Origin of the sequence: Lysinibacillus halotolerans (genome assembly GCF_003711845.1) — a bacterium.
GTDB classification, from domain to species: Bacteria; Bacillota; Bacilli; order Bacillales_A; family Planococcaceae; genus Ureibacillus; species Ureibacillus halotolerans.
In genome coordinates this window covers 1-57,671 of sequence record NZ_RHLQ01000016.1, presented here as the reverse complement: position 1 = coordinate 57,671, position 57,671 = coordinate 1, and the positions used below count along the sequence as shown (strand labels likewise).

Genomic DNA, 57,671 nt, shown 5'->3' with positions numbered 1-57,671 from the left:
AAAAATTCATCTATAAAAGATAACTTACTATCTTCCCTATCAGAAGAAGCCTACAAAAGATTATTAACGGGAAATGAGTCGTTACGCTTTGAACAAGTTCAACTTTTAACGATTGAGGATTCCTTCATTAACGCTACGTTGATTGCCTCTCCAGTTTATATAAAAGGTGAGCCTTCTATTCTTATTACTTGTCTTATAGATTCTTTATTTACTAGACTCAATGATTCCACTCAAGCTTTAAAAGATCTACAAAATGGTTTATTTTCTTCCTTCATGATGGTAACGATTGATGAAGAAGGACTAATTATTCATTGTAACCAAGCTTTCCTTAATACGAGTCACTGGACACCAAAGCGTGTATTAGGAAAAACATTTTGGCAGCTTTTTCCTGAAGATGAGAACAGCAAAAAAGTAGTTGATATCATTTGGAAAACTATTACTTCTGGCCAAATTTGGCAAGGGGAAGTAGAAAAAATTACAAAAGATGGTTTACCTTATTGGGTTGATTTAACTGTAATCCCAACCTATTCCGAAACAGATAAACAGTATCAATATGTGTTAATAGAAAAGGATATTACTAGTCAAAAGAATATACAACATAAGCTTGAGAAAATTGCTTATATCGATCCTGAAACTGGCTTGATGAATACACACCGTTTAGAAATTATCGTTAACGAAATGATAAAGGAAAATCGCCATTTCACGTTCGTGTATATAAGTATCGATAAGTTTTATACGTTAAAAGAATTACACAATCATCATATAGAAAACAATTTAATTGTCGAATTTACAAAACGTATGAAAATTTATTTCCAAGACAGCCATATGGCACGAATAAATGAAAACGAGTTTGTTGTCATTACCCCTCTTGGCGAATGGTTTATACAAGGCTTTTTAACTTATTTAAAACAAAATCCTATTTATAATGGAAATATGGCAGTACCCATTTCAATTAGTGGTGGGATTACCCGTGCACCTCAAGATCAATCAACATTTTCCCACTTAATGAAAGCTTCCCTTGCTACCATTTCTACTGTTCGTGAAGCTGGTGGAGATAGCATTGTTTCATTATCTAATGCGACTCATAAAGCGATTAATCGAAAATCTATTATTGAGAAAAGATTATTATTCGCCCTTGATCAACAGCATTTAAAAGTACTATATCAGCCGCAACTAAATATCCATACTGGAAAGATCGATGCAGTAGAAGCCCTTGTACGTTGGGAAGATGATGAAATTGGTGTTGTATCACCTGACGAGTTAATTCCAATAGCAGAAGAAACCGGTCTAATTAATAACATCGGTTCCTTTGTCATTGAAGAAGCTTGTAAGCAAGCTGCTAAATGGCATAGTGAAGGGTTAGATTTAAAAATTAGTATTAACTTGTCTGTCCGCGAATTCCGGGACAAAAACATGGCTAAAACAATTTTAGAAACGTTAGAAAATACTCGCTGTCCGGCAAACTTAATTCAAATTGAAATTACAGAAAAGTTCGCCTTAGAAGCTGAAGCTGAAAAATCTATTATTAAACAAATGTTAAAACTTGAAAACGAAGGAATTGTATTTATTCTTGATGACTTTGGAACAGGCTATGCTTCATTCCGTTATATGCAACTGTTGCCAATTAAAATTTTAAAAATTGATCAAATGTTTATTAGTTCCTTATTAAAATCTGAAAAAACCCAACGCCTCATTAACGGTATGGTTCAGTTTGGTAAATCCATGAACTTAACTGTATTGGCAGAAGGCGTTGAAACAAAACAACAGCAAGAAATATTAGAGGAATATGGTTGTGATGCTATTCAAGGATATTTAATTAGTAAACCTGTTAGTCATGACACTATAAGAAAACTCGTGAAAGTGATATAAAATTCTCTCTACAAAAACATAAAAACTGCAAGACTCTCTAATCTATGAGTGCCTTGCAGTTTTATTTGTCTACTTAATTTTTTGCCTTCTTTTTGCTCTTGCGTAAGATTGCATAGACGTTCTGCCCTTATGGAACATCCTCATCACTAATTGTACAATTACCTCTGCAAAAACAAGTCCCATTGCGATGGCACCGGAAATCATAAATACGCGCATACCATTTTGAATTCCCATATTATAGTCTAGTTCGACAATATTACGCATCGTATTATAGGCGATACCACCCGGAACTAATGGAATAATTCCTGAAACATTAAAAATAATCATTGGCATTTTAAACCGCCGGGCAAAAATTTGAGCTACTAGGGCAACGACAAATGCCCCTAAAAAAGAAGCCTGTACTTCTGTGACCTTAACCTCGTAAAGGATATAGTATACCATCCATCCGATCGCACCAACGAAACCGCAATATGGAATTGCCTTTGTAGGTGCATTGAAAATGACACCAAAGCAAGCTGTAAATATAAAACTAAATAATGCTTGTATAATAAACTCCATATTCATTCTCCTTAAGAAGCTACAATGAGAGCAATACCAGCCCCAATTGCAAAGGCTGTTAAAAAGGCTTCGGCTCCCTTAGCTATTCCAGCCGTAAAATGCCCTGCCATTAAATCACGAACGGCATTCGTAATAATCAAACCTGGAACGAGAGGCATGACACTGCCAACAATAATTTTGTCCATTTCTTTTCCTAGTCCGAACTGTACCGCCAAAGAGGCAATCAATCCAACGACTAATGCAGCTAAAAACTCCGAGAAAAACTTCACCTTTGTCATCTCTTGAATAATCATAAAAACGAAAAATCCGACTCCTCCTGCCACAAAGGCAACAGGCATATCCGACCAATAGCCGTTCACTAATACTAAAAAACAACTACTTGCAATGGATGCAGCTAATATTTGTAAATGTACTGGTAAAAAATAATTCGTTTTTTGTATTTTTCTTAACTCTTCATACGCCTCTTCTAACGTAATCCTTTGGCTAGTAAGCTTTCTCGAGACATTGTTGACCTTGGCAATTTTATGCAAGTCCGTAATTCTTGCTGCTATGGACGTTATTTTCGTAACTTGTTTTTTTCCTAAGGATAAAATGATTCCTGTTGGAGTTACATAACTTTGAGCATCCTCAATATTTTGGGAGCGAGCCATACGAAGCATTGTATCTTCTACTCGATAAGTTTCCGCTCCGCTTTCCATCATTATTTGGCCAGCTAGTAAAAAACAGTCTAGTGCCAATTCAAAATTTTGTTCATTGTTCATATTTTTGAGTCAATCTCCTTTTTCTCCATGCTCATATTATCGAACAGTAAAGATTATCTCAATACAAACATTATTAATTTTTATTTTAATTGTGGTAATTTTGTCCATTTTATAAACAAGGGAATCATAATATTTCGTAACCTTTACATACGAAAGGAATATAACCTTCAACAATTTCTACTTCATTAATAACTATCTATTTAATTTTAAGATAAAAAGTACAATCCAGTTTTTGCTGAATTGTACTATCTATTCTTTCTTAAGGCTATTTTAGCTTCACACTACCTAAAGCATTGAAGTTTTGTAAATTGTAGCTCCTCACTTCATCTCTTGAAACGGTATACAATATGTCTTCAATGTAAAGTAAACGTGTAATTAACGTTTCCCAGTTTTCATATTCTTCTCCTTGTTTTGCAGGAGTGATTAAATTTCCTTTTAACTCAATACCATGATCAGCCGTAATTTCGTATATAACGGCCCCAGAGCCTTTATATTCGACGTCGTATTCCCCTTTCCCTTCATAAACCGTCACAGGGAATCCAAAATAGTTATATTCTTCATTTCTAAATAAAGCTTTATGATTATACTCTATTTCCGAGTGGGTACCACGCCCACCTATTACAACCGAATCTTGTTCCTTCGGGTTTTCGTAATCTGTAATATCAAATAAAGATACTTTAATACCTTTCGTTGTTATAATAGGCTGTTTAGAAGTACTATCTATCCTTGATTCTGTATCGTATCCTATTCCGATTAAATGATGTTCATCTAACGGATGAAGATAATTACTATAACCAGGGATTTTCAATTCACCTAATACTTTCGGTTGTTTCGGATTTTGTAAATCAATTACAAACAGCGGATCTACTTGTTTAAATGTCACAATATAGGCTTTATCCCCCATAAAACGGGCAGAGTATATTCGTTCTCCTTTCGCTAAATCTGTTACTTCCCCTACTTTTTCCAATTTATCATTGTAAACAAAGAGATGATTTTTAGTAGATTCATTCGTACCGCCCCATGCATCTCCTTCAGTAGTTGCAATACGGAAATAACCATTATGTTCATCCATCGAGAATTGATTTAAAAGACTTCCTGTAATAGAAGTTGAAGCTAAAAACTCCACTTTCACTCCATCAATTGTAAATTTAAAAATATCTGTAGTTGTTGGTCCTGCTGGTAAAATGGCTATATCCGTCGATACCTTTGAATCCGTTTCTTTTTCTAGTGTTCTCGCCATAAAATCAACAGCTGTTAAATAAAGGGCATTTTCCGACATGTATAACGAGGAGCTACCACCTAGAAAACCTTTTGTTTCAATTTTTTTCTCTTCAAAATTGTTTAAATCAATAGACGATATAATTATATAGTTTGGCTCATTGGATCCTGGTAAAATCGTCAACTGGTCTAAATCCATCGGCTTTACCTCTTTATCTTGAGCACTATCATAAGTGTATGGTCGCAATTCAACATCTTTTTCTTTTTCTAACAGCCAATATTCCGGCGCCTTATTTGACACAATATACAGGATATTATTATATTTACGAACTCCGTTTATATAACCATCTTGTGCAAACTCTCTTATTAACTTAGGTTTAGCTGGATTCTCCATACTATAAAAGGCTACCTTTGTCATACTATTTCCACTAGCATATCCATCTTTTTTTGTCTCCACATAATCATCCATAACAACGATTAACATATTTTGATGTATCATTAGTTGAGATGGATAACTGTTTCCATCTAATGTAATTTTACTAGCAATTTTTAAAGCATTGTGATTTGTCCCATCTGTTATGATAATTTGATTATCTACAGCAGTATAAATATATTTACCGTCCGTTACGACAATATCTCCTTCTTCAATGTCCTCTACTTGATTGTTTGTAGTAGAATAAGACTCGGCGCCATCGTCACTTGCTCCACCTGATATTTCGTTAGAGGAAGACATGTCTGCACTTTTACTTTCCTCGACAGTTGTCTCAAACATCGAATGGTTCGTAGCATCTGTATTGATGGCATTTTGGAAGAAATCTTTCAACTCCTGAAGTGACGTAATTTTTTCAAGTTCTTCTATAACTTTAAATTCCACTTCTTGTTTCTTTGTATTTAAAGGTTTTTCTTTAAAGGCCTCTTCTTCAATATGAAGAACGTATTGTCCAGGCAGCAAATTTTCTATTGAAAGAGACTGTTTATTTTGTTCCAAAGTAATTTCGCCCTTAACCTTTTCCCCAGCTGCATTCGTAATATAAATGAATTGATCTTGAATACTATTGTCATTCATTTTATGGGAAAAATGGACATGGTACGGTTGATTTATAAAAACAGTTGAAGAAGCGCTGACCTCAACTTTTTTCCCTAGTATCCAAACACTTACGAAGGCAATAAGTGCGATGGCCATCAAAAGGATTCCACTAATATATAATCTTTTTTTCATCTGTTTCCTCCCCTTTAGAATGTATTTATCCCATTAGACTTTTATTTCTTCGTTTCGTTACAAACTTTTTATAAAATTTTTTCCAAAAAAAAAGTGTGAAAAATCGTTTGATTTCTCCACACTTAAAATATTTAATTTGACGTTACACTACCATTTAACAATAGTTGAACGATGGGAAGTTTCTTTAATCATAACGCCTCGTTTTGCCATTTTCTCGATATATTCATCACCAGGAACAATTGATTCAGGCGGATAAACACCGTGCTCAGTAATCACACCACTGCCAACCATAACAGCAACTGTAGCAATCGTACATGCTGTTGCACGAGCCATAGCCGTCATCGTCGTTTTTTCATCTCTTTTAATCGTTAATTCGTATTCATAAGTTAATTGCTCATCGGATTTCTCACCTGAAACAATGACACGCAATAGAACAGCATCTTCTTTATCTCCTAGCGACAGTTTTTTCTTTAGAGCCTCACGGACAACATCGCGGACCGCTACTTCATTTCCATCGACTTCCACTTTATTTCCTTTATCTAAGAACCCTAAATCGGCAAGCAATTGAAACTTTTCTGCATGCCCTTTATAACGAATCGTTTTATATTCAAGGTTTTTAACATGAGGGAAAGTATTCGTTAACGTGGACGTTCCACCAGAAGTATAAAAGGCTTCTAGAACGCCAAATTGATCAAAATAAATTGGCTCAATTCCAGAAAGAGATTTTACTTCAGTTAACTTTCCATCCTTAATTATTTTCGCAGGTTCTGTATAATGATCGATAACCCCTTCTAAAGAAAATACTTGTGTATAATTTAGCGGTGGTTCAGGTTTAGTCGGAATACCACCTACATAAAGCTTTATCGATTCAATCGTATCTAATTTAGAAGCACCATATCCGGCTAATATATTGATCATCCCAGGAGCTACGCCTAAATCAGGAATTAATGTGACATTTTTCGCCTTTGCCTCTTCATGTAATGTCAAAATATGTTCCGTTACTTCCCCGATGTGTCCTCCTAAATCGACAGAGTGGACGCCAACTTCAATAGCTGTCTTTGCAACCCTCTCATTAAATTCATAGAATAGTGCATTAACAGCAACGTCCCCCTTTGCCATGACGTTACGTAATTCATCTTCATTTTTCGCATTTAAAGATACTACTTCGATTTTCGACGTTGAAAGAGAGTCAACAAATTGTTGAGCTGCATTCGTATCGATATCTGCCAAATATATTTTTTCTACATTTTCGATAGAGTTTAAATCCCTCGCTACTTCTTTCCCCATTAAGCCAGCGCCTAAAACTACTACTTTCATTAAACCCATCCCCTTTTTCTGCTTTAGTTTTCAGTATCAATTTGCGCTCGTTGAAGTTTCCCACTATAGTCAACGTAAATACTTTTCCATTCTGTATACACATCCAAAGCTGCTTGACCGGAATCCCGGTGCCCATTTCCAGTTCCTTTTGTCCCCCCAAAAGGAAGATGAATTTCTGCACCTGTTGTTCCTGCATTTACGTAAACAATTCCTGTATCTAAATCTCTTTGTGCTTTAAATATTTTATTAACATCTTGAGAGAAGATAGAACTCGATAAACCAAATTTCACACTATTGTTCACTTCAATCGCTTCATCTAGACTTGCTACTTCGATTATACTTACGACTGGTCCGAAAATTTCCTCTTGGGCGATCACCATATCATTTTGAACATCTGTAAAAATAGTTGGTTCAAAATAATATCCTTTATCAAATGGTGGTGTTGATAATACTCTGCCTCCAACTAGGAGAGTCGCCCCTTCCTTCTTCCCAATTTCAACATAACGGTTGATTTTTTCAAGGGCAGCTTGATTAATAACAGGGCCAACCTTTACCGTTGGATCGAGACCATCTCCTATTGTTAACTGACCAATCGATTTAACTAGCATAGACTCCAATTCAGTTTTAACATCTTTATGGACAATGACACGACTACACGCTGTACAACGTTGACCAGCTGTTCCAAATGCACTCCAAATAATCGCATCCACCGCTAACTGTAAATTGGCATCATCCATTACAATTACAGCGTTTTTACCACCCATTTCAAGGGATACCTTTTTTAAATGCTTACCGCCAAGTTCGGCAACCTTACTTCCTGTTTCCGTAGAACCGGTGAAAGAAATGACTTTGACATCCGGATGCTCAATCATTGCAGTTCCAACTGTTGAACCTGCACCAAATACGACATTGGCAACCCCTTCCGGCAATCCTACTTCTTCTAATATTTTTGCCATTTCGTAAGCCATAAGAGGCGTTTCAGTGGCAGGTTTCCAGACAACTGTATTCCCCGAGACGATCGCCGGAAACGCCTTCCAAGTTGCAATGGCAATCGGAAAATTCCATGGTGTAATGAGGCCTACTACACCAATCGGCGCCCTGACACTCATCGCAAATTTATCTGCAAGCTCGGAAGGAGTCGTTTCCCCAAACAGTCGTCTCCCTTCCCCGGCCATATAAAAGGCCATATCAATACCTTCTTGCACTTCTCCACGTGCTTCTTCAATGACTTTACCCATTTCCTTCGTCAAAATTTGGGCTAGATGTTCCTTCTTTTCTTTTAATTTATAACCAATTTCATATAGAAAATCTGCTCGTTTAGGGGCAGGAACTAGCGCCCAAGATTTTTGTGCTCTTTTAGCTGCTGCTACAGCCTCATCTACTTGAGCTTTTGTTGAAAGGGGAACAGTTGCAAGCTGTTCTCCATTAGCCGGATTTACAACGGGAACTGTCTCTAAACCATCATCTGTTATCCATTTACCATTGATAAAGTTTCTAATTTCCATAACACCCTCCCTATTTTCGCTCGAATTTCCTCTTATATTGTCTTTTATTCGACTTTTTCCACCTTAATTCCTCTATTCATAGATTTAGATTTTATGAAATTTTGAATGAAACCTTTCCGAGAGGTGAAACGTAACCTTAAATGGTATATATGTATTATTAAACTTAGGAGGATATGAATAATGAACAACCATGAAATTGACTACAAATTGCACGGAGATGATATGCAGTTTGTAGAAGTCGAACTAGATCCTAACGAAACAGCCATTGCCGAAGCAGGAAGTTTAATGATGATGGACGAAGCAATCAAAATGGAAACCATTTTCGGTGACGGCTCTAAAAACAGCGGTGGCATTATGGGAAAGTTAATGGGCGCTGGGAAACGATTAATATCCGGTGAAAGTTTATTTATGACAACCTTTACGAATGTGGGCGAAGGAAAAAAACATGTTTATTTTGCAGCCCCATATCCAGGAAAAATTATTCCAATGGATTTAAGTCAATATAACGGGAAAATTATTTGTCAAAAGGATTCTTTTTTAGCTGCTGCGAAAGGCGTTTCTGTCGGTATTGAATTCCAACGTAAAATTGGTGCTGGCTTCTTCGGTGGTGAAGGTTTCATTATGCAAAAACTTGAAGGAGATGGATTAGCATTCATCCATGCCGGTGGAGCTATTGAGAAAATTGATTTGCAAGCCGGTCAAAAGCTTTTAGTAGATACTGGCTGTTTAGTGGCGATGACTTCTTCTGTTGATTATGATATCCAACCTGTTAGTGGCGTAAAAACCGCTTTATTTGGAGGGGAAGGAATATTCCTTGCTTCTTTACGTGGTCCTGGTACAGTATGGATTCAATCGTTACCATTTAGCCGATTAGCAAGCCGTGTATTTGCTGCTGCTCCTGTTTCAAAAGGCGGAGGCGGAAATAATGCAGGTGAAGGCGGAATCGGTGGAATTTTTAATCTGTTTAACGATTAAGTAACCCCCCTTTTTTTCTAAAAAAGAATTCCATCGAATTAAGATGAAAATGCTTGGGCTTTTTCGTTGTCCAAGCATTTTTTATAATTCATTAACTTTCCAAATTATTATTTTCAATCATATTTAAGCAGTTCAAATCTAATTTTCCCCACTCATCTATCTCCCTTTTTGTATGCAAAATTTAAAATCGCATATCGGAAGAATAATTTTATAAATTACGGTAATTATGAAATTAGAAATCCCTTCTGAGTAGGGATATTAAAGGTGACAAGAACAAAATGAAAGATCAATTTTTAAATATCATTGTTATTTTAAATACTAAATCTTACGAGAGCCTTGCATTCCTTAAAGGGAAGAGAAAGGGGTATTAGTGAAAAAGCATTTGCAAATAGACCCAAGTCAAAAATTTAACGCTTCACTTCTCTTATTTACAACTACTGCAGTTCAAATTGGGGTAGGAATACATGGATTTCAAAGTGTAATTTACAAAGAAGCGAAACAAGATGCTTGGATATCCATTATTATAAGTTTTATTGCCGCTCATCTTGTAGTTTTTGTTATGTTTAAAACATTAGAGATGTACGGTTCCGATGATATTTTCGGTATCCAAATAAATGTATTTGGTAAATATTTAGGAAATTTAATGAATTTAGTTTTAATTAGTTACTGTTTATTAGCATTCTTTGTTGTTATAAGAACTTACACAGAAGTTATTAATGTATGGGTATTCCCTGATTTAAGTACATCCTTTATCACCATCACTGTCTTACTAATAGTTATTTATACGTTTTCTGGAGGACTACGGGTAATCATAGGAATTTGTTTCTTTAGTTATGTTTTACCACTATGGATTTTAGCTATCTTATTATTTCCACTAGAGTATGCTAACTACAATCATGTTTTACCTGTATTCGGTAGTGATTTAATCAGTATACTAAAGGGAGCTTATTCCATGTCCTTTACAATTGTAGGTTTTGAAGTATTAAATGTACTTTATCCCTTCGTTAAGGAACAGAATAAGGCAAAAAAATATGTCCACTTAGGACTACTTTCAACATTGGCTATTTATTTATTCGTTATGTTAATTAGCTTATCTTTCTTTAGCGGGGAACAACTTGAAAAATACATTTGGGCTACATTAACAATGTTCAGCATTATCCGTCTCCCCTTTATCGAAAGAATTGAACTTTTTACAATTTGTTTTTGGTTAATTATCATTTTACCAAACCTTTGTTTATATGCTTGGTCTGCCCATCGTGGTTTCATACGAATGATAAAAGTAAGTGAAAAGAAATTTATTTACATTTTCTCAATCATTATTTTTATCGGAACTTTATTTGTAGAATCACGGTCCCAAATTAAAACGATAAATGATTTTTTTGGTAGATTATCTTTCGTTTTAGTGTTTATTTATCCGTTTATTTTAAATGCTATTGCGAATATAAAAAGGTTGTTTTCTAAACTAAAGAAGAAAAAAGTGGAAAATCGAGAAGTAGAAAGTGAAAATGCCGAATAAAAAACGCCTCAAATTTTGAGGCGTTTACATTATAAATATAATACAACAATTAAAATTGCCGCTAAAATTAATCGATAAATTGCAAACGGTACTAGCTTAATACGTGATATTAACTTTAAGAAGAATTTAATAGATATTAATGCGAAAACAAAGGCACTAATAAATCCAAGGGCATAAAATCCAAAATCAGAAGGATTAATTTCGCTCCAGTTTTTCACAAGGGATAAACCACTAGCCCCTGCCATAATCGGAACAGCCATAATGAACGTGAAGTCTGAAGCCGTCTTATGGTCAAGTCCTAACATAACCCCACCTGAAATTGTCGCACCTGAACGAGAGAATCCTGGCCATAAAGATAAACATTGGATTAAGCCGATTTTAAATGCTTTTCCATAGGATAGATCGTCTAAAGATGTAATTTTAGGACGTTTTGGACCAAATTTATCAGCAATAATCATCCAAATGGCCCCAACAATTAACCCAATAATAACTGTTGATGTGAAAAATAAGTTTTCATCAATATAATCTTCGAACAATACGCCAAACACACCAGCAGGAATAATCCCTACGATGACATGTCCTAAATTAAATTTACGAGAAGCCGTTTGTCCTTTAATTTTATATAATCCTACCAAACTTAACATACGCTTCCACATTACGACTACAACTGCTAATATCGAACCTAGCTGAATAACAATTTTAAATGTGTTGGCAGAACCTGGTTCTAAAAACTCCTTTGTCTTTAACCATAGATCATCTACGATAATCATATGTCCTGTTGAAGATACAGGAGCAAATTCTGTCATCCCTTCAACAAAACCAAGGATGACCGCTTTAATAAGTTCAAATAATTCCATAAAAATAATAGTCTCCTCATTTTTTACTTTTGCTTAATTGCACAAAAACCATCAATGTTAAAATCGATTAATTTAGTTGCCCGAAAATGTGATATCAACTACCCATAACTCAGAGCGGCTACCAATTCTTGTAGGTGGACCCCAAAAACCAAAACCCGAAGATACTAAAGCATGCATATTCCCTTTTTTCATATGTCCATAATCAAGTTCAAATAATTTATCGGTAATAAAATTGTTCGGCCACAGTTGTCCAAGATGGGTATGCCCTGATAAATGAAGATCTACCCCTGCCTTTTGCGGAAGATGTAAATCGTAAGGAGTATGATTCATTACAATCCATGGCAATTGTTCCTTTTCAGGCTTAAGCTCAGCAATCGATCGTCTATCTTTATTCGTCACATCTTCCTGACCTGTTAAATACAAACGATTTCCAACTAAAATAGTTTCATCCATCAAAATTTGAACATTTGCATTTTTCATTTCTTCGACAAATTGAGGAATTTTCCCACCATAATATTCGTGATTTCCAAGCACTCCATATACACCATATGTTGACTTTAGCTTTGACATCACCTCTGCCATTCCTTCTTCCAAAAACCATTTCGGATCATCATCGACTAAATCGCCAACTAATAAAACAAGATCCGGGTTTGCATCATTTGATAGCTCCACAAACCTTTGAAGATGTTTTTTGTTCGAAAGGACCCCTAAATGGAAGTCAGATGCTACTACTAATCGGATTGGCTCACCACTTTTGTCAACGGAAATTCCTAAATTACGTACTACTGGAGAATAGGCGTTATAGCTACCCCAAGCAAACAATACAACTAAAAGTCCAACGACAACAGACCCAATAACAGCAATATTTTTTAATGGTGTAAACGTTACTAGGAGATTCGTGATGATACATAATATGAGTCCATACTCAAAAAAGAACATCCAATAGTTACCGACTACTGATAATGGTCTTAAGGTTTCATGAAATCTTCCAATGATAAAACTAAATGCAATGAGGAAGAAAACAATCCAGTAAACTACGGGCCAACGGAAAAGATGAATTGCTTCTAGCCACTTTTTAAAATTTAACCCTAAATAGGTTGTAAGTGCACTATAAATGATGAAGACAATCGATATGCCAACGATTTTCCCCATTCGTATTCCTCCATTATTTGTAATACCCAAAGTATACCATGTTGAGAGAAAATGTTCATATTCAAGTAGTAAAGAGGACGCCCTAAAATGCGTGTTAGGACGTCCTCTATCGGCATACTGTTAACTATTTCCAACAATAGTTACTGTCACTTTAAATAAATCTCCATCTACCTCAACAGTAAGACGGCCATTGTGTAAATCAACAATCGACTGAGCAATCGCTAACCCTAATCCAGAACCATCTGTATGGCGGGAAGCATCCGCCCTTTTAAAGCGTTCTGTAAGCTCTTGAACGTTTTCATTTAATTCATACTTTGAAACATTTTTTACTGAAAACTCAATATTGGATTCAATTTGTTTTAAAGTAACATATACTCTTGTTCCCTCTAACGAGTATTTCAATGTGTTGACAATTAAATTATCAATAACACGCCACATTTTTTGACCATCTACATAGGCATAGAGGGGTTCCTCTGGCATTAAAATACGTAACTCTAAATTTGAAAGGGAAAAGGCCTCTTCATGTTCTCCTATTGCTTGTTGCACCAATTGAGTTAAATCTAGCTTCTGTTTTGTTATTTCAATATTCCCACTGGCCATTTTTGACACTTCAAATAAATCTTCTATTAACGTTTTAAGACGGGCTGATTTTTTATCCAATACATCGATATATTGTTTTCGTTGTTCATCTGTTAAATCCGGGTTCTTTAATAAATCGGTATAGGTTATAATCGACGTTAACGGTGTTCGTAAATCATGGCTAACATTCGTAATAAGCTCTGTTTTTAACCGTTCACTTTTCGCTTGTTCTGACATTGATTTTTTTACACCTTCACGCAATGCATTTAAATTTGCTGCATGCTTGGCTAATGGTGACTTCCCTTTCACCTTAATATCATTTGTTAAACGTCCCCTTGCCATATCTTCCGTCTGTCGCATAATTCGATTAAGATACCCAATTCGACGAAGAAAGAGAATGCCAGCTGGTAATCCAATAAAGAATAGTAAAAGAATATAAATCATGAGTAGCTCAACGCTATACGATGCCCCTACGAAACCAATTCCGGCAAGAAAGAAAATAATTAAAATGGCTACGGATTGTACACCGAGGGAACGGTTTAAAAATAAATCCCTTAGCCCATCTGCAAGTCTGTATAGCATAGCATTTTTTAATTGCTCTTCTATCTTAGGCTCATTTTTAATCGAATCCCAAGTCCATGTTATGCCAAATATTATGGCAGCAACACTTATAAAGACTATAAAAAGAAATATGAGTTCTTCAACACTAGATGTAATTAAATTTATTGGGTTAAAGTAAATGATATTATTGATTAACGAATTACCAATATACTCCATTAATCCAAAGGATATAAAACTTACCACAATAATTAAAATGATGCGAACATCAATAGGAAGGCGTAAGAAAGCATCTTTTACATTGGATGATTCTCTGAACATATCCATTTTTGGTCTAGCAAAAGTAAACAATCCGACAATTGCTAATATACCAGTGACCCATATAACAATAAAAGTTATTTTCGCTATATTAAAATATTGATAATCAGTTCCCAAATTAGAACTACTAAGCATAGATTTTGGTATACTAAAGGATCCTTCATATCTTGCGGATTCTCCATCAATTTGAAATTCCGGAATAGTGTCTTGTACTTCCGAGTAAACATTATTATCATAGGAATTTATATTAACTGAATTATTTACTATTAAAGGATTTTTATCTTCATAACTTTCAGTAAATAGATCAGATTTTTGTTGGGTTCCTGATTCAAATTTTTTTCCATTGTCTATGTTTACAAAGTGATAAGAAAAATAGCTAAATTCATTTAAAAAGGACTTTTTATATTTTTCTTGCTCTGCTGCATACTCATCGATTAATTGTTCCTTTTGTTTTCGAATTTTCTCTTTAACATAATCATCACTTTCAAAGTTCGCTTTAATATCTGCAATTTTTTTATCACGCTCCTCTATTAATAGCTCTTTTAATGTTGAATCTTTGCTCTCCTCTGCCTCCATTATCCGCCCTCTATATTGAGATTGAATACTTTCAACTTGTTCCGTTAAAGAGCCATAACGATATCGATACTCTTCGATTTCTCCTTGCGTAACATTGATTGTTTCCTTTGCCTTTTCAGCATCAAAGGGCATTAAAACGTAGTGGCCTAATTGGTCAATAAAACTTTCCTTCGTAGATTGGAAAGTATCCGATTGAAAATAAGATTTTACTAAATAATTAGGGGCTTGCTTTACAAAGAGCACTATAGAAAATACTGCCCACGTAATAAGAAAAAGAGTGAGGAGTAATTTCCCTTTATTTTTCATCAATGGATCCTCCTCTAAAATAATCTCTCAAAAAATCGAATCGCCTCACCGATATGTTCATTAATAAATTGCCAAGTCTTCATTCCGATTATGAACATACCAATAATACTTGCGATAAAACTAATAGTCGTCACACTTTTTTCAATTTTGTTTTTCAATTTTATATCCAATTCCCCACACAACCTTTAAAAATCTTGGATTTTTCGGATCAGCTTCAATTTTCTCGCGAATTTTTCGAATGTGCACTGCTACAACATTCTCAGCATTATAAGCTTCTTCATTCCAAACAAGTTCATAAATTTCTCGAATCGAAAATACTCGTCCAGCATTTTTTAATAGAAGTTCCGTAATTTTATATTCGATTGGTGTCAGTTTAACAAGTTCCCCATCTAATCGTACTTCCTTTGCTTCGACATCAAGGGTTAAACCGTTCGATTCATATTTTGTAGACTGGGCATTGTACGTACCTAGTTGAACGTAACGTCTTAATTGGGATTTCACCCGGGCAAGAAGCTCCATTGGGTGAAAAGGTTTTGTAATATAATCATCTGCCCCTACTGATAATCCATGAATTTTATCAGTATCTTCGGCTTTTGCACTTAACATAATAATCGGGATGTTTCGCTCGGCGCGAATTTTAAATGTTGCGGAAATCCCATCCATATTCGGCATCATAATATCGAGAATAATTAAATGCACTTCATGTTCTTCCAACAGTTTCAATGCTTCGACTCCATCTGCCGCCTTTAAAACATTGTAGCCTTCATTTGTTAAATAAATTTCAATTCCATCACGAATATCTTTATCATCATCTGTAACGAGCACGGTTAACTTCTCCATTGCCCTCACCTCATCTTTTTCTTATAGTTTTATATTAGCCATCGTTTCTTAAAAAGCAGTAAGTATAATTCTGAAGAAATTCTTAAGAAATTAATGTGTTTTAGTGAACTTTAATATGATCGCTGTAAAATACTTATTTTCGTATCTTACCATATTTTAACTTTGTTTTAGGATAGATTGTAGACTTTATATGGGATTACTATTTTTAGAGGGGATCTCTTTTAAAATCTTAAACAAAATAACCTCGTTCTTTTTTGGAACGGGGTTAAATATAGTTGTTTATGTAAGTTAAATCCTTAAACTCTTCTCATATAACCAATCAGCATAAAAAATTGATACTGCTCATTAATAATGAGATTACCTCAATTCTTTAACGTACGTTTCGTGACACAAAATAGCCCTAAACTTTTCACTTACGAAGCACAAATCGAATCACTATAATACTACTAGTACACAGAAAGGAGTGTTAACTTATGCCAACAACAAAAAAAGAAAGTTTCTATTTTGGATTAATTATGTGTTTTGGAATGGTACTTGTAATGACCATATATAATTTATACCTGAATGGGATGTTTGGGGAAATTACGTTCTTAGAAGGAATATCCGATTTTTTAATCGGGTTTACAATCGCCTTCATACTGGATCTATTTTTAGTAGGACCTTATGCAAAAAAAATCGCCTTGCGACTAACGGCAAATTCATCAAAAAAAGTCTATACTGTCCTTGCCATTTCAACTTGTATGGTGATTGGGATGGCGTTCTTCATGTCAATTTACGGATTAGTCACAACTTATATCCATAATGGTTTTACTAATAACTCAGTTATTACAGAGTATTTCGCTTTATTTGGAAAAAACTTTGTTATGGCATTGCCTTTACAAATTATCATTATGGGACCAGTAGTACGATTTATTTTCATGAAATTTATAAAGCCAAAAACTATTCAAAATAACCTAGTATAGAGATAAACAACGAACCAACTTATTAATCTCTATATTCCATAGTATAAGGAAGAAACCGTTTTGAAATTTTCCACAAACGGTTTCTTTTTATTGATTCAACATGCTGTTTTGCGTCGATACAATAAAAATCTTGAGAGGCAAGTTCTCAAATATCTATCATATTAACTTGAACTATCAGAAGGAATTTCGAAGTGATCACCTATCTTCTGACCACTATTCGATTTCCTTCCCCCTACTGTTAATACAACAATTCCTCCTAGCAATAATATTACCCCAATCCAAGATGTCGGACTTAAATATTCATTTACTAGAAAAACACCAAGTAATGCTGCTGTTAAAGGCTCTGCTAAAGATAAGGTAACAGCAGAAGAGGAACTTATTTTTTCTAAACCTGCTAAAAATAAAATATAAGCGATACTCGTTGCCGCTAAGCCCATAAAGAGCATCGGTACTAAATTTTGTGACGAAAATACCCATTTGACGCCGTCTTGTGAAAAAGGAATTAACATTAAAGAACAGAGCGTAAAAGTCATAGCAACAGCTGGGAGAGTCTCTTCCCGCTCTGTTAACTGCTTACTACAGTTCGTATAAAGGGCAAACATTAGACCGGCACATAACGCAAGTAAAATACCGACAGGATGTACGGTTGCTTCTCCTCTATTAACAAATAATAAAACACATCCTATTACAGCAAGGGATGTAGCGATTCCCCATAGTCTATTCGGTTTTCTTTTCCAAATCGCCCATTCTACTATACCTGAAAATACCGGTGAACTGCCTATTGTTATAACTGTTCCAAGAGCTACGCCAGTAAATCGAACCGATGTAAAAAATAACGATTGGAATAATGCAATGGTTAACGCAGCTAGAATGGTCCATTTCCAAGACCATTTTCGAAAATTTATTTTCCCCATGAACACAAGAATAATTAGCAATATTCCTCCACCAATTGCTGATCGTACAGATGCAACAGCAATGGAAGATATCCCCCCTTCAAGAAACGTTTGAGTCGTTCCTACTGTTCCCCAAAGCATTGCTGCTAGTAACACAAATATGTATGGTAAAATCTTCAAACATTACACCCCTTAAGTACATATTGATTAAACTATGCTATTCTTCCATCTTTCTTTAGGAATATATTTAAACTCTGTCCCTAAACAGTGCTTTCAATTAAAATTATATATAATACTATTAGAAGGAGGTCATCATACATGTATAAAACTGTTGCTGAAACAGCGAAAGACATCTCGATGCCAGAGGAACAAGTTCTTCGCTACATTTATGCTGGCCGAATAAAAGCGGTGCATGACGGAGAACAATTCCTCGTAAACAGCGCCCAGTTCGACACTTATTATGAGCAATTAGAACGTATTAAAGAAGAAATCGAAATTTGGCGAAATACCCCAATACCTGAAGATCCAGATATTAAAGATGAAGACTAATCGATAAACTTTATACAATTAAATAAATTGGAGATCGTTCCAATTTATATTAATAAAAAAACATCTTGAGGAGTTTCTAAACGCCTCAAGATGTTTTTATATCGATACGACAAAACCTGCGCGTTTGCCAATAATTTCAGCATAATCTTCTACCATGACGCTTGCCGTCGGATACATACCTGCACCAGGTCCAATTAATGTCAACGTTCCAATGTAGTTCGTTTCCATCGTAACCGCATTAAAAACATCATCGATTGGATAAAGTGGATGCTCTTTATCTACTAACATCGGTGCAACTTTAGCATAAATCGTTCCATCCGGATGCTTTTCAACTTCTGCTACGTGGCGGTAACGAAGACCCTGTTCAGTTGCATCAGCAACTTGATTTGATGTAATACAATCGATTCCAATGACTTCTACATCTGCCCAATTTGGTTGCTCTCCAAAGGCTAAAGAACTTAAAATCATTAGTTTCTTAAAGGCATCTTGGCCAGAAATATCATTATATGGATCCGCTTCAGCATAGCCTAATGCTTGAGCTTCCCTTAAAGCGTCATCAAAGGATAAACCTTCTGAACGCATTTTCGTCAAAATAAAATTCGTCGTACCATTTAAAATACCTTGAATACTTGATACTTCATTGACTAATAAAATATTTTTCATCGTTTTAATAACTGGTACTCCGCCAGCAGTTGTCGCTTCATAACCGACAAATACACCGTTTTGTTTTGCTAATTCTTGCAATTCAAGTCCACGCTTAGCAAACATGACTTTATTGGCCGTAATAACATGACATTTGTTTTCAACAGCCTTTTTTAAATATGTAAATGAAGGTTCTTCATTCACAATCGCTTCAAATACGACTTGGAGTCCTTTAACAGAAAGAACATCGTCGATACTATCAGTTAAAAGGTGGGCTGTTCCTGGCACCCGTTCTTTTGATGGATCACGTACTAATATTTTTGCTACTTCTAATTCCAATCCTAATTTGTCACGAAGTTCTTCACGTTTTTCATTTAAAACATGAAATATTCCTTGACCTACTGTGCCAAAACCTAAGATGGCAGCCTTGATTGTTGCCATTCTATACTCGCCTCCATCTTCACTGTACATCTAAATCGTTGGCGTTTTTCGAGCTTAAAGATTACGGAAAAAGTTTTAATAAAATTTTAACCCTCGCTTTAAAATTACCCTACTTATCGCCCTAGATACGCAATTCGATAGTTTTTTATTGACTCTTCACACGAATGTTTCTTTAATTGTTAAAAACAAACAATTCGAAAAATTTAACATAAGAAAATTCTATCGTATATTGAAAAGGAACTCAAGAAAATTCTCCCCAAGATGGACATTTGTTTTTTTAAGAAGGTCAAACAATAAAAAATCCCCATTATGCAAACGGAATTTTTTCATAAGTATTATTCCAATTATAGGGAATTTCTAAGGATAAATAAATAGGTATCTCTTTCATTAGAGATACCTATTTATTATTATAACATAATTTTATTCCTCGACAATTTGGAACTCTTTCAACATATGATAAAATCTTGCCCCATGTCCTTCAGAAGCTTCAAGAAAGTATTTTAAATCAAATACAAAACTGCCTTCCCGTCCGTTTGATATAATATATAGTTTATTCACTTTACTATCCCATTCATTACCATCGATAGCAGAAACTAAAAGTCCATTGACCGGCTCTGTGACTGATTCAATTTCTTTAACGGTTTCAAAGGAGCTTTTAAGTTGATCTGCATATTCATTTGCCAGCTGCTCAGGCGTTTTGTCTACAATTTGAGAAATCGTCATAGATACTTCTGGATATTTATCTTCTAAAGGTACTTTCGGAACAATTTTATCCACCCCCCCCTCTTGAACAAGTTGATACCTTTCTTCATCTATATAAATAATATAATCTACCCGTTCTTGAAGAATGACTTCACTTTGTTCTTGATCCCCTTCGATTTCCGTTATTACTTCTTTTTCAGGCACAAAATATTGTTTTATTTGTTCAACAAATGCCTGACCCGTATTCGTTGTGAACATACCAAAGACGAGGACAACTATCGCTGCCGCAACAACTAAACCAAACAAGCGTCGTGTTGATTTTTTTCGCTGTTTCACTTTTTTCTCCTCTTTCTTCTTTGTTGTAGGTATCAATTTGTTTTCTTGTAAATTTATTTGGGACTCGATATAGTTCCATATCTCTTCCTTTTCATTAACTACGTCATCTGTATGGCCTTTTAATGTTTTATATATATCCCGTTCCATTTTTTTATCATCCATTTTTATCCCCCTCCTTATCCGAGCTTAGGAAGCGTTTAAGTTTTTGTTTTCCTTTTAATAATCGAGATTTAATCGTGTTTATATTTTCGTCCATAATTTCAGCAATTTCTTGTTCTTTAAATCCATTTAAATATTTCAATATGATCGGTATCCGGTTATGGTAATCCAACTTCTGAATAGCATCATATAAGTTTTCATATTCAACATAACGACTCATTTCTTCCTTTAGATGACCCTCTTGCTCTAACATGCCGATGCGATCACCAATGCTAATGACATTAGAATTTCGTTTTAAAATTCGATTGCACTCATTCAAAAGAATTTTATAAAACCATGGTTTAAAAGGTTTAGATGGGTCATATAAATGAATATTTTGATAGACACGTATGAACGTTTCTTGTACAGCATCTTTCGCATAGAAATGATTGTTATTCATTACAATTGTGGCCGCCCGGATTGCATAATCAAAATAAAGATCATATAAATTCCGAAAGGCACTGGCGTCACCATTTTGAAATTGGTGAACAATTTCCGCTTCCTTCATTATTCACACCCTTTCTCTTCATTACTGAATGCATTCACTATATATACCCTTGAAACCTTCGAATAGTTTTCGATTATGAAAAGGATTTCTCTTTTATTAATAAAAGATTTGTTTCCCCATGAAAAAAACCTGCAACTTATCGTTACAGGCTTTCCATTTATTAATATTTAAATTGTTGTATAACTTTTTGTAAGTCTTCCTCCATGACGGACAATTCATCTGCAGATGCAGAAATTTCTTGCATGGACGCCAATTGTTCTTCTGTTGATGCAGAGATATTTTGGACACCGGCTAAATTTTCATTCGTTAAGTTTTGAACAATTGTTGTAGAAGCTGCTACAAGTTTTGATTGATTTGACATATGGTGTATAGCTGTCGTAACTTCTTCCGTACCCGTTGCCATTGTTTTTATCGCTTCGTTTATGTCCTTTTGAATATGGCTAATAATATCCGCGATTTGATTCGTTGCATTTGCTGATTGTTCGGCTAATTTCCTTACTTCATCCGCTACAACTGCAAATCCTTTTCCTGCTTCGCCTGCTCTGGCAGCCTTAAATAAAAAAGCCAGCACAAATGTGCTGACTTCTTTATTGTTAAATGGGAAGATTAAGATACTTTTTTCAAAATGCTTTTAGGAAACTTATTCATAATGATATTCATAAGCAACTTTTCTTCAGCTGTAAAGGCTGGTAAACCGATTGTACGGTATACAAGTTGAAATTGACCATATTCTAAATACCACTCTTTTGCCGGCAACTCTATATGTTGCTGACCGTATTCTTTATACGTCTCATAAACCTCTTTTATTATATATGGATTTTCAATGAAATTCGCCTTTTCCTCCGAAAATGCACTATGCCCATAATGCTCATTCCACAATGACTCTACTTCAGCTAATAAATATTGCAATGCATCGGCATTAACAAACTGTTTTCTTTCATTTAATTCGTATATAAAAAAAGCTGCAACATTTTGAGCACTATAAATATTTCCCATTTAACAACACTCCTTGAATGAAAATTTACTAACCTCGTATAAGAAAACTAAAGTGGCAACGTGTATCGGTTCTTATTAAACCAAGTATAATAAGCAATCTTTATAATGTCAATAAAACAAATAAAATTACTAGGTTTTAAAAAATCAACAGCCCCATGAATGGCATAAATAGCGAAAACGACTTTCACCAATGAATGCTAATTGTCGTTTTCATCATCAACTTTTATAATGCAGCGTTTGTTTCCGTTACCCCTTCAACCGCTTTTGATAATGCTTGATCCAAATCTGCAATAATATCTTCAACAGCTTCTAGGCCGACTGATAGGCGAATGAGCTCTTCTGAAACGCCGGCAACCTTTAACTCTTCAGGTGATAATTGTTGATGAGTAGTTGATGCTGGATGGATAATTAATGATTTTGCATCCCCTACATTTGCCACGTGGGAAAATAATTGAACGTTATCGATTACTTTACTTCCCACTTCTCGTCCACCTTTAATGCCAAATGTAAGCATTGATCCGTAGCCGTTTTTCAAATATTTTTTCGCTAATGAATGCGATGGGAAATTTTCTTTCCCTGGATAGTTTACGTATTCCACGAATGGGTGGCTTTCAAGATATTCCGCAACTTTTAATGCATTTTCACCATGCTTTGTATAACGCAAATGAAGCGTTTCTAACCCTTGTAGGAAGTTAAATGCACTATCAGCACTTAATGTTGGACCAAAGTCACGTAATAATTGAACACGAAGCTTTGTGGCAAATGCAGCCGTAGCCGTGTCAATTCCATAACGTAAACCATGGTAAGACTCATCTGGCTCTGTGAATCCTGGGAATCGACCTTGTGTCCAATCGAATTTACCAGCATCAACAACAACGCCTCCGATTGTCGTTCCATGACCGCCAATCCATTTCGTTGCTGAATGGACAACAACATCCGCGCCAAACTCAATCGGGTTACATCCGTATGGGGATGGGAATGTATTATCGATGATTAACGGAAGACCATGCGCATGAGCAATTTCCGCTATTCTCTCAATATCTAAAATGTTTAAACTAGGGTTCCCAACTGTTTCTGCATAAATTGCCTTTGTCTTATCTGTAATAGCAGCCTCAAAGTTTACTGGGTCCCTTTCATCTACAAAGGTTGTTGTAATTCCATAACGCGGTAAAGTATTTGCGAATAAATTATACGTGCCGCCGTATAATGAACCAGCTGATACGATTTCATCTCCTGCACCAGCTATGTTTAAAATAGAAAAGGCAATGGCAGCAGCACCAGATGATAATGCAACAGCTGCAGTTCCCCCTTCTAGTAAAGCAACTCGTTGCTCAAAAACGTCTACAGTTGGATTCATGATGCGAGAATAAATGTTTCCTGGTTGTTCTAGTGCGAACAATTGGCGTGCATGCTCCGTATTTTCAAAAGCATAGGCCGTTGTTCGGTAAATTGGTACTGCAATTGCTCCTGTTACAGGGTCTGGTTTTTGACCGCCATGAAGCAATTGGGTTTCCGGACGTTGTTGTGACATGTTTCTTCCTCCTAATATAGTATCGATGGGCGATCTTAGTATGAGGAGGACCTTTTGGAAAAACAAAAAGCCCTCTTCTAAAGAAGAGGGCTGCAAGCTGCAATTTTTCCTCCCCTTATCTTTCAGATCTAATCAAAATCTGTAGGAATTAGCACCTTTGCGTATTCACGCTGGTTGCTGGGCATCATAGGGCCTAGTCCCTCCGCCTCTCTGGATAAAGGTATTTGATTCATGTTCCATCGTTGAATTCACTATAAATCATAGTGATTTACTTGTCAATAATCTTTTTTAATTTTTCGAAACTTCTTATAGAATCATAGAGTATACTATAAATACATCTTTATGGAAAGGAGCCTTTTGTTTTTGTTATATCCTATCATTCTCGTCCTTATATTCGGTTATTTCATTGGTTGTTTACATGGATCCAATGTGGCTAAACTTTTATCGGGCGTTAACTTAAAAGAAGTTGGCCATGGTAATGCAGGTGCATCAAACGCAACGTTATCCCTTGGATGGAAGTATGGGGTTCTTGTTGCTTTAATAGATATCGGAAAAGGTGTATTGGCAGTTGTTTTACTTCGAGTCATTTTAACGAATTTTACCAATTTTTCGAGTGGCCAAATTTCAATTTTACTTTATTTAATCGGAGCTGCCGTTATACTCGGGCACAACTTCCCGGTTCATATGAAATTTCGAGGCGGAAAAGGAACAGCATCTCTAATTGGCATTTTCATTGCACTCGATTGGAAATTCGGTTTAATGGCTGTTCTTGCCCTTGTTGTTACTTCCCTACTAACGAATTACCTAATTATTGGCGTATTTGTTTTGTATATCTTTTTTGGCGTAACTGCGCTACTAATCGAGCCAACGATTTGGCCATTTTTAATCGCCCTTACTCTATTCTTAATTGCTCTGTATCTCCATGTGGAAAATGTAAAGCGATTACGTATCGGGTCGGAACCAAAAATTACATCCGCCTTTAAGAAAAACTAAACAGATTCCCATTAGTAGTGAAGGTTCCCCTTTTGTAAATCATGTTAAAATATACTAATATAGCCCTAAAGAGTATTTTCTCTTTAGGGCTATATGTTTTAAGAGGAAATACATATTTAAAAGGGGAGGAAAAGGAAATGTCAGCAAAGGATTTATTACGTAGTCATTCATCTGTTCGAAAATATACAGGTGAACAAATACCGAAAGAAACGGTAATCGACTTAATTCAAACTGCACAAATGGCTGCGAGCTCACATTTTGTACAAGCATATAGCGTCATTTGGGTGACAGATGAAGAAAAGAAACAAAAGCTTGGTGAGCTGTCTAATAATGAGTTCCAATTTAAAACAGCAGGCGCTGCATTTTTATTCTGCGTCGATTTTAAACGTCTACAAGTTGCTGGACAAAAACATGGAGTCGACATTGTGGCAGATAGTGCGGAAAATGTAATAGTCGGTGTGGCGGATGTTGGCATTTTTGCCCAAAATTTCGTTATTGCTGCTGAAGATGCTGGTTATGGCATTTGTTATATTGGTGGCGCTCGAAACAATCCAAAAGAAATTAGTGAACTATTCAATTTACCGGACTATGTTTTCCCATTGTTTGCTATGACGATCGGAACTCCGACAAAACGTAACGAAACAAAACCACGTCTTCCAGTTGAAGCGATTTTACATGAAAATGATTATAACGCGGAAAAATACGATACGTTACTAGATGAATACGATGCAACGATGGAAAACTATTATGCAAGCCGTAGTTCGAATCAAAAAATGTCTAATTGGACAAAACAAATGGCTGATTTCTTAGTTGAACAAAGAAGACCGTTCATTAAAGAATTTTTAGCTTCAAAAGGTTTCAATTGGAAATAAATAAACCTTTTTATTAACCAAATTAAAAACCTGACAGATCTAAAGAAATTTGTGGACTTACCCCTGTCAAGTAGACAACTTTAAAAAGACTAAGCAGCCATCTGGTGTCGATATTCTATCGGTGCCAGGTGGTTGAGTCTTTTTTGGAATCGTTGGAAGTTATAAAAGTAAATATATTGTTCAACAGCTTGTCTAATTTCTTCTTCGGAATTGTCGTTTAATAGATACAATCACTCGCTTTTAAATTGTGAGAAAAATGTTTCCATACAAGCATTGTCATGGCAGTTACCTTTGCGTGAATGGCTACCAATCATCCCGAGCTGTTCTACTTTTTGGTGATACTTAATAGATGTGTATTGGAAGCCTTGATCCGAGTGGATGATGCTACGATACACATTTCTTTTTGTCGTTAATTCATGTAATGTGTCCATTACTAATTCTAAATCGTTTCGCTCACCTATTTTCCATGCGACGATTTCGTTGTTATATAAATCTTGTACTGCTGATAGGTATAGAAAGCCACTTTTAGTGGGTAAATATGTAATATCCGTAACGAGTACCTCATTTTCTGTACGTTCTTTAAATTTACGGTCTAACACATTATCGAATACACGTGAAATACGATTTCCCCACACACGACGTTTTTTACGAATAATCGATTGGATACCTAATTCACTCGATACACTTTTTTATGATTTACCTTGAAACCTTTATCGCGTAAAGCCATTTTCATACGAGGATAGCCGTACATTCTATGTGTTTGATGAATCGTTAAAATGTGCTCCTTTAATAACGCATCATCCTATTTACGTAACGATACCTTGCCGTTTTTCAACCATTTATAATACCCTGAACGTTGTACTTTCGCCATTTCAGTTAGCCACGTCATCGGATAACTGCTTTTCATTTCTTCAATAATTTGATAGCGATCTGGATAAGTGGGCATTCCTCCATTTACAGATTTGGATACTGCTTTTTTAAATATTCAACCTGCGCTTTGTAATAGTCACGTTCTTCTTCTACATTTTTAAAATGGACACGTTTGCCTTTTAACGGATTCTTCACACCCTTTGCCCCTGAACCTGTAGATGGAAGACGGTTAAATGCTTCAATCGATTCTACTTCTTTAAATTTCTTCACCCAAGCCTTTACCTGCGAAACATTGCGAATCTCGTATCTGTCCGCAATTTTTTGCATACTCTCTTCCCCGTTTAGATAGGCCTGTACGATTTCCAATTTCAGTTCATTTGAATACGTATTATTTTTTCTCGACATAGAAAAATCCCCTTTAAGTAAAATGTTATCTACAGCGTACTGTAGTTTTTTTAACATTGTCTACTTAAAGGGGATAATATCATCTGTCAGGTTTTTGTATTAAGGTGCCGCTATTCCTTCTATTACCATCTCTTTTACAGGAAGGAATAATTCACCCGTTGCGTAATAAGTAATCGCAACTTGATCCCCTTCTTGTAAATAAATAACTAAAGGAACATTTTGCGTGCTAACCGTAAAGTTTTGACCAGTATTTAATAAGAATGAAACGACCGTATAATCACCTACCCGTTCTTTATACACCCGTTCAACTTGCCCTGTAATGGTAGCCTCTTCAGAATTGGATGTTCCATCAACGGTACCTCCACCACGACTAAGGGCAGTTTTATACTGCTTTAAAGCATCATTTGGTGTCGTACCATAAGCTGAAATTTCAGGGTTTGCTGCTGATACGATAAAGTAGTTTTGTAAAAATCCATTCGAGTCTAAAACTGGAGCTAACCAGCTTGCTTCACCATAGAAGTTATATAAAATTGGCATTTCACCTTGCCATTCTTTTTCGATAAATTTCTTTTCAATGATATCTAGAGCTCCTTGGGAATCCATATATGATTCTTCCAGACTTCCTGTAAAGTAAGTCGATTCACCTGTACGGGCATTCGTTAATGAATATCCTAACATCGAATCTACCCCTTCTTTAGGGCTTGTAAAATCAGTGAAATAATACATTTCACCCTTTTCATTGAAAACTGGGCTTACATTAGCTTCTGTTCCTTCGTCAGAAGGTATCTTCACGTCTTTTTTACCGAATACGCTATTCCAGAAACCATGAACGTATTTACCAAAATAACTATTTTGAAGACTAACCGATTCAGGAGATACCGCTCCGTCAATAAATTCAGGTACTTCATCTAAAGTTAATACTTCTGAATCTCCTGTCTCTGCGTCAACCATAACAATCCCCTTAACATCAAATCCGTTGCGGGCCGTAACGAACTCACCGTAAGAGCGAATGTAATATGGTTTCCCATCATCATCTACTTCCAACTGAGGTTCTCCATAGAAAATTAAAGTTGGATTTTCAAGACGCATATGACGTTCTAAATTATGATTTAAAAAGGCAGACGGTACATAAGCCATTTCTGCTTCTACAAACTTCGGATTATCCGTCGAATCTGTAGCGCTCATCGTGAAATAACCAGGTGTCGTTTTACCGTTAAACCATTTGAAGAACCCAGAGAATTCAACAGGCGCAATATAAACATATTCATCGTTTACTTTTTGAATTTGTAAATTTCCTAACTGATAGTAACTAGTATTTGGTACTTGCCCAAAGGCTTTTTTCATTTTATTTTCCGCAAATCGTGGCGGTACGCTAGCAGGTGTTTGTGTTTCATCGAACGGTTCAATTTCAACCTGTTCATCCATTTTTGCAGATTCATATTTTTCATTTGCATTCCAAAGAGGAGCAGATAATAAATACCCTAATAAAATTAAACTAGCTAAAAAAACAATTCCTTTAAAGGTTTGTTCAACTCCAGTAGATAAAACAGCACCTATTAATGCTAAAACTGGTAATATATAGACAAAGATAGTCCAGTGTAGATCAATTTTTGTTATATATAGTATTGCTAAACAAATAATAAAACTTGCTATTAGAACACTGATTAACGTTTTAACTAATTGCTGAGTCGTTAATTGCCCTTTATAAATCTTTTTGGAAAGTGGGACAATGAGAATCGTTGCAATCACAGCAGCTATTAGCGCCAAAATGAGAGTCTGTGTCAATAGAATCACCCTTTCTTATATCTCTTTTACGGAATAGCCCCTTAAATAGTTTCATAAATAATTAAAAAAGGAGTGTTCATTATCGTATTACACAAATGGATAATTGGTTTATTTATTGTTTTCGGGTTTTATTACGTCTTTTTATTAGACACCATTAGCGATCCGTATGTAATGGTATTTAAATTAATACCGATGGTTTTAGTCATTTTGTTAGCTTTTCTATTTAAAGTTGAGCATATTATCCCTTATAAAACATTAATGATTATTGCTCTTATATTTTGTGCCATCGGGGATTATACATTGCAATGGTTTATCATTGGGCTTATTAGTTTCCTAATCGGTCATATTTTTTATATTCGAGCTTTCCTATCAACGAAAGAACAGGCTACTCCTTTATGGGTAAAGGTTATCCTTATCGTATATGGAGTTATTATGTTAATTTGGATTGGCGGAACTTTAATTCAGAAAAATGAGCTTATTTTAGCATGTGCAGTTACGATTTATATGTTTGTCATATTAACGATGGGGTGGACCTCCTTTAGAGCAGGCTCTAAATATGCTGTAGCCGGGGCGATATTATTTATTATTTCCGATTCTATATTAGCTATTAACAAGTTTGTTATAAACGTAGAATTTTCCCATCAGCTTATTATGCTAACTTATTATAGTGCACAATTATTAATGGCTTTGAGTATTCCAAATTATTCCGCAATTCGAAGCAACGTGATACAATAGAAGCACTAAACAATGAGGGGGATTATCCATGAAAGAAACAGTCATTGAACGATTAATTCGCTACGCTAAAATTGATACACAATCAGATCCAGAAAGCTCTACAACACCTTCTACTGAAAAACAATTTGATTTATTAAATCTATTAAAAGATGAACTAGAAGAAATCGGGCTAACAGAGATCACATTAGACGAAAATGGATATTTATTTGCCACTTTACCAGCTAATACGGACAAAGACCTTCCAACAATCGGTTTCCTAGCACACGTTGATACGTCTCCCGACTTTTCTGGAACAAACGTAAATCCTCAACGTATCGATAATTATGATGGTGGAGATATTCGACTAAATGATGAACTTACAATGTCTCCTAGTTACTTCCCAAATTTAAAAAACTATGTCGGTCAAACACTAATTACGACGGACGGTACGACTCTGTTAGGAGCCGATGACAAAGCCGGTATTGTTGAAATAATGACTGCCATGGAATATTTAGTACAACATCCAGAGATTAAGCATGGCAAGATTCGTGTTGCGTTTACGCCTGATGAAGAAATCGGCCGTGGACCTCATAAATTTGATGTAAAAGCTTTTGGAGCGGATTATGCTTATACAATGGATGGCGGTCCACTAGGTGAACTGCAATATGAAAGTTTTAATGCTGCTGGCGTTAAAGTAACAACTCGTGGTACTAGTGTCCATCCGGGTTCAGCAAAAAATAAAATGGTAAATGCGATTACTTTAGCCATTCAATTCCAAAATTCTATGCCAAAGGAAAGCGTTCCTGAAAAAACAGAAGGCTATGAAGGTTTTATTCATTTAATGAACTTCAACGGTCATATTGAAGAAGCAAAACTTTCATATATTATTCGTGATCACGACCGTGAAAAATTCGAAGCGAAAAAGGCCCATTTCCTAGAAGTTGAACAAATGGTGAAAAACAAGTACGGCGAAGATGCGATTACTGTTGAAATTGAAGATCAATACTATAACATGCGTGAAAAAATCGAGCCCGTTAAAGAAATCGTTGACATCGCCTACAAAGCAATGGAAAATTTAAATATCGAACCAATCATTGAACCTGTTCGTGGAGGTACAGATGGTTCTCAACTATCCTTTATGGGTCTCCCAACTCCAAACATCTTTGCAGGTGGGGAGAACATGCATGGTAAATTTGAATTTGTATCTGCTGAAACAATGGAAAAAGCAACAAGAGTGATTTTAGAAATTATCCGATTGTACGAGGAACAAGCAAAATAATACATTTTACGAAGTAAGATTTGTTTTCTTACTTCGTATTTTTATCGATATAATAGTTGGAAAATTCAGTTTACATACTTCGTTAAATCTTGAATAGGAAGTAGGTTGTTTAATTGAAAGAGATTGCTTTAGGTATATTAGCCGCATTATTCTTCGCTGTCACATTTGTCTTAAATCATTCAATGGAATTGGAAGGTGGCAGCTGGCTTTGGAGTTCTTCATTACGTTACTTCTTCATGCTTCCTTTTCTATTAATTATCGTATTTTCACGAAAAGGATGGAAACCACTTACGTTTGAAATAAAGTCCCAACCAACTAAATGGTTACTTTGGAGTTTTGTAGGGTTTGGATTATTCTACGCCCCCCTTACCTATGCAGCTTCCTTTGGACCTGGTTGGCTCGTCTCTGGAACATGGCAATTTACTATTGTGGCTGGTGTTTTATTAGCTCCCCTATTTGTTACAGTTATAGATGGAGTAAATGTTCGTCAAAGAATACCCATTCTATCATTAATTATTTCTTTTGTAATATTAATAGGGATATTCCTAATTCAAATACCACAAGCACAAACTTTATCATTTAAAACGTTTATACTCGGTATTTTACCGGTTTTAATCGCTGCCTTTGCCTATCCGTTAGGAAATCGAAAAATGATGGAAGTATGTGGAGGACGACTCGATACGTATCAACGAGTTCTTGGTATGACTATCGCCTCTTTACCGATTTGGATTTGTCTTGCAATCTATGCCCTAATGACAGTCGGGCTCCCTTCTGGAAATCAAGTTTTTCAATCTTTTATAGTAGGAATTAGTTCAGGAGTTATTGCTACGACTTTGTTCTTTATTGCAACGGATCGTTCCCGTGAGGATCAAGGAAAATTAGCTGCCGTTGAAGCAACCCAATCAACCGAAGTTCTATTTGCCATTATGGGAGAAATGCTTTTATTAGGTATTCCTTTACCAACCCCAATTGCATTAATAGGAATCGTAGTTATTATTTTGGGCATGTTATTACATAGTTATCACACCATGCTCGTTGCAAAAAAATCGGTGCTAAAAGAAAAAGAGGCCGAGCTTCAAAGTTGAAGCCGGCCTTATAAAGTGTCCCAACGTTCAATTAGGGGGGAGAACGTTAGATTAGTATACTGGAGAAAAGCTTACTACATTTAAGTAATAAGTTTTTGTTTATACGATAATGATAATCATTTTCATTTAAAATGTCAACATTTTTACCAATTTTTTAATATTGTTATAACGATTCCCTTTAATATAGCCATTCAAATACTTAAAATTGGCATTTCCATACCGATTCCGTTACCTATATTTGAAAAAATCTCCCATTATCCCTTTTTTCTAATAGACGGGAAAAAGAACTTCTCTGTTCCATCATTTAAAATTGGTTCATGATCCCCCTTACTATGTGTTAAAACTTCATCAAAAAAGACGAAAATGTTATAGTTAATGTAAAAAAGAAGGTGAACGAAATGCCTGCCCTTACCTATGAACAAATACGTGTTTTAAACTCCTTTAGTATTTTTACAGAGGACCCTGAACGCCCATTATTTACATTAGAAAATTTACATAGAGATTTTTATTTAACCGATTTTAGAAATTTAATGATGGGGATCACGCAAGCAAATACAGAAGCTGCTGCCATTTCCCACTTTGGAAGACGGTTTGGAATGTTCATTGCTACCCAATTTCATATGCTAGCGATGTATGATGAAATATGGGATGGTAAAAGGGAAGATATTCGATATAGTCTGATTAATGAATTTGGTGTCAATACCCTCGGTACTTTCATCACACCTAACGATTTCCGTTATGTGGAAGATAATGAACGGGAATATGTCATTGGTAAATTATTATATCAATGCCATGAAGTCATTTTGCAATTACGAAAAACAACTTCCATCTCCCCTTTAACTTTATGGGAAAATATTTTTGGATATATGTTGTGGAATTATTATGAACTGCTGGAAAATCCATTACTTGCTGACCGCGCTTTTGAGGATCTAGAAATTTTAGAAGATACGAAAGTATGGCAACGTTTTTCAAATAAATCGTGGTTTTACCAATATACAGGGGGAAAAATTCCAGCCCAATTAGTAAATAAACCTTTACGGAAAAGTTGCTGTTTTTCAAAGGATGTTCCTGGCTTATTGCGATGTGAGTTTTGCCCGATGAAATAACGAATAAAAAACGCATGAGTGTTATTTTTTTTCAACATTCATGCGTTTTTTCTATAAATAATTATTACTGCTGCACTTTTTATCTTTTCTTCTTGTAAATAACTACCCAATCATTTTCTAACGATTTCATTGCAACCCCTATAAATCCTTCTTGTATAAGCCTTTGTTGAGTTTCTATATCGCCCATCGAAATCGTTACCGGTTCATCTTCATAGATTGGTTCTTCACGTAAGTCTAAAGCAAAAACATAACGTAATTTCCCACCATAAATATATTTTAAAGCAACTATATAAAACCCTTGGGCAAATTTATCTTTTAAACTCGCAATATTATAAGGCATGACGGTTGCCGCTAGATAATCATATTGATTCATATCGATTTGTCGCATAATCACCTTCGCTAATGTTTTTTGTAAACCATACCCTCGATAATCGGGATGGACGTTGGATATTTCTTGATAAAGAACTCGTTTCAAATCTGATTCATCTACTAATCCAATATCATATCCTAAATGTTTTTCATCGATTTTTGGAGCTACTACTGCACGGAATGCGATTAATGTCTCCCCAACAAATGCACCGATGATTAATCCACTACCTTCGAGCATAACTAAAAATTCTTCTTCAGATAACGGTTGTAGAATGTCTTTATTAGGCAAGGCATCATAAACAACCTCTTGCAAATCAAGTACTTTTGGCAAATGACTTTTATCGAGTACTTTCACAAAAAATGGTTGCTTGTCCAACAAGCCTTCATAAATTCTATTCACCCTACTCACCTACTTTGTCCGAATGTTGGGTAAGTTGGGTAAGTATTGCTTCATTCACCTCTACACCTAAACCAGGACGTTCATTTAATTGAATAAATGGAATGATATAGCTTTTCTTTAAATCTCCTAAATCTTGAGAGAACTTAACAGGACCAGTCAATTCCACACTTTTTATAATTTTCTTTGAGAAAGCTACATGGAAACCTGCTGCTGAGCCAATTGAAGATTCAACCATTGATCCAACTTGACATTCGATCCCTGCCATCTCAGCCATATTAGCAAGTTTCATTGCAGGGTATATACCACCGCACTTCATTAACTTAATATTGATTTTATCGGCCGCTCGTTTCGCAATAATTTCTCGCATGTCGTGCATATCACGAATTCCTTCATCAATCATAATTGGTACTGTAGATTTTGCCTTAATTTCCACCATAGCATCGATATCATCTTGTAATACCGGTTGCTCTAACCAATCAATTCCTAACCCTTCCAAATGACGTACAGCTTGAAGGGTATTGGCGCTATTCACCCAGCCTTGGTTCACATCTACGCGAATGGCGATTTCTTCTCCGACGCGTTCACGAACCGCTTTAATTCGCTTTACATCACCAGCAACATCCACACCGACTTTCATTTTAAATGACCGATAACCTTCATTCACCTTTTCTTCGGCTTCATCCGCCATTTTGTCTGGATCATCGATACTTAATACGTGGGTTACTGGGAATTTTTCATGATAACGTCCACCTAATAATTGATAAACAGGAACTCCTAATTTTTTTCCTACTACATCAAAACAAGCAATATCGATAGCTGCTTTAGCAGCAGGTGCTTTGTGTACCTTTTTATCCATCATTTCATGAATTTTTTCAAATTCCATTGGATTTTGACCAATGATAGATGGTGCCAACGTATACTTCAACATAGCATAAGTAGAGTCAGGTGTTTCCCCAGTAATATGTTCATCTGGAACACATTCTCCCCAACCTACAAGGCCACATTCGGTTGTCAATTTTACGATAATTGATTGAATATGAGGGTAAGTAGCGTAACTAATAATGAACGGTTTAATTAAAGGTAAATTTACTGCAAAAATTTCAATTTGTTTAATTTTCATTATTCTAAACTTCCTTTTATCTCTCTTTAGTCGTTATCCTTTTTGCTGCATTGCTTAGTAAAGTTGTTAATACATTTGCTCCTGTAATCAACGCCTCTTTATTGAACGTCATTTTAGGGTGGTGTAATCCAGGTGCTAAATCTGCCCCGATACCGATCATTGTCGCTTTTAAATGGGGACGTAAAACAGTATAGTAATGGAAATCATCGCTCCCTGGTGTGGAAATTGGTTGCTCTAAGCATTCCATCCCTAGCGACTCGATAATGGAAGCTTTCGCCATTTCCATTGCTTCCGCAGAAACTTCTGCTCCCGGCGTTTTATCAACCCAATCCCAACAAATCTTCACTCCAAACATGTCACCTATCGACTTAAACCCTCCCTCGATTCGTTGTTGAATTTCGTCCAAAACTGCATTCTTTTGGGCACGTACATCCATCGAGAAAGTCGCATTTCCAGGAATAATGTTTGTGCTTCCTCCATCCGCGACGATTTTTGTCAGCTTCGCACTATATACTTCAAAAGGATTAATATAAATATTCTTTAACATCTGTTGGATTGCAAAAATAACATCTATTGCATTTTTTCCTTGGTGCGGTCTGGCACCATGGGCATCTATCCCATGAATGGAACCATTCAAAAATAACGCTGCCCCATGGTGAATAGCAGGGGTAATTTTCCCAAGAGGTAATTCTTCTATTGGACGTAAATGAACTCCGAACAAGTGCGATACATCATCTACAACTCCACGTTTGACCATTTCAATTGCTCCACCGCCTGTTTCTTCGGCCGGTTGAAAAATAAATCGAATTCGTTTATTTAAAGGTTGATCCTTTAACTGAAGGAGTGCACCTAAAACGATAGAAATATTCGCATCATGTCCACAAGAATGGTTCGCACGCATTTCTCCATCTACTTCTTGCCATAATGCATCAATATCTGCCCTTATTGCAATCACTTCTTTTCCTTGACCGATTTCAGCAACAAGACCCGTTAAATCAGAAAATAATTTATAATTGACTCCCATTTCATCTAAAATCGATGCAATTTTTTTAGTCGTCTCTACTTCTTTCCAACTAACTTCTGGATTTTCATGAAAATGCTCAAACCATCCATAGATAACTTCTTCGTATGTTCTAACCTGACCCATGTTTTCGCACCTCGATTTTCAATTCACTTATTCTATTATACATAACCACCTTATAAATATTAACCGCTTCTGCCTACCAATCAAAATTAAGAGAAAGGAAGGAGATGATATGTAATAAAAAAACGACAAATTCCTTAAAGGATTTGTCGCCGCCAACAGATTTTATAAATCGGAGAAGAACCCAGGTGGATATTCTTCGTAATGATTTGATTCCTCATCTATACTTTCTTCCATTTCGTCAAATTCTATTTCTAATTTCTCATCCAATAAATAAGTTTCAAACCTAGATAATAATAAATTATTCACCTTGTGCAACACTCCTTAGTTTGAATTTTCAGATATTTTATATCATACACAGTTTACCCTTCAAATACAACAAGATACTGTTAAATATGCAATAAAAGTATTAAAACAATCTCAATTTGCGATAAATGATTTCCACAATGATTTGAACGTAAAAAAATCCCCCTTTTATAGAGGGACTTCAACCATTCCTTTTTATGATTTACTTCCTATTAATTTATTTTTAATACGGATGGAAATGAACTCTAAAATAAGCGCAATAAGTAATGCGAAATAAGTAATCATCCCTACTTCATGTAAATCATAATAGAAGCTTGATGCCATAAACAACTCAAATCCAATACCACCTGCAGCCGCAGCCGCTCCCATCGCGATTGCTACACCATAGTTTGTTTCAAAGCGAAGGAATGTCCAGGACACCATATAAGACGAAGTTTGGGGTAACACAACATGTACGATAATGTGCCACCATTTTGCTCCAGTCGCACGTAATGCTTCAATCATTCCTTGATCAATCTCTTCAAAGGACTCGGCATAGGCTTTTGTTAAATAGGCAATGGTATGTAACGTCATCCCTAAGATTGCCGCCACACTACCTAGCCCCGCTACGATAGCAAAGATTAATACCCATAATACGGTAGGTACCGCGCGAATAAAGGAGTTAAAAGCAATAATGATATTCGAAATGTAGGAAGGCATTAAATTTTTTGCACTTAGTATCGCTAAGAAAAAGGAAATTACTGCACCAATTAATGTAGATAAAAAGGCCAATGCTAACGTAATTAAAATTTGATATAACGCTGCACTTATCGTAACTTGACTTAAAGCTGGCTGTAAAAACATCATTTTTAAATTGTCTAAAGTATAGAAAATAGCCGTTTGTATATCAATCGCGCCATATTCTAAAAAAAATGGTGCTACAATCGTAAATAGAACGAGAAAGCTTAAAATAGAGTGCAACACAAAATTTGAACGATTAAACGTCTTTATTTGAATCTTGCCATTTCGCACCTTAATATTACTCTGCATGGATGAGGTAGCCTGCATTATAAAATGAGCCTCCTAACTTTATTTGAAATAAATTCAATAGCAATAACGACCACAATGATACAAATGGTAATTAAACCTACTGTTTCATAATCGAGTCGTTTATAATACAAATCGAACAAATAACCTATCCCAGTACCCGTTAATAACCCAACAAGGGTAGCACTTCTAATATTTGTATCAATCATGAAAAATAACCAACTGACCATTTGCGGCAAACTTTCAGGAAGTACCCCTCGGAAAACCATTTGGAAATATGTAGCCCCTGTCGCGTTCAATGCTTCAACAGATTCCATACTTGCTTCGTCTATAGTTTCGATAAACGCACGAACTAAAAAACCAAAAGTAGTAAAGAATAGCGCAAAATAACCTGTTACAACATTATGACCGAAGGAAATGACGAGCACTAATGCCCATGCCACGACCGGAATGTTTCGGAATACAGATGCAATAAATCGTGAAAATACTGCAAGGGGTTGATTTACTTTCGTTGTTTTCGATCCAAATAAAGCGAAGAACAGTGCAAACAAACCAGCTGTTGTTGTTGAAATAATTGATAATACAATCGTTTCCCATAGTTTCGCTAATACTTTAGAGAAATTTTCCATCGCTTCAGCACCAGGAATTAAATTCGCGGCCATCCAAGCAATCGTTCCAGGTATAGATTGAAATCCTTCAACAAAATTAAAATCGGTTATCATCGAAGTCCCCATCGTAATGAGTAACATGATGAGTAACACTAAGGTCATATGAATTTTCTTTTTTTTAATTACATCAAGACGATTTTCCATTACTTTTGCACCGTCCTATTCCAAAATCAAATCTTCAATTTCTGATCCATAAATGTCACGGATAGCAGCGTTCGAAAGCTTTTCAGGTATACCATCGTAGACAATTTTCCCTTTATTTAACCCAATTACTCGATCAGAATATTTCAACGCTACATCGACTTGATGAAGATTGACTAATACGGTAATCCCCATCGTTTCACAAATATCCTTTAAATGATCCATGATGACCTTTGAAGCATTCGGATCGAGGGAAGCAATCGGTTCATCGCAAAGCAGTAGCTTTGGTTGTTGTACTAATGCTCTTGCAATTCCGACACGTTGCTTTTGCCCACCACTTAATTGATCGCATCGTTTATAGGCAAATTCTTTCATACCGAGTTTGTCCAAAATCGTTAATGCTAGCTCCTTTTCCTCTTCTGAAAAAAGACTAAACACACCTTGTATGGTCGATTTATAACCGAATCTCCCATGTAACACGTTCTCAAAAACAGTTAATCGTGATACTAAATTATAATGTTGAAACACCATGCCGATTTTCGAACGTTGTTTTCGTAAATCTGCCTTTTTTAAAAAGGTCATCTCAGTATTATCAAACACAATACTTCCACTTGTTGGGTCAATCATTCGATTAATGCATCTTAGAAAAGTTGATTTCCCAGCACCAGATGGGCCAATGATTGAAATAAACTCCCCTTGTTTTAATTCCATTTGAATATCTTGAAGAACAGGTGTGCCGCGATTATAACTTTTAAATAAATCTTGGACTTTTAAAATGACTTCGCCCTTCTGGACTTTTTTTGAAATCTCGGCTTTCGAAATGATTGGCTCCTTATTCAAAACCTGTTGCATTGTGACAACTCCTTTTTATTAACTCAAGCTTCTTTTAAACATCATAATAATTTTTAAAAAGAGAACTTATAAAGGTTTATAAGCTCTCTCTTTTCTTCTCAAAAATTATTTTGATAATTCACGGATTGGATCGAACCAATCGTCTTCAGCAGTTACAAATCGTTCATTTCCACCTTCAGATTTTTCGAATAAACCAGGTGTTTCAGATCCTTCTGGAACAAAAATTTCCTCATTGTTTGTAGTTTCATCAGAAGTAAATGCTTCTTCTAATGCCGTAATTTCCTCTGGGGAAAGTACAGACTCATTTACTACGAACGGAGCGTTTAATACTGGTGTTACAGAAATTAATGTAAATTCTTTACCAGTTAAATTGTTGAATGGAGCTGCTGCATCATCTTTTACTTTATAAACAGCACCTGGTGTATTAGCTTCCCCTTCTACTAATTCCACATAGTTTGATACACATGTATCACAGAAAGCAGAAACGTCAGAACGTTCCATTAACATGTTGACAGCGGAACCTTGGTGTGAATCACCAAATAATACTTCTGGGAATAAATCGTTCGATTCTGCTAAATCTTCTGCCGTTAAATCTTTGTACTCTTCTTGCTCTCCAAAGTGACTAATGATCGCTTCGGAAGGTACTTTAAATCCTGATGTTGATGAAGCTGATACGAACGAGAAACGTTTACCAGCAATTTTATTTATATCGAATTCGCCATTTGTTTTATATTCTTCGGCTTTATCTTTTGGTACTGCTAACCAGCTATAATATACTGCGTCATCAAGAGTTCCAGATGCACCAGATGGAACGACTAAAGGTTGTACGTCTGAACTTTTTTCATTTGCTTCGATATAACCTTGAGCTCCCATAAAGGCAACATGAGCATTGCCGTTTGCAATCGTTTCAATTGCAATCGCATAGTCTGTAGTTAATTTATGTTCTACTTCACGGCCTGTAGCTTCAGAAATTAATGAACCTAATGCATCACGGGCTGCTTTTAATTCGTTGCCCGACTCATTTGGATACCAAACAACCGTTAAGGGTTCGTCACTTTTTGAAGTTTCTTCGTTACTTGCATTTTCTTGATTACTTGATGTTTCATCATTTGCATTAGCATTGTCAGTATTTGCAGCCTCGGAGTTACAACCAACTAAGGCTAAAACTGCTAAAATACTCATGAAAATAATAGCAACAAACTTTTTCTTCATTTTAATCTCCCTTTAATTTCATAGTTTTTTGTAGATTGTATTCTACACAAATTATTAAAACACATATTTATCGGTTGAAAAGCAGTCTCCAAAACACTTAACAATTATTAACATCTATTTAATAAACGGGACATGCTCTATACTTTCCACTATATAATTTTCGCTATTTAAAACCGCGCCGTAACGCCCATGGTCATCAGAACCGCCCGTTAAAAATAGATTGTAATCTCGTGCAATTTTTACAATTCTATTAACTTGTTCTTCATTATGATCTGGATGAATAGATTCCACCCCTTTTAATCCATAGGGTACTAGTTCCTCTGCTATATCATAAGAATTCAATTGGCCTGGGTGAGCGACAACTGCGTACCCACCATCTGCTCCAATTGCTTTAACTGCTTCAAAGGCATCTAAATAGTCTATATCCCCGGAAGCTACCCCATTTCCTTTAAACAACGATTTATATAATGTCTGGTACTGTTTGGAAGTATATGGGCTATTTGTAAGAGCGTTCATAATATGTTGTTTATAAAGTACGCCTCCCTCTTTAACATAGGCCATAACCTGTTCTTCCGTAATATCGTATCCAGCAGATATAATTTGCTTTAACTGCCATAACGAATGCTCATGTCGTCTTTGCAAAAGTCGATCACACAACGCTTTAATATGATGATTTTGTTTGAAATCGTAGCCTAATATATGAACCTTTCGTTTTCTTTTGAAATCATAGGCTGAGATTTCAATACCCGGAATAAATTGAATATCATATTCTTTTGAAACCTTAAAGGCTTGTTCAATATGATCAGTCGTATCATGATCCACAATACTAATATGCGTTAAACCTTTATCCCTCGCCTTTTGAAATAACTCTTCAATCGTATCCGCACCATCTGAATAGGTGCTATGCATATGAAGGTCAATTTTCAACTGCATTCACCACCGCTTTTTGCATTGTAAATACTTCATCACATAAGCCGTCCATAAATTCTAAATCGTGGAAAATTCCGATTAACGTTGTTCCTTGTTGCTTTAATTTTTCGATTGATTCCCTTACCTTTAACTTTGAAACATCGTCTAGACTGGCTGTCGGTTCATCTAACAATAATAAACGGGGCTTTTTTATAACAGCTCTCGCGATATTGAGACGTAATTTTTCCCCACCTGAAAAGTAATTCGGGTAATTATTCCATAATGATTCATCTAAATCGAAATGTTTTAATGTTGCTTTTGCTTCTTTTATCGCCTGTTCGCTGTTCATTCCTGCTTCTAACGCAGATTGCTCGACCAGTTCAAATGCTGTTGTTCTCGGCATGACGGATAAAAATTGGGAAACGTATCCAATTTCATATTTTCGTAAATGAATCATTTCCCGAGGGGTAGCAGTTAAGATATTCATTTTCCCAAACTCTTCCGACTCATAATAAATAGCACCTGCCTGGGGCTGATACGTGCCGTATATACTTTTAAGAATTGTTGATTTCCCACTTCCACTTTTACCAACGATTCCTAGAAAGTGACCTTTTTTCACCGTAAACGAAATATCTTCAATTGCATGTAACCTTTTATTTAAATGATGAATTGTAAAATACTTTTGTAAACTCTCGACTTGTATCATAAACAACCCTCCCTTTTAACGATAATTTGTTTGCATAATCACTTTTCCATCAACCATTGTCGTTGTAATGGTCGGATATCCGTCGTCCAATTGCTCAATAATCAATAAATCCGCCTTCTTATTTTCTTCAATCGATCCAATTAAATGTCCTAAATTAACTGCACGGGCCGGATTGATCGTTACTAATTGGAATAGATAATGTAAATCTTCTTCGTACTTTTTGTTCATTTCAAAAATGCTGTGGAGCATTGCCGGAGGATAGTAGTCACTGCAAATAATATCGATTACCCTTGCTTGAATCGCCTCTGCTGCACTTAAATTTCCTGAATGGGAACCGCCAAGTAAAATATTTGGCGCACCAGCTATTGTTTGAAGTCCTATTGTCTTTGCTGCCTTTGCCACATCCAACGTAATAGGAAACTCACTTATCGTCGTTCCATAGGATTTAACAAGTTTTAATTTTTCAACTTCATCATCATCATGGGAAGCAACCGCAATATTTCTTTCTAACGCTAACTTACAAATTTCCTCTATTTGATCTAACGTTATTTTTTCTTTTTCAATTTGGCTTTCGATTAACGTATCCGCCTCTTGCTCCGTCATATTTCGATAACCGCGCATAATTTGTTTATAGATTTCAAGATTACGATATTGCCCTTGCCCTGGAGTGTGGTCCATAAATGATAAAAGATGTACTTTATCGTCTTGAATATTTTCAATCAACACCGGTAATTGATCTAAACAATCAATTTCAAAACGTGCATGTAAACGGTGACGAATTAAATGCTGACTTTGGTGGGAGTCATTGATGGCATTAACACATTTTTGAACATTTTCTGGATTTCGAATCGCTTTATGGGAGTATTTATCATCACCGTAATAGGATAAAGAGTGGAAAATCGTCGTAATCCCATGGGTCATTAAAATACGTTCACTTTCCCGCAACCCTAATGTCATATCCATCATCGAATTAGGGCGAGGTGATACAATTGTTTCAATATAATCAGAATGAATGTCCACAAAGCCTGGGGAAATGTATCCTCCGTTGGCATTCATTACAACGGCATCCGGATATTGCTCGACTTCTTTTTCATGAATAATTTTCGAGATGATATCATTTTCCACAACGATTGCATGATGCTTTAACATCTCTTTTTCAGTAACGATCGTGCCATTGGTTAATATGAACATAACGACGCCTCCTAAAGTAATGAGTAAACAAGTTGCTGTGTATAAGCATGTTGTGGGTCTTCTAAAATTTGATCTGTTAAGCCTTCTTCAATGATTTGTCCATTTAACATAACGACCGTTCGATCTGCTAGCATACGAATGACTGCTAAATCATGGGATACGACAATCATTGAGATTTGCATTACTCGTTGTATCGTTTTAATCAAATCTAGAACAGCTGCTTGAACCGATAAATCCAAGCCCGTTGTCACTTCATCTAGCAAAAGAATTGGTGGATTACTAGATAATGCCTTTGCGATTTGGACCCGTTGTTGCATACCGCCAGAGAAATTTTTAGGTGGTTCTTTACTTCTCTTAATCGAAATATTTACTTTGTCTAATAACTCATTACTTCGATCTACCATTTGTTCTACATTGCGATTGCCCGCTGCTATTTGTTTTTCTGCAATATTGCTAATAGATGAAAAGTCCATCTTTAAGCCTAGCATCGGATTTTGATAAACCATTCCTAATAATGAGTTGCGAATAAATCTTTTCTGCTGCCCAGACTGGGTAAAAATATTTTCTTTCCCGTTAAAATAATCCGTTAAATAGCCTTCCCCAGTTGTTATTTCTTCATCGAAGTATAAACATTTCATCAATGTAGACTTACCACTACCACTTTCACCAACAATCCCTAAAATTTCACCCCGGTGTAGATCGATGGAAATATTTTTACATGCATAGACCGTTTTACAAACCGGACAGAAGTTTCTTTCTAACTTTGCATCTTCTTGTTGGCAATAAGAACACCCTTCACCGTATTGCTTCGATAAATTTTTTATTTGTAAAATTGGTTTATCGAACATGAACAGTCCCCCGCTTCTCTAAATATTCCTGCATAAAGCTCGTATCATTACATAAATAATACGTTTCTCCCGTTTGCTCATCGGTTAATTCATCTAGGAATACATCGGTTAATCCAGTAACTTTACATGCCTTCCCTTCAAATTTTTCAATTTCAAAAGGATAATCATCAAAGGCTAACGATTCTACCTTTGTATAAGGAGGTACTGCATAAATTTTCTTCTCTCGGCCTGCTCCAAAGAGAATGAGGGCGTCACTATTATGAATTTTTGGATTATCAAATCGGGGAATTGGACTCGGATTCATTACATAACGATCATGTACTAATACCGGATAATCCGCCCCTTGAGACGTTTGGTTATAGCGCATAATTTGCTCAAATAGTAACAACCACGCTCCACTATATTCCTTTTCCGCATGAAGCTGTTTTGTTTTGAACTCACTTCGCTCCACTGAACGAAGAGGTTCTGGCTCAGGAACTTGCAAAATCATAATTTGATCACTTCTTAATGGCACTTCCGGTATTCGGTGGCGGGACTGAATTAAAGTTGCTTCCTTTGTATGGATCGTTGTTTCAATTCCTGTTGTACCTTGCACTAATTTCTTTATATTAACGGCATTCACTGACTCATCAGAACCTTGGTCAATGACTTTTAACACATCACTTTGTCCAACTAGGGCAAGAGTAATTTGAAGTCCTCCCGTCCCCCATCCCCGACCAATAGGCATTTCCCTTGAAGCAAAAGGAACTTGATAACCAGGGATAGCCACTCCCTTTAAAACCGCTCGTCTTATTTCTTTTTTAGATTGCTCATCTAAAAATGCGAAAGGAAACTTATTCATTCGTGACACCTTCCCTTTTAATTTTCCGGATTTGCTCCAATTTCGATTGGAACGTTACATAATGAGGTAACTTCAAATGTGAGATAAATCCAGTTGATTCCACCGTATCCACGTGAAGGAGAACAAATTCCTCATCATGAATTGGCGTGTTTTCCGGGTTTTCTAATGCATGATCTAATATCGACATGGCAATTGCTTTCGTTTCGTTTTGACCAAAACAAGCACCGTAACCGATATCAAACTCTAAAACTTCTTTACCATCTTCACTGATATTAGCCGGAATGAACGACTCAACTTCCGTTAATTTAATTGAACCAATGTAATATTCATCTCCGTCTTCATCTAATGCAATATGAATCGGTTGATAACCTACCCGTACTTCCCCGACATTTGGATGGGAAGATCCGTAGCCTCGCAAACCAGCATAGCCAAGGGAAGTCACCGATCCAGTTTGACCACGAGTTAAAATTTGAAGACGTTCGCTTCGACTACTTGGAAAAGTTAAGCTTTCCTTCGTGATATCATCAGGTTCTTCGTCGTTTAAGGGAAATTCATTAATAAGTCCTTCTTTTCGTAAATAATCCATTACTTTAGGTAGTTTTTCTAAAGTTAACGAACTTTCCTCAGGTACTTCGATTGCCTCGAATTCTGCTTTTTTTCTTAAGACGTCTTGTTCTGTTTCCTCTACTAAAGAAAAATCTAGTAAGCGATGCAAATAGTCGTGGGATGCCCCTAGAATTTGACCTCCTGGTATATCTTTAAAACTCGCTGATATACGACGAATGACGAACATATCTCTAGCGTCCGTTACAGTAGAATAATATAGTCTTGGTAAAGTAGAGCGGTGGGCTCGTAACAAAAATACTGCCTCTTCTACATTACCTTCACTTTGTTTCATAGCCAGTGCTGCAAGACGCTCACTATAAAGACTGCTTTCTGACATCACTTGATCTAAGAAACCTCGCATTGTTGCTTTAATCGATTCAACATCAATGAATTTCCCTTCTTTAATACGTTCATAGGTTAAATGTTGAAGGGAAGCCTCGATCGCTTCCTGTCCACCTGTTACTGCTACATACCCCATCTTTACTTCACCTCCGTTACCTTTGTCGTTCTTGGTAGTGCCATCCCATAGCCATTTCGGTCAATAAATAGAACATCAATACCAAGGGGATATTCAACATTTAATTCATCTCTTATTTTTAGAAAACCCTTAGAAATATCCGCATGAATGACCGTTTTATCTTTAATGCCTGGCCCCATTAATTCCAGCTGTATTCCATCCATTAAATTGTCGACTTCAAAAAATAACGTTGCTGACTTTTGTGGATCCAAAAGATTTCCTTTTTTCGCTACTTTTAGATGCGCAATCTCATCGGAACATACTGTATTCGGAATAATAATAAAATCTGCTTCTTCTACTTTTGCTTCGTGACTTCCTGTATAAGCTTGAATCGATTGACCAACCTTCTTTTCACCTATTACTGCATACGTTACTTCGCCATCTAAAAGGGTTTGGCAAACAAGTACTGTTTGCGAATATAAAGGAGATAGTTCATTCGGGCTCTGTTCCAACTGAAGAATCTTCCCGGGAAAGGTCATGGCCTCCAAAATTTTTCGGAATGTACGTTGTGTACGATGTTCATCCATTTGTACTCCTCCTTAAATTTTCATTGTTTCGAAATTAACTTTTGTCCGCTCGATGGAACATTTTAATTGCTGTAATTGTTGTTGATATAGTTGTTGTAGCTTTTCAAACTCCCTTTGCCAATTTAGGGTCTCGGGTAAATTCTCTTTATAAGCCGCATCAACTATCGCTAATGCCCGGGATAATTCTTGATCCTCTTCCATCACAATGCCGATTCCAAAGCTTTCGTTAATTTTCACTTTTGTTTCTGTTACTAATACTTCTCCTATATAAAATAATGATTGTTGTGCCGATTCTCGCATCTTAATCATCGTTAAGCCTAATGTTGGTGCTTGAATTTCTTCCACTTGATACTTTGTTGAAATTTCTTTTGCAAATTGAATCGCTTCATTTCTTCCTACTTCAATTAATAGTTTTGTTCTTAAAGCTCTTTTCATCTTCTGCACCCCTTTCAATGCAAATGTATCTTGTCGCCAAGTAGAAGACCATTAAGCTAGTGTGAAGTTTTTGTAAAAAGGGAAAAAGGATGCCTCTTTTAACAGAGACATCCTTTTTCTTTTCGAGTATTCGTTAATTGGAAGGAGAAGCGGTCGCTTCGATATAATATTTCCGTATATTCTAATTGAACATTTTCATCTTTATTCCAGTTGTCCGATTCAACTAAAATAATAGGAACTAAATTTTCACAGTGAAGCATCATTCGTTCATACTTACCTGGAAAAATAGTTGAAAGTCTTGTAAATGAACTTTCGAAGTTTTCGATACCGTGGGTTTTATAAAATTGGTAAATGGAGGATAATTGACTGCGTTCTTTTTTTATTTCAGGAAAAAGATCCGCGTTAACATAAGAACGGTGGATAGCAGCAGGTTCACCATCCACAAAACGTAATCTCTCAATAATATAAAGGGTTTTACAATTAGCAAATTCTATATGGGGATATTCTAACTTAGACATTTCGATTTGCTCCAGCCTTGTTAAAACAGACTTATAATCCTTCGTTTGCAGCTTCATTTTTTCACTAAAACTAACATCCCCAGTTAAAACGATATCTAGTAATTTTCGTTTCGGTTTAACAAAATGACCAATCCCTTGTTTGGATTCAATCATCCCCATTTGTTCTAAATCTAAGTATACGTCTCGGATTCTTTTACGGGGGATAGAAAATTTTGCAGCTAATTTGTTTTCACTCGGTAATTTAAGCCCTTCTTCACAATTACAATTTTGAATTTTTTCTAATAAATAGTCCCGCACATCGATGTTATCCATAATTTCACCTCAATCTCTTCCTTCTAACCTACATGAATGGGATTAAAATTTGGTGAACAATGTCAATATTCTTTTATTGCTTTACTGGCAAAAATAATGTTCGAATTTCTTGCCAATTATGAACACGTTTAAATTCCGTGCAATATTCATTGTAGCTTTGAGAATATAAAATCCCTTCCCCTGTAAAGGATTGAAGTTGCTTTACATTGTCATCGATTAAATAATCTGCTTTTACGACCTTTTTATCTCCACAGAATATAAAGTAGGCTGGGTCTAAAAACGGAAAATGTTCTAATAACCATTCATATTTAGCATTGAAGCAACCTGGCACATCCATAGCCGCTGTCGCAATATAAATTTCATAGTGTTCACTCAGTTCTTTTAATACAGGTACAGCGTCCTTATCTTCTAATTCGAAATCTCTGAAAAAATCAGGTTCATTGATCATTAAATAGAACTGATTAGCTAGTTCAGGATATTGGGCTTCGATTTTTGCTACGTCAAACTCTTCTTTAGAAACGGGAATATTAAACCGTTCTTGGAAAGCTCTTGTCGCTTTACCTAGAAAATCTGCTATCACTTGATCCATATCAACTGCAATACTCTTCATAAATACCTCCACATGTTCGTTTTAATCTTAGTGTAAAGTAAGCCAATGCTGAAAAACAATGGAATCTCCATCTATTTACAGAAAATTAATTTCTTTTACATTCCATAAAAAAAGCTTGCACGATATTGTGCAAGCTTCAATTTCTTAATTTGTTGTAGTTCCTAATTGCCCTTGTTTATTTCCTTTATTTTTTGTTGCTAATTGAATAAAGAACATAATACCGAATACGACTAACCCGATAATGTCAGACATTGATTCTGGATAAACCATCGCAAGACCTGCTGCAATAACTATTAATCGTTCTAACAAATTAATAGGACGGTACCAATAGCCGATAACCCCAGCTCCTATTGCAATCATTCCAAGCATTGCTGTAATGACTAACCATGCAACTTCCCAGAACGTCACATCAATCATTAGTAAAGATGGCGAGTAAACAATCATATACGGAATAATGAATGCCGCGATAGCTAATTTTGCTGAGTGAACCCCTGTTTTAATTGGATCCCCCCCTGAAATACCTGACGCTGCAAAGGCAGCCAATGCAACTGGTGGAGTAATGTCTGCAATAATACCAAAGTAGAATACAAAGAAATGTGCAGCTAATACAACTGTAATCGGTACTAATGCTTGTGAAACATCAGGTGCTAATAGCGTAATAATCGCTGGTGCTGCAATCGTCGATGTAATAACGTAGTTTGCTGTTGTTGGTGCACCCATTCCTAAAATAAGGGATGCAATCATAACAAAGAATAATGTTAAGAAAATACGTCCTCCGGCAAGGTCTACTAAACTATTTGCTAAGCTTAAACCAAGACCCGTTTTAACAACTACCCCTACAATAATACCAGCACAAGCTGTTGCAGCGGCAACTGATAAAGCAGTACGAGCCCCATCAACTAGAGCATCGATAATTTCACGGATTCCAAATTTCACATCTTTATTGAAGAAACCTACGATGATACACGCAATAATACCATATAACGCAGAATGGATTACTGGTACACCGAACATCATAATGACAACAATTAATGCAATTGGAATTAATAAATAAAGTTTTTTCCAAATCATTTTTCGGTCTGGCATTTCTTCATCTGTAAGACCGCGCAAGCCTAGACGTTTTGCTTCGAAATGGGTCATAATCCAGATCCCTGCAAAATAAAGAATGGCTGGAATAATCGCTGCCTTCGCGATATCCCAATAAGTAACTCCTCGCCCGATAAATTCAACCATTAAGAAGGCTGCTGCCCCCATAATCGGTGGCATGATTTGCCCTCCTGTAGAAGAAGCAGCTTCTACAGCACCAGCAAAATCTTTTTTATAACCTAACTTTTTCATTAATGGGATTGTGTAGGCTCCGGAAGTAACAACATTTGCTACCGAACTTCCTGAAATTGTTCCTTGTAGGGCTGATGAGAAAATAGCTACTTTTGCGGGACCACCAATTAATTTCCCCGCTACTGCAATAGCTAAATCATTAAAGTACTCCCCTACCCCTGTTTTAACAAGGAAGGCACCAAATAGTAAAAAGGCAAAAATGTAGGTTGCTGAAACACTAATTGGAGTACCTAAAATACCATCCGTTGAGTAGTACATTAAATTGACTAGTTGCTCTAGAGATTGACCACGGTGGGCAAAAATGTCCGGCATATATTGTCCATATATTGCGTAGGCCAAAAATAAAACGGCAATAATCGCAATTGGTAATCCAACAGAACGTCTAGCAGCCTCTAATACTAGTAAAATAACAATTAAACCAACGATGAAATCCATTTGTGTAATCGTACCTAAACTTGTTACTAAACGATCATAATTAATTGTCCAATATGCCCCTGTTACAGCTGCTACTAAAGCTAATAAGTAGTCATAAAATGGTATCCTATCTTTTCTTCCCTTTTTACGAGACGGGAATAGTAAGAATACGAAGGTTAAACCAAATCCTAAATGGATAGATCGTTGAATATAAGCGGTAAATTGCCCAAAAATAGCGGTATATAACTGGAATAAGGAGAAAGCAAGAAGCCCAATGAAAATAACCCATTTCATAACACCGGCAATTTTCCGCATATTCGCTTCTGTGTCATACTTTTCAATCAACTCTTGTTGTTGTTCCACTGTTAATACATCGATACGCTCTGTGGCAAGCTGTTTATCTTTTAATGCATCGTTTGATTCACTTGTTGTATGATTTACATCATTTTTCATATACCATCACAGCTCCTCTCAGCTTGTCGAATAAAGAAATCCTCTTTACTTCAAATAAATAAGAACTTCCTCGATGCAATGATTTTTTCATGTTATACGTATGTCCGTCGTAAAAAAATTTCAAATCCATGTCGATGTCTCCAATATAAATTGTGAAGTTATCTAATATTCGATTATCGTATGCTAATTTGTATTTACCATTTTCATAACTTAACGTTTGACCTTCTTCTGCATGAGCCGGCATTCCAACGGCGACATCTTCATATTCCATGGAAAGAAGTTTTATTTGATTGCTTTTCGTTAATTCATAGGATTCTATAACATCCGTTAAGTGGATGGAATGGGTAAAACGAATATTAAATTTATGTTCTTTGGAAACATTTATGTAATACATTTCTGGATTATTCGTCCGCGTTTCTTCAAAGGAAAACACACTATATATCGGTGAAAAGAAAAAAATAACCCCCAACACTACTACAATTAAGAATAGATGCGCCCATCTCATTTAATCGCCTCAATTGAAAAGGACTTGAAGAAGTATGCCTTCAAGCCCTTCACTTCATTTCTTCTTAATTATTGTTCATCAAAGAATTTTTGAGCACCTGGATGAACATCAATACCAATACCATTTAATGCTGTCTCAGGACTAATGAATTCCCCTTTAGCATGGCTAATTTTATCTGTATTTGCATAAATTGCCTTTGCAATTCCATAGGCAACTTCATCTGGTAAATCAGATTTTACTGCAAGCATTGCTAATACCGATACTGTAGGAACTTCCGTTTCTAAACCGTAAGTACCTGTAGGAATTGTATCTACTGCATAGTAAGGATATTTCTCGATTAATGCTTCTGCTTTATCAGCTTCTACAGGAACGATTACAACGTCTGTTGTAGCACCTAATGCTTCAACTGCAGCCGTTGGGTAACCAGCAGTGATAAATGCCGCATCAATTTGACCAGTAGTTAAACCATCTGTTGATTCACCAAAGTCTAAATTTTGTGGTTCGATGTCATCCATAGTTAAACCATGAACTTCAAGTAATTGTTCAGCGTTTGCGTAAGTACCAGAACCTGGAGCACCTACAGAAACCTTTTTACCTTTTAAATCTTCAAATGATTTAATACCTGAATCTGCAGTTGTTACTAAATGAATTGTTTCAGGGTATAAGCCACCAATTGCCACTAAATCTTCAAGTGGTTGACCGTCAAACATTAACTCACCATTTTTTGCGTAGTAAGCAATATCTGTTTGCATAAATGCAATTTCAACATTTCCATCTTTTAAAGCACTTACGTTTGCCGTAGAAGCTTGTGAAACTTCTGCAGTTGTTTTAATACCAGTTTCTTCAGTAATTAAGTCCGCAAAAGTACCACCTAATGCGTAGTATGTACCTTGCGTACCACCAGTTGCTAAGCTTAAAAATTTAATATCAGATGCTTTTTCATCAGAAGATCCTCCTGTGTCACCTGATGTACCTTCATTGTCAGTTGTTTCTTCTCCACCACCACATGCAGCTAAAACCATTAATAATAAAACACTTAGTAGTGAAAGAAACAGTAATTTACTTTTTTTCAATTGAACCCCTCCAAATAATTGTTACATTACAGTTCAATTTTACCTATTACCTTTGATATGTGTCAATCATTTTAATATTCTGTTAATAGATTTAAAGAATAATTAAGAGTATAAAAACGCTTTCTTTTAGACTAAATAGTATATATCAGAATAATAAAACAATTATCCCTTCTATTTCAATTGTTATATGACACAATACCTAATGTCATCAATTATTATTCCTTCATTTATTTATGCTAATTGAAATAAATGGAAAATCATTATATATCCAATATTTAATGTTTTATCCGTACTTAAGCTAAAGTATTTTTAGAAAAATAAAAAGTTGTGTAATGAAGTATTGAACTCCATTACACAACTTATTTTTAGTTTTCTGATGTAATAACTCCACAGGCAATTCGTCCCCCTGAGTTACCTGCAGGATCTGTTACATAATCGTCTGCTTTCTCATGGATGACAATAGCACTACCATCAGCATCAAATAAGGAATTTTCCATTCCCTTTTCCAACGTAATATTTTTCGCCACAAATTCTACTTGTACCGTTCCATCTTGCTCAGCAGTAATGTTCGGTAAGTCACCTAAATGTGGTCCCTTCGGATTATTAATACCATGTTGTTTGTCTAGTGGGTTAAAATGGGCTCCAGCGGATTCAAACGATGGTTTTTCACATTTCCCGACTTCATGTATATGAATACCATGCTCCCCCTCTGGTATTTCTGTCAATCCAAGAGAAATGAGAACGCCATCTGCTCCCTCTGTCATTTCCATATGTCCAATTTCTTTTCCTTCGGTATTAATAATTTTTGCTGCTGCTTTCAATGCTTCCGGGGCTGCAACTGAAATTTTCTCTTGTTCCATAAACAAGTTACATCCACTTAAAAGTAACATTACACTACTAAAAATTAATAAATTTCTCCACATTTTAGTCGTCCCTCCTCGAAAGGAGTATTGCCATGTGTGTTATGAAATATTCCGAAATTGTCGAATGATGTCATTTTCCCTATTACTTAACTTTTCATTAAAATCGTTATTCATCAACCGATATGAAGTTTAGGAGGTGACGACTTTGGATATCAATTCGATCATGTCTGCTCAAGTAGCTCAACTTCAACAGACTGTCCAAATGAGCATAATGGATAAATCTTTAAACTTAGCAACCGCAAGTACTGTTGAAATGCTTGAACAAATGTCTGAACAAACAAATTCTCCCCATCCATACAAAGGAACCGTTATTGACGTTTCATTGTAAAGAGAGAAGACCTTTGATAATACATAAAGGTCTTTTTTTACCAAAATTCACTTTTATTTTATGCAAATTAAGTTATCTTGTTTTAATTTCATGCATATTCTATAAATTAAACACTAATTAGTTTGTAAATGTACATTTAAATGTTTGTTAAGTGTTTGAAACTCTGCCCTTTATGGAGATAAATAGGTGTATGATGCAATTAAGGGCACATGTTTATGCCCAATCTAAAACGGGAGTGATATTTATAGGTATTCATAAGTTTTTCACAAGTTTAAATGATTTAGAACGTATTTTCCGTGCACCTGGTCGTTTTAAGTTTGAAGAACATAACGTAGCAGCCCATTCTTGGAAAGTGTCTCAATATGCTATGTTCTTTGGAACCCTAGAAGAAATGAACGGAGCAACAATAGATTGGAAATCCCTATATGAAAAAACGATTAATCATGACTTTGCTGAAGTATTTATCGGCGACATTAAAACACCGGTCAAACATGCTAGTGTTGAGCTTAAACAGATGCTTGCCCATGTCGAAGAAAAAATGATGGAGAAATTTATAAGGGAAGAAATACCCCCGGACTTTCAAGCTGTTTTCTTTGAACGAATGAAAGAAGGTAAGGATGCGACAATCGAAGGTCGTCTTCTAGAATTTGCAGATAAGTTAGACCAGTTTTATGAATCCTTTGCGGAGTTGAAACGCGGTAATACAGATAAGGAATTTGTTATCATGTATCAGCAAGCATTACAGAAATTGTTGGCAATGCCTCTAGAAGTAAGTGTAAACTACTTCCGAAATGAAATCTTAAATGATGTCATGAAAGAAGAAACTCAAATCAACCTTGCTGCCTTAACAAATGAAGTATTGAACAAAATAAAATGATAACAAAAGTTTTCCAATGATGGAAAGCTTTTTAATTTGTCTAAAGAACATAACTTGTTTCATTTCTCTTACATACATAACATGGGTGCCATAAATTTCACCCCCGATTTCAATGATAATTATTTGACATTTTTCATCATTCATACTTACTTGCACAACAGTTTATTATCGTATATTATAACAATAAAGCTGCGTTGTTCGTACAAATATTAAGTTTTAACCTTTGAACTGTAAAAGGGAGTTTTAATCGAATAGGGAATGGCGGGCGTCACACTCCGGTGAATGACGATATACAGGAACTATTCTGCGAGCACCCACCTGGTGGAGTCGTGGTTTTAAAACTTTCTATTAATAATTACGGCAAGGCGGCTTTGCCATACATAATGTGTATAGCAAGGCTTAGAAAAACTCCCATCAAATATCTGATGGGAGTTTTTTCTATTTGGAAATTACTTGAATGAATTAATCATATATAATGAATGGTAAAGGTTTTTCAGGTCGGTTAACACAGTATTCGCAATTTGGATCTTTACACTTTGTTTCAGTCCACCTGTTACATTTTGGGCAAAAAATAGGCATCAAAATCCTCATAATAAATTAAACTCATCTTACATATCTTGCAACAATTTTCTTCATCCACAAAACCATCAATTTCAAAGTTATTAATAATTACTCCCCCATCAGTTTCTTCTATTTTCATAAACACTCCTGAAATTTTAGTAAATCAATTTTTTAATGCAAGTTTTATCGATAAATTCATTTTTTCCGTAAAGATACCTCTTTGATCAAGTTCCAATAATTCCTTTTTTAAATGTTTTTCAAACAAAGCAATATTTTCCCCTAAAAAATGTTTCGAACTATAGGAAGTTGAATATAAATTTCTAATTATTGAATTTCCAATTATTGATTCTACTCTCCATACTTGTTCATAGAGTGGAAGTTCATATTTTTCCATTTTAAATTTAGAATTTAATATAATTTCTTCGTAGCTAACTGTAGGATGGGAATAGGTTATATCCCCAGCTCTTCTTTCATTCCCATACCACTGTTCTACTACTTGCTTCCTTTATTTCCCAAGGTAAAGGTTCTTATTGGGAGAATAGTTATCAATAATAGCTATTCCACCACCATCCGAAATCATTTCATACAACATATCAAGAGTCTTTTCTCTATCCATCCAATGGAACGCTTTAGCAATCGTGACAAACCGAAAATGTCCATCATATTTCTTTTTAAATGATTCAAGTTCTCCTATAAACCATTCCAAATTCTCTATTCGAAGTTCTTTTACAAGACGCATTGCTTCTTGAATCATTTCTGGTTCTGTATCGATTCCAATTACTTTTTCAAACCAATCTGTTAATCGAAATGCTAATTGTCCTGTACCACAACCTAAATCTAACATTCGACCTTTACCATCCAAGGAAAACTTATCAATTAAATACCTTATCAATGAAGATGGATATAAAGGACGATAACGTGAATAATACGAAGCTGTACCTTTAAATAAATCCTTTCCGTACTCAGCCATCAATCGTTACTCCTTACTTAAAAATTGTAACTTCCTTACTTTTAATATACAAAAAAATAGATGGTAAAAACATTCCGTTTTTACCATCTATTTCAATTCGAGCTCTTCATTTAGCTCATACTATGACCCGTACGGGATTCGAACCCGTGTTACCGCCGTGAAAGGGCGGTGTCTTAACCACTTGACCAACGGGCCGTGGCTCCGAAGGTAGGACTCGAACCTACGACCGATCGGTTAACAGCCGATTGCTCTACCACTGAGCTACTTCGGAATAAATTAAGTTTTTATGGTGGGCCTAAATGGACTTGAACCATCGACCTCACGCTTATCAGGCGTGCGCTCTAACCAGCTGAGCTATAGGCCCCCATTTGGAGCGGGTGATGAGAATCGAACTCACGACATCAGCTTGGAAGGCTGAGGTTTTACCATTAAACTACACCCGCATATATGGTGGGTCGGGACGGAATCGAACCGCCGACACTTAGAGCTTCAATCTAATGCTCTACCAACTGAGCTACCGACCCATATAATCAAATTTACTTAAAATAATGGCGGTCCCGACCGGGATCGAACCGGCGATCTCCTGCGTGACAGGCAGGCATGTTAACCGCTACACCACGGGACCATATGTATGTATAAATAGTAAAGAAAATGGCGGAGGCAGTAGGATTCGAACCCACGCGCGGTTTAACCCGCCTGTCGGTTTTCAAGACCGATCCCTTCAGCCAGACTTGGGTATGCCTCCGTATTATGAATAAATGGCGGCAGAGGGGATCGAACCCCCGACCTCACGGGTATGAACCGTACGCTCTAGCCAGCTGAGCTACGCCGCCATAATAGTATTAAATTGGTGGAGCCTAGCGGGATCGAACCGCTGACCTCCTGCGTGCAAGGCAGGCGCTCTCCCAGCTGAGCTAAGGCCCCAATTTATAAATAGTCAGTTTGTATTACATGGTCGGGAAGACAGGATTCGAACCTGCGACCCCTTGGTCCCAAACCAAGTGCTCTACCAAGCTGAGCTACTTCCCGTAAATATGGCGCGCCCGGCAGGAGTCGAACCCACAACCTTCTGATCCGTAGTCAGACGCTCTATCCAATTGAGCTACGGGCGCATATTAAAATGGTGCCGAGGACCGGAATCGAACCGGTACGGTAGTCACCTACCGCAGGATTTTAAGTCCTGTGCGTCTGCCAGTTCCGCCACCCCGGCACATTTGGAGCGGAAGACGGGGTTCGAACCCGCGACCCCCACCTTGGCAAAGTGGTGTTCTACCACTGAACTACTTCCGCATGTGCTTTATATTTATCTCTGGCAATAATTATTTTATTTATTATAAAAAACTGGTGAGCCATGAAGGACTTGAACCTTCGACCCTCTGATTAAAAGTCAGATGCTCTACCACTGAGCTAATGGCTCTCTATAAATGGTGGAGGGGGACGGATTCGAACCGCCGAACCCGAAGGAGCGGATTTACAGTCCGCCGCGTTTAGCCACTTCGCTACCCCTCCATGGGAATGGTGCCGGCGAAAGGACTTGAACCCTCAACCTACTGATTACAAGTCAGTTGCTCTACCAATTGAGCTACACCGGCTTAATATGGTGGAGGATGACGGGCTCGAACCGCCGACCCCCTGCTTGTAAGGCAGGTGCTCTCCCAGCTGAGCTAATCCTCCACATAAAAAATAAGCGAAGCGACGTCCTACTCTCACAGGGGGAAGCCCCCAACTACCATCGGCGCTAAAGAGCTTAACTTCCGTGTTCGGTATGGGAACGGGTGTGACCTCTTTGCCATCATCACTTCACATATTTAGTTGAGAGCTTGTTCTCTCAAAACTGGATAAAGACATTGAATGCATTCAAGATTTGGTTAAGTCCTCGATCGATTAGTATTCGTCAGCTCCATGTGTCACCACACTTCCACCTCGAACCTATCTACCTCATCGTCTTTGAGGGATCTTACTTACTTGCGTAATGGGAAA

Annotated in this window: 60 protein-coding genes, 17 tRNA genes, 2 rRNA genes, 1 other RNA gene and 1 riboswitch (1 of these 81 running past the window's edge); of the genes, 14 read left to right on the top strand and 66 right to left on the bottom strand. The window is 36.2% G+C overall.

The annotated features are described in order from the left end of the window. Positions 1–1,869, top strand: the 3' portion of a protein-coding gene (locus tag EC501_RS08335) for an EAL domain-containing protein (protein WP_122971824.1). Its footprint begins 150 nt before the window's first position; 1,869 of the gene's 2,019 nt are visible here — the last part of the coding sequence; its start codon lies beyond the left edge, outside the window; the stop codon is at positions 1,867–1,869. 69 nt (positions 1,870–1,938) lie between these two features. Here EC501_RS08335 and EC501_RS08330 read toward each other — a convergent pair whose 3' ends face one another. The 5 genes from EC501_RS08330 to EC501_RS08310 form a co-directional block, all read right to left on the bottom strand. After that, complete coding sequence (locus EC501_RS08330; RefSeq protein WP_122971823.1) at positions 1,939–2,427, bottom strand: threonine/serine exporter family protein; 489 nt, start codon at positions 2,425–2,427, stop codon at positions 1,939–1,941. Positions 2,428–2,438: 11 nt separating this feature from the next. Then, positions 2,439–3,188 (bottom strand): threonine/serine exporter family protein, encoded by a 750-nt coding sequence (locus tag EC501_RS08325; RefSeq protein WP_122971822.1) that lies wholly within the window; start codon positions 3,186–3,188, stop codon positions 2,439–2,441. A 265-nt stretch (positions 3,189–3,453) separates the two neighbouring features. Continuing rightward, the gene (locus EC501_RS08320; protein WP_122971821.1) at positions 3,454–5,625 is read right to left on the bottom strand and encodes a beta-propeller domain-containing protein; all 2,172 of its coding nucleotides are present in this window, start codon (positions 5,623–5,625) and stop codon (positions 3,454–3,456) included. 147 nt (positions 5,626–5,772) lie between these two features. After that, the gene (locus tag EC501_RS08315; protein WP_122971820.1) at positions 5,773–6,942 is read right to left on the bottom strand and encodes a saccharopine dehydrogenase family protein; all 1,170 of its coding nucleotides are present in this window, start codon (positions 6,940–6,942) and stop codon (positions 5,773–5,775) included. Between the two features lie 23 nt (positions 6,943–6,965). Continuing rightward, entirely contained in the window at positions 6,966–8,447 is a 1,482-nt protein-coding gene (locus EC501_RS08310; RefSeq protein ID WP_122971819.1) for an aldehyde dehydrogenase family protein, read from the bottom strand. Positions 8,448–8,627: 180 nt separating this feature from the next. Between EC501_RS08310 and EC501_RS08305 the strand changes: the two genes are divergently transcribed. Next, a complete protein-coding gene (locus tag EC501_RS08305; protein ID WP_122971818.1) occupies positions 8,628–9,422 on the top strand; it encodes a TIGR00266 family protein in 795 nt (264 codons plus the stop codon). 370 nt (positions 9,423–9,792) lie between these two features. Beyond that, positions 9,793–10,938, top strand: coding sequence for a GerAB/ArcD/ProY family transporter (locus tag EC501_RS08300; RefSeq protein ID WP_122971817.1), 1,146 nt, complete (start codon positions 9,793–9,795; stop codon positions 10,936–10,938). Between the two features lie 29 nt (positions 10,939–10,967). On the opposite strand, the gene EC501_RS08295 is transcribed toward EC501_RS08300, so the two are convergent. From EC501_RS08295 to EC501_RS08280, 5 genes are all read right to left on the bottom strand, one after another. Beyond that, complete coding sequence (locus EC501_RS08295) at positions 10,968–11,795, bottom strand: undecaprenyl-diphosphate phosphatase (protein WP_122971816.1); 828 nt, start codon at positions 11,793–11,795, stop codon at positions 10,968–10,970. Between the two features lie 72 nt (positions 11,796–11,867). Further along, on the bottom strand, positions 11,868–12,947 hold the full coding sequence (locus tag EC501_RS08290; protein WP_122971815.1) for a metallophosphoesterase: 1,080 nt from the start codon (positions 12,945–12,947) through the stop codon (positions 11,868–11,870). A gap of 120 nt (positions 12,948–13,067) precedes the next feature. Beyond that, positions 13,068–15,284 (bottom strand): sensor histidine kinase, encoded by a 2,217-nt coding sequence (locus tag EC501_RS08285; RefSeq protein ID WP_122971814.1) that lies wholly within the window; start codon positions 15,282–15,284, stop codon positions 13,068–13,070. 14 nt (positions 15,285–15,298) lie between these two features. Then, positions 15,299–15,442, bottom strand: a complete 144-nt coding sequence (locus tag EC501_RS18380) for a hypothetical protein (protein WP_158599689.1) — start codon at positions 15,440–15,442, stop codon at positions 15,299–15,301. Continuing rightward, on the bottom strand, positions 15,426–16,124 hold the full coding sequence (locus EC501_RS08280) for a response regulator transcription factor (protein WP_122971813.1): 699 nt from the start codon (positions 16,122–16,124) through the stop codon (positions 15,426–15,428). The genes EC501_RS18380 and EC501_RS08280 overlap by 17 nt, the downstream gene beginning before the upstream one ends. A 473-nt stretch (positions 16,125–16,597) precedes the next feature. On the opposite strand from EC501_RS08280, the gene EC501_RS08275 reads away from it, so the two are divergent. Further along, positions 16,598–17,086 carry a DUF2798 domain-containing protein gene (locus tag EC501_RS08275; RefSeq protein ID WP_122971812.1) on the top strand — a complete coding sequence of 163 codons (489 nt, stop codon included), beginning with the start codon at positions 16,598–16,600 and terminating at the stop codon, positions 17,084–17,086. A gap of 161 nt (positions 17,087–17,247) precedes the next feature. Here EC501_RS08275 and EC501_RS08270 read toward each other — a convergent pair whose 3' ends face one another. Further along, complete coding sequence (locus tag EC501_RS08270) at positions 17,248–18,159, bottom strand: DMT family transporter (protein WP_122971811.1); 912 nt, start codon at positions 18,157–18,159, stop codon at positions 17,248–17,250. A 138-nt stretch (positions 18,160–18,297) separates the two neighbouring features. Here EC501_RS08270 and EC501_RS08265 point away from each other — a divergent pair, with 138 nt between their 5' ends. Further along, a complete protein-coding gene (locus EC501_RS08265; protein WP_122971810.1) occupies positions 18,298–18,528 on the top strand; it encodes a DNA-binding protein in 231 nt (76 codons plus the stop codon). A 96-nt stretch (positions 18,529–18,624) separates the two neighbouring features. Here the strand turns inward: EC501_RS08265 and EC501_RS08260 are convergent, their stop codons facing one another. From EC501_RS08260 to EC501_RS08235, 6 genes are all read right to left on the bottom strand, one after another. Further along, a complete protein-coding gene (locus tag EC501_RS08260; RefSeq protein ID WP_122971809.1) occupies positions 18,625–19,611 on the bottom strand; it encodes a homoserine dehydrogenase in 987 nt (328 codons plus the stop codon). Positions 19,612–20,031: 420 nt separating this feature from the next. Continuing rightward, positions 20,032–20,811 carry a hypothetical protein gene (locus EC501_RS08255; RefSeq protein WP_122971808.1) on the bottom strand — a complete coding sequence of 260 codons (780 nt, stop codon included), beginning with the start codon at positions 20,809–20,811 and terminating at the stop codon, positions 20,032–20,034. Then, on the bottom strand, positions 20,804–21,355 hold the full coding sequence (locus EC501_RS08250; protein ID WP_122971807.1) for an RNA polymerase sigma factor: 552 nt from the start codon (positions 21,353–21,355) through the stop codon (positions 20,804–20,806). Before EC501_RS08250 ends, EC501_RS08255 begins: the two co-directional genes overlap by 8 nt. A 160-nt stretch (positions 21,356–21,515) precedes the next feature. Further along, the gene (locus tag EC501_RS08245) at positions 21,516–21,926 is read right to left on the bottom strand and encodes a methyl-accepting chemotaxis protein (protein ID WP_158599688.1); all 411 of its coding nucleotides are present in this window, start codon (positions 21,924–21,926) and stop codon (positions 21,516–21,518) included. A 35-nt stretch (positions 21,927–21,961) separates the two neighbouring features. Continuing rightward, positions 21,962–22,351 (bottom strand): hypothetical protein, encoded by a 390-nt coding sequence (locus EC501_RS08240; RefSeq protein ID WP_122971805.1) that lies wholly within the window; start codon positions 22,349–22,351, stop codon positions 21,962–21,964. 223 nt (positions 22,352–22,574) lie between these two features. Beyond that, positions 22,575–23,882: an O-acetylhomoserine aminocarboxypropyltransferase/cysteine synthase family protein gene (locus EC501_RS08235; RefSeq protein ID WP_122971804.1), complete on the bottom strand. Its 1,308-nt coding sequence runs from the start codon at positions 23,880–23,882 to the stop codon at positions 22,575–22,577. Positions 23,883–23,994: 112 nt separating this feature from the next. Further along, positions 23,995–24,103: riboswitch (SAM riboswitch) on the bottom strand. A gap of 142 nt (positions 24,104–24,245) precedes the next feature. Here EC501_RS08235 and EC501_RS08230 point away from each other — a divergent pair. Together EC501_RS08230 and nfsA are read left to right on the top strand one after the other, a co-directional pair. Beyond that, positions 24,246–24,875 carry a glycerol-3-phosphate acyltransferase gene (locus EC501_RS08230; RefSeq protein ID WP_122971803.1) on the top strand — a complete coding sequence of 210 codons (630 nt, stop codon included), beginning with the start codon at positions 24,246–24,248 and terminating at the stop codon, positions 24,873–24,875. A gap of 137 nt (positions 24,876–25,012) precedes the next feature. Then, positions 25,013–25,747 (top strand): oxygen-insensitive NADPH nitroreductase, encoded by a 735-nt coding sequence (gene nfsA, locus EC501_RS08225; RefSeq protein WP_122971802.1) that lies wholly within the window; start codon positions 25,013–25,015, stop codon positions 25,745–25,747. Positions 25,748–25,836: 89 nt separating this feature from the next. Here the strand turns inward: nfsA and EC501_RS18800 are convergent, their stop codons facing one another. The 6 genes from EC501_RS18800 to EC501_RS08200 all read right to left on the bottom strand — a co-directional run bounded on the left by EC501_RS18800 (position 25,837) and on the right by EC501_RS08200 (position 28,807). Continuing rightward, positions 25,837–25,977 carry an IS3 family transposase gene (locus tag EC501_RS18800; protein ID WP_122971801.1) on the bottom strand — a complete coding sequence of 47 codons (141 nt, stop codon included), beginning with the start codon at positions 25,975–25,977 and terminating at the stop codon, positions 25,837–25,839. Further along, on the bottom strand, positions 25,978–26,382 hold the full coding sequence (locus tag EC501_RS08215; RefSeq protein WP_241559304.1) for a DDE-type integrase/transposase/recombinase: 405 nt from the start codon (positions 26,380–26,382) through the stop codon (positions 25,978–25,980). A gap of 32 nt (positions 26,383–26,414) precedes the next feature. Continuing rightward, positions 26,415–26,498 (bottom strand): IS3 family transposase, encoded by an 84-nt coding sequence (locus tag EC501_RS18795; RefSeq protein WP_421930389.1) that lies wholly within the window; start codon positions 26,496–26,498, stop codon positions 26,415–26,417. A gap of 51 nt (positions 26,499–26,549) precedes the next feature. Continuing rightward, the gene (locus tag EC501_RS18375; protein ID WP_158599687.1) at positions 26,550–26,693 is read right to left on the bottom strand and encodes a hypothetical protein; all 144 of its coding nucleotides are present in this window, start codon (positions 26,691–26,693) and stop codon (positions 26,550–26,552) included. Between the two features lie 8 nt (positions 26,694–26,701). Next, positions 26,702–27,022 carry a helix-turn-helix domain-containing protein gene (locus tag EC501_RS08205; protein WP_122971798.1) on the bottom strand — a complete coding sequence of 107 codons (321 nt, stop codon included), beginning with the start codon at positions 27,020–27,022 and terminating at the stop codon, positions 26,702–26,704. A gap of 99 nt (positions 27,023–27,121) precedes the next feature. Further along, a complete protein-coding gene (locus EC501_RS08200; RefSeq protein WP_122971797.1) occupies positions 27,122–28,807 on the bottom strand; it encodes a hypothetical protein in 1,686 nt (561 codons plus the stop codon). A gap of 171 nt (positions 28,808–28,978) precedes the next feature. On the opposite strand from EC501_RS08200, the gene EC501_RS08195 reads away from it, so the two are divergent. The 4 genes from EC501_RS08195 to EC501_RS08180 all read left to right on the top strand — a co-directional run bounded on the left by EC501_RS08195 (position 28,979) and on the right by EC501_RS08180 (position 32,991). Next, a complete protein-coding gene (locus tag EC501_RS08195) occupies positions 28,979–29,542 on the top strand; it encodes a lysoplasmalogenase (RefSeq protein ID WP_122971835.1) in 564 nt (187 codons plus the stop codon). Between the two features lie 28 nt (positions 29,543–29,570). Beyond that, positions 29,571–30,800, top strand: a complete 1,230-nt coding sequence (pepT, locus tag EC501_RS08190) for a peptidase T (RefSeq protein WP_122971796.1) — start codon at positions 29,571–29,573, stop codon at positions 30,798–30,800. 113 nt (positions 30,801–30,913) lie between these two features. Further along, on the top strand, positions 30,914–31,885 hold the full coding sequence (locus EC501_RS08185) for a DMT family transporter (protein WP_122971795.1): 972 nt from the start codon (positions 30,914–30,916) through the stop codon (positions 31,883–31,885). A 398-nt stretch (positions 31,886–32,283) separates the two neighbouring features. Continuing rightward, a complete protein-coding gene (locus tag EC501_RS08180) occupies positions 32,284–32,991 on the top strand; it encodes a Fe-S oxidoreductase (RefSeq protein ID WP_122971794.1) in 708 nt (235 codons plus the stop codon). A gap of 79 nt (positions 32,992–33,070) precedes the next feature. On the opposite strand, the gene EC501_RS08175 is transcribed toward EC501_RS08180, so the two are convergent. The 22 genes from EC501_RS08175 to EC501_RS08075 all read right to left on the bottom strand — a co-directional run bounded on the left by EC501_RS08175 (position 33,071) and on the right by EC501_RS08075 (position 52,955). Beyond that, positions 33,071–33,760 carry an N-acetyltransferase gene (locus tag EC501_RS08175; RefSeq protein WP_122971793.1) on the bottom strand — a complete coding sequence of 230 codons (690 nt, stop codon included), beginning with the start codon at positions 33,758–33,760 and terminating at the stop codon, positions 33,071–33,073. A gap of 1 nt (position 33,761) precedes the next feature. Further along, positions 33,762–34,880 carry a mandelate racemase/muconate lactonizing enzyme family protein gene (locus tag EC501_RS08170; RefSeq protein ID WP_122971792.1) on the bottom strand — a complete coding sequence of 373 codons (1,119 nt, stop codon included), beginning with the start codon at positions 34,878–34,880 and terminating at the stop codon, positions 33,762–33,764. A 16-nt stretch (positions 34,881–34,896) separates the two neighbouring features. Next, positions 34,897–36,027, bottom strand: coding sequence for an amidohydrolase (locus EC501_RS08165; RefSeq protein ID WP_122971791.1), 1,131 nt, complete (start codon positions 36,025–36,027; stop codon positions 34,897–34,899). A 162-nt stretch (positions 36,028–36,189) separates the two neighbouring features. Continuing rightward, on the bottom strand, positions 36,190–36,333 hold the full coding sequence (locus EC501_RS18370; protein ID WP_158599686.1) for a hypothetical protein: 144 nt from the start codon (positions 36,331–36,333) through the stop codon (positions 36,190–36,192). A 192-nt stretch (positions 36,334–36,525) separates the two neighbouring features. Continuing rightward, positions 36,526–37,377, bottom strand: coding sequence for a PhnE/PtxC family ABC transporter permease (locus EC501_RS08160; protein WP_241559303.1), 852 nt, complete (start codon positions 37,375–37,377; stop codon positions 36,526–36,528). Further along, positions 37,377–38,168 carry a PhnE/PtxC family ABC transporter permease gene (locus tag EC501_RS08155; protein WP_122971790.1) on the bottom strand — a complete coding sequence of 264 codons (792 nt, stop codon included), beginning with the start codon at positions 38,166–38,168 and terminating at the stop codon, positions 37,377–37,379. Before EC501_RS08155 ends, EC501_RS08160 begins: the two co-directional genes overlap by 1 nt. A 15-nt stretch (positions 38,169–38,183) precedes the next feature. Further along, positions 38,184–39,017, bottom strand: coding sequence for a phosphonate ABC transporter ATP-binding protein (gene phnC / locus EC501_RS08150; protein ID WP_122971789.1), 834 nt, complete (start codon positions 39,015–39,017; stop codon positions 38,184–38,186). Positions 39,018–39,122: 105 nt separating this feature from the next. Continuing rightward, positions 39,123–40,229, bottom strand: coding sequence for a PhnD/SsuA/transferrin family substrate-binding protein (locus EC501_RS08145; RefSeq protein ID WP_122971788.1), 1,107 nt, complete (start codon positions 40,227–40,229; stop codon positions 39,123–39,125). Between the two features lie 114 nt (positions 40,230–40,343). Then, positions 40,344–41,162 (bottom strand): PHP domain-containing protein, encoded by an 819-nt coding sequence (locus EC501_RS08140; RefSeq protein WP_338322895.1) that lies wholly within the window; start codon positions 41,160–41,162, stop codon positions 40,344–40,346. Next, positions 41,146–41,844 (bottom strand): phosphonate C-P lyase system protein PhnL, encoded by a 699-nt coding sequence (locus tag EC501_RS08135; RefSeq protein WP_122971786.1) that lies wholly within the window; start codon positions 41,842–41,844, stop codon positions 41,146–41,148. Before EC501_RS08135 ends, EC501_RS08140 begins: the two co-directional genes overlap by 17 nt. A gap of 15 nt (positions 41,845–41,859) precedes the next feature. Beyond that, positions 41,860–43,035 (bottom strand): phosphonate metabolism protein PhnM, encoded by a 1,176-nt coding sequence (phnM, locus tag EC501_RS08130; protein ID WP_122971785.1) that lies wholly within the window; start codon positions 43,033–43,035, stop codon positions 41,860–41,862. 11 nt (positions 43,036–43,046) lie between these two features. Next, positions 43,047–43,883 carry an ATP-binding cassette domain-containing protein gene (locus tag EC501_RS08125; RefSeq protein WP_406928039.1) on the bottom strand — a complete coding sequence of 279 codons (837 nt, stop codon included), beginning with the start codon at positions 43,881–43,883 and terminating at the stop codon, positions 43,047–43,049. Continuing rightward, positions 43,873–44,724, bottom strand: coding sequence for an alpha-D-ribose 1-methylphosphonate 5-phosphate C-P-lyase PhnJ (locus EC501_RS08120; RefSeq protein WP_122971783.1), 852 nt, complete (start codon positions 44,722–44,724; stop codon positions 43,873–43,875). Before EC501_RS08120 ends, EC501_RS08125 begins: the two co-directional genes overlap by 11 nt. Continuing rightward, a complete protein-coding gene (locus tag EC501_RS08115; RefSeq protein ID WP_122971782.1) occupies positions 44,717–45,808 on the bottom strand; it encodes a carbon-phosphorus lyase complex subunit PhnI in 1,092 nt (363 codons plus the stop codon). The genes EC501_RS08120 and EC501_RS08115 overlap by 8 nt, the downstream gene beginning before the upstream one ends. 2 nt (positions 45,809–45,810) lie before the next feature. Next, positions 45,811–46,374 (bottom strand): phosphonate C-P lyase system protein PhnH, encoded by a 564-nt coding sequence (phnH, locus tag EC501_RS08110; RefSeq protein WP_122971781.1) that lies wholly within the window; start codon positions 46,372–46,374, stop codon positions 45,811–45,813. Between the two features lie 12 nt (positions 46,375–46,386). Then, positions 46,387–46,809 carry a phosphonate C-P lyase system protein PhnG gene (phnG, locus tag EC501_RS08105; RefSeq protein ID WP_122971780.1) on the bottom strand — a complete coding sequence of 141 codons (423 nt, stop codon included), beginning with the start codon at positions 46,807–46,809 and terminating at the stop codon, positions 46,387–46,389. Between the two features lie 98 nt (positions 46,810–46,907). After that, positions 46,908–47,639 (bottom strand): GntR family transcriptional regulator, encoded by a 732-nt coding sequence (locus tag EC501_RS08100; protein WP_122971779.1) that lies wholly within the window; start codon positions 47,637–47,639, stop codon positions 46,908–46,910. 73 nt (positions 47,640–47,712) lie between these two features. Beyond that, the gene (locus EC501_RS08095; protein ID WP_122971778.1) at positions 47,713–48,249 is read right to left on the bottom strand and encodes a 5' nucleotidase, NT5C type; all 537 of its coding nucleotides are present in this window, start codon (positions 48,247–48,249) and stop codon (positions 47,713–47,715) included. Positions 48,250–48,393: 144 nt separating this feature from the next. Next, positions 48,394–50,454 carry a TRAP transporter permease gene (locus EC501_RS08090; protein ID WP_122971777.1) on the bottom strand — a complete coding sequence of 687 codons (2,061 nt, stop codon included), beginning with the start codon at positions 50,452–50,454 and terminating at the stop codon, positions 48,394–48,396. Next, entirely contained in the window at positions 50,444–50,959 is a 516-nt protein-coding gene (locus EC501_RS08085; protein ID WP_122971776.1) for a DUF1850 domain-containing protein, read from the bottom strand. The genes EC501_RS08090 and EC501_RS08085 overlap by 11 nt, the downstream gene beginning before the upstream one ends. Positions 50,960–51,027: 68 nt before the next feature. After that, entirely contained in the window at positions 51,028–52,032 is a 1,005-nt protein-coding gene (locus tag EC501_RS08080; RefSeq protein ID WP_122971775.1) for a TAXI family TRAP transporter solute-binding subunit, read from the bottom strand. Between the two features lie 365 nt (positions 52,033–52,397). Continuing rightward, on the bottom strand, positions 52,398–52,955 hold the full coding sequence (locus EC501_RS08075) for a superoxide dismutase family protein (RefSeq protein ID WP_122971774.1): 558 nt from the start codon (positions 52,953–52,955) through the stop codon (positions 52,398–52,400). Positions 52,956–53,100: 145 nt separating this feature from the next. On the opposite strand from EC501_RS08075, the gene EC501_RS08070 reads away from it, so the two are divergent. The 3 genes from EC501_RS08070 to ssrS all read left to right on the top strand — a co-directional run bounded on the left by EC501_RS08070 (position 53,101) and on the right by ssrS (position 54,536). After that, a complete protein-coding gene (locus EC501_RS08070) occupies positions 53,101–53,283 on the top strand; it encodes a putative motility protein (RefSeq protein WP_122971773.1) in 183 nt (60 codons plus the stop codon). A gap of 235 nt (positions 53,284–53,518) precedes the next feature. Beyond that, entirely contained in the window at positions 53,519–54,160 is a 642-nt protein-coding gene (locus tag EC501_RS08065) for a YfbR-like 5'-deoxynucleotidase (RefSeq protein WP_174232669.1), read from the top strand. 183 nt (positions 54,161–54,343) lie between these two features. Next, positions 54,344–54,536: non-coding RNA, 6S RNA (ssrS, locus tag EC501_RS08060), on the top strand. Between the two features lie 177 nt (positions 54,537–54,713). Here ssrS and EC501_RS18635 read toward each other — a convergent pair. From EC501_RS18635 to EC501_RS07950, 21 genes are all read right to left on the bottom strand, one after another. Next, positions 54,714–54,860: a hypothetical protein gene (locus EC501_RS18635; protein ID WP_241559302.1), complete on the bottom strand. Its 147-nt coding sequence runs from the start codon at positions 54,858–54,860 to the stop codon at positions 54,714–54,716. Between the two features lie 366 nt (positions 54,861–55,226). Next, entirely contained in the window at positions 55,227–55,691 is a 465-nt protein-coding gene (locus EC501_RS08045) for a class I SAM-dependent methyltransferase (RefSeq protein ID WP_122971771.1), read from the bottom strand. 123 nt (positions 55,692–55,814) lie between these two features. Continuing rightward, a tRNA-Glu gene (locus EC501_RS08040) sits at positions 55,815–55,886 on the bottom strand. Between the two features lies 1 nt (position 55,887). Further along, positions 55,888–55,962 (bottom strand) — tRNA-Asn (locus tag EC501_RS08035). Between the two features lie 16 nt (positions 55,963–55,978). Next, a tRNA-Ile gene (locus EC501_RS08030) sits at positions 55,979–56,055 on the bottom strand. A 5-nt stretch (positions 56,056–56,060) separates the two neighbouring features. Beyond that, positions 56,061–56,134: transfer RNA gene (locus EC501_RS08025), tRNA-Gly, on the bottom strand. A gap of 5 nt (positions 56,135–56,139) precedes the next feature. Continuing rightward, positions 56,140–56,215: transfer RNA gene (locus EC501_RS08020), tRNA-Phe, on the bottom strand. A 25-nt stretch (positions 56,216–56,240) separates the two neighbouring features. Further along, positions 56,241–56,316, bottom strand: a tRNA-Asp gene (locus EC501_RS08015). Between the two features lie 27 nt (positions 56,317–56,343). After that, a tRNA-Ser gene (locus EC501_RS08010) sits at positions 56,344–56,436 on the bottom strand. Positions 56,437–56,450: 14 nt separating this feature from the next. After that, positions 56,451–56,524: transfer RNA gene (locus EC501_RS08005), tRNA-Met, on the bottom strand. 15 nt (positions 56,525–56,539) lie between these two features. After that, positions 56,540–56,615, bottom strand: a tRNA-Ala gene (locus tag EC501_RS08000). Between the two features lie 28 nt (positions 56,616–56,643). Next, positions 56,644–56,720: transfer RNA gene (locus EC501_RS07995), tRNA-Pro, on the bottom strand. Between the two features lie 6 nt (positions 56,721–56,726). Then, positions 56,727–56,803: transfer RNA gene (locus tag EC501_RS07990), tRNA-Arg, on the bottom strand. Between the two features lie 9 nt (positions 56,804–56,812). Next, positions 56,813–56,901 (bottom strand) — tRNA-Leu (locus EC501_RS07985). Between the two features lie 5 nt (positions 56,902–56,906). Further along, a tRNA-Gly gene (locus tag EC501_RS07980) sits at positions 56,907–56,981 on the bottom strand. A gap of 52 nt (positions 56,982–57,033) precedes the next feature. Then, positions 57,034–57,108, bottom strand: a tRNA-Lys gene (locus tag EC501_RS07975). A gap of 8 nt (positions 57,109–57,116) precedes the next feature. Then, a tRNA-Tyr gene (locus EC501_RS07970) sits at positions 57,117–57,200 on the bottom strand. Between the two features lie 7 nt (positions 57,201–57,207). Beyond that, positions 57,208–57,283 (bottom strand) — tRNA-Thr (locus EC501_RS07965). A gap of 6 nt (positions 57,284–57,289) precedes the next feature. Continuing rightward, a tRNA-Val gene (locus EC501_RS07960) sits at positions 57,290–57,365 on the bottom strand. A gap of 13 nt (positions 57,366–57,378) precedes the next feature. Beyond that, a 5S ribosomal RNA gene (gene rrf / locus EC501_RS07955) occupies positions 57,379–57,494 on the bottom strand. A 61-nt stretch (positions 57,495–57,555) separates the two neighbouring features. Next, positions 57,556–57,671: ribosomal RNA gene (locus EC501_RS07950) — 23S ribosomal RNA — on the bottom strand; the annotation flags it as partial.

Coding starts and splice junctions, on each gene's coding strand:
- EC501_RS08330 (WP_122971823.1), bottom strand. CDS start 2,427: ATGGAGTTTATTATACAAGCATTATTTAGTTTTATATTTACAGCTTGC.
- EC501_RS08325 (WP_122971822.1), bottom strand. CDS start 3,188: ATGAACAATGAACAAAATTTTGAATTGGCACTAGACTGTTTTTTACTA.
- EC501_RS08320 (WP_122971821.1), bottom strand. CDS start 5,625: ATGAAAAAAAGATTATATATTAGTGGAATCCTTTTGATGGCCATCGCA.
- EC501_RS08315 (WP_122971820.1), bottom strand. CDS start 6,942: ATGAAAGTAGTAGTTTTAGGCGCTGGCTTAATGGGGAAAGAAGTAGCG.
- EC501_RS08310 (WP_122971819.1), bottom strand. CDS start 8,447: ATGGAAATTAGAAACTTTATCAATGGTAAATGGATAACAGATGATGGT.
- EC501_RS08305 (WP_122971818.1), top strand. CDS start 8,628: ATGAACAACCATGAAATTGACTACAAATTGCACGGAGATGATATGCAG.
- EC501_RS08295 (WP_122971816.1), bottom strand. CDS start 11,795: ATGGAATTATTTGAACTTATTAAAGCGGTCATCCTTGGTTTTGTTGAA.
- EC501_RS08290 (WP_122971815.1), bottom strand. CDS start 12,947: ATGGGGAAAATCGTTGGCATATCGATTGTCTTCATCATTTATAGTGCA.
- EC501_RS08285 (WP_122971814.1), bottom strand. CDS start 15,284: ATGAAAAATAAAGGGAAATTACTCCTCACTCTTTTTCTTATTACGTGG.
- EC501_RS08280 (WP_122971813.1), bottom strand. CDS start 16,124: ATGGAGAAGTTAACCGTGCTCGTTACAGATGATGATAAAGATATTCGT.
- EC501_RS08275 (WP_122971812.1), top strand. CDS start 16,598: ATGCCAACAACAAAAAAAGAAAGTTTCTATTTTGGATTAATTATGTGT.
- EC501_RS08265 (WP_122971810.1), top strand. CDS start 18,298: ATGTATAAAACTGTTGCTGAAACAGCGAAAGACATCTCGATGCCAGAG.
- EC501_RS08260 (WP_122971809.1), bottom strand. CDS start 19,611: ATGGCAACAATCAAGGCTGCCATCTTAGGTTTTGGCACAGTAGGTCAA.
- EC501_RS08255 (WP_122971808.1), bottom strand. CDS start 20,811: ATGGATGATAAAAAAATGGAACGGGATATATATAAAACATTAAAAGGC.
- EC501_RS08250 (WP_122971807.1), bottom strand. CDS start 21,355: ATGAAGGAAGCGGAAATTGTTCACCAATTTCAAAATGGTGACGCCAGT.
- EC501_RS08240 (WP_122971805.1), bottom strand. CDS start 22,351: ATGGGAAATATTTATAGTGCTCAAAATGTTGCAGCTTTTTTTATATAC.
- EC501_RS08235 (WP_122971804.1), bottom strand. CDS start 23,882: ATGTCACAACAACGTCCGGAAACCCAATTGCTTCATGGCGGTCAAAAA.
- nfsA (WP_122971802.1), top strand. CDS start 25,013: ATGTCAGCAAAGGATTTATTACGTAGTCATTCATCTGTTCGAAAATAT.
- EC501_RS18795 (WP_421930389.1), bottom strand. CDS start 26,498: ATGTACGGCTATCCTCGTATGAAAATGGCTTTACGCGATAAAGGTTTC.
- EC501_RS18375 (WP_158599687.1), bottom strand. CDS start 26,693: ATGCCCACTTATCCAGATCGCTATCAAATTATTGAAGAAATGAAAAGC.
- EC501_RS08205 (WP_122971798.1), bottom strand. CDS start 27,022: ATGTCGAGAAAAAATAATACGTATTCAAATGAACTGAAATTGGAAATC.
- EC501_RS08195 (WP_122971835.1), top strand. CDS start 28,979: ATGGTATTTAAATTAATACCGATGGTTTTAGTCATTTTGTTAGCTTTT.
- pepT (WP_122971796.1), top strand. CDS start 29,571: ATGAAAGAAACAGTCATTGAACGATTAATTCGCTACGCTAAAATTGAT.
- EC501_RS08180 (WP_122971794.1), top strand. CDS start 32,284: ATGCCTGCCCTTACCTATGAACAAATACGTGTTTTAAACTCCTTTAGT.
- EC501_RS08170 (WP_122971792.1), bottom strand. CDS start 34,880: ATGAAAATTAAACAAATTGAAATTTTTGCAGTAAATTTACCTTTAATT.
- EC501_RS08165 (WP_122971791.1), bottom strand. CDS start 36,027: ATGGGTCAGGTTAGAACATACGAAGAAGTTATCTATGGATGGTTTGAG.
- EC501_RS08160 (WP_241559303.1), bottom strand. CDS start 37,377: ATGCAGGCTACCTCATCCATGCAGAGTAATATTAAGGTGCGAAATGGC.
- EC501_RS08155 (WP_122971790.1), bottom strand. CDS start 38,168: ATGGAAAATCGTCTTGATGTAATTAAAAAAAAGAAAATTCATATGACC.
- phnC (WP_122971789.1), bottom strand. CDS start 39,017: ATGCAACAGGTTTTGAATAAGGAGCCAATCATTTCGAAAGCCGAGATT.
- EC501_RS08145 (WP_122971788.1), bottom strand. CDS start 40,229: ATGAAGAAAAAGTTTGTTGCTATTATTTTCATGAGTATTTTAGCAGTT.
- EC501_RS08140 (WP_338322895.1), bottom strand. CDS start 41,162: ATGCAGTTGAAAATTGACCTTCATATGCATAGCACCTATTCAGATGGT.
- EC501_RS08135 (WP_122971786.1), bottom strand. CDS start 41,844: ATGATACAAGTCGAGAGTTTACAAAAGTATTTTACAATTCATCATTTA.
- phnM (WP_122971785.1), bottom strand. CDS start 43,035: ATGTTCATATTAACCAATGGCACGATCGTTACTGAAAAAGAGATGTTA.
- EC501_RS08125 (WP_406928039.1), bottom strand. CDS start 43,883: ATGTTCGATAAACCAATTTTACAAATAAAAAATTTATCGAAGCAATAC.
- EC501_RS08120 (WP_122971783.1), bottom strand. CDS start 44,724: ATGAATAAGTTTCCTTTCGCATTTTTAGATGAGCAATCTAAAAAAGAA.
- EC501_RS08115 (WP_122971782.1), bottom strand. CDS start 45,808: ATGGGGTATGTAGCAGTAACAGGTGGACAGGAAGCGATCGAGGCTTCC.
- phnH (WP_122971781.1), bottom strand. CDS start 46,374: ATGGATGAACATCGTACACAACGTACATTCCGAAAAATTTTGGAGGCC.
- phnG (WP_122971780.1), bottom strand. CDS start 46,809: ATGAAAAGAGCTTTAAGAACAAAACTATTAATTGAAGTAGGAAGAAAT.
- EC501_RS08100 (WP_122971779.1), bottom strand. CDS start 47,639: ATGGATAACATCGATGTGCGGGACTATTTATTAGAAAAAATTCAAAAT.
- EC501_RS08095 (WP_122971778.1), bottom strand. CDS start 48,249: ATGAAGAGTATTGCAGTTGATATGGATCAAGTGATAGCAGATTTTCTA.
- EC501_RS08090 (WP_122971777.1), bottom strand. CDS start 50,454: ATGAAAAATGATGTAAATCATACAACAAGTGAATCAAACGATGCATTA.
- EC501_RS08085 (WP_122971776.1), bottom strand. CDS start 50,959: ATGAGATGGGCGCATCTATTCTTAATTGTAGTAGTGTTGGGGGTTATT.
- EC501_RS08075 (WP_122971774.1), bottom strand. CDS start 52,955: ATGTGGAGAAATTTATTAATTTTTAGTAGTGTAATGTTACTTTTAAGT.
- EC501_RS18635 (WP_241559302.1), bottom strand. CDS start 54,860: ATGAAAATAGAAGAAACTGATGGGGGAGTAATTATTAATAACTTTGAA.
- EC501_RS08045 (WP_122971771.1), bottom strand. CDS start 55,691: ATGGCTGAGTACGGAAAGGATTTATTTAAAGGTACAGCTTCGTATTAT.